This window comes from Paenibacillus sp. MMS18-CY102 (assembly GCF_009789195.1).
Lineage (GTDB): Bacteria > Bacillota > Bacilli > Paenibacillales > Paenibacillaceae > Paenibacillus_T.
In genome coordinates, this window is the sequence record NZ_WSTC01000025.1 from 1 (window position 1) to 57,671 (window position 57,671).

A 57,671-nucleotide genomic window follows, 5' to 3' on the forward strand; every position below is an offset into this window, starting at 1 on the left:
GTTAAAAAGGTATCCTTCGCAATTATTTAGGCGACTTCTATTTGTCAAGTGTTTTATCTTGTTTTTAGCTAGAAATCTATTGAACTTTTGTCCTTACAGTTGTTGGGGCGAACTGCATAAGTCATGATAATGATTGTAGTATTCTTGTATGCGAAGGAAGTGCTTGATCTTAAATTCCGTAATAAAGTCATTAAAGGCGCACATGAATTTGAACAAAGCTTGGAAAGCTTCTCACGAAGAGTTGCTAATGTAATGAAAGTTGCAGAGCTGGAGCGGTGCTTGGTTGATGAATTGACAAGATTGCTGCCTATTCATTCCGTAGGGTTTATCGAACGCAGGGTTGAGGGTAATATCATTACGTTGAAGTGGAGACAAGGCGCTGTGCCGACTGAGACTTTATTATCAGAGCTTTATAGCAGGGTATCATCACGTTCAGATATTGGCGATTCCTTGAAGATGTCCCAGGGGTATTGCTACATGATTGGACAAGGCCGAGGCACGCAGCATTTTGTCTGGATTGATGATAAAGTGAATCATATGGAGTACAATCATGACGAGAAAGTATGGCTTCGAACAATCATGACGTATGTAGGTTTTGTATATCAGAATTTGCAGCTAATCGAAGGGCTCGTCCATGATCTAAGCACGAAGCGGGGAGAGGAAGCGCCTCCGTGGGTGCTCCGCCTATTGTTCCAATTGTCGGAGAAGGAGCGCCGTAAGCTGGCAAGCGATCTGCATGATTCAGCGCTTCAGGATCAATTGTTATGGTATCGCAAGCTTGAGGCGATTACGCATGATGAAGAGCAGCTGCCACCGGCTACTCGCACGAACCTAGAAGATATTCGCGAAGGCTTATTGGATGTTATTCATCAAATTCGTGAAACCTGTAACGAGCTGCGTCCGCCATTCTTGAAGGAAATGGGCGTAATCGAAGCGATTGAAAATTTATGTACACATACTCAGTTGCACGCAAACTATACGATAACGTTTAGCCACCAGGATTTTCGAGTGGAGATTAGTGATGAGCATGTGCTGTCGCTCTATCGGATCACGCAAGAGCTGCTGCGCAACGGGATGAAGCATTCGAGAGCGACGCAGGTTGAGCTGATGCTGCATTATAATCAACGGCAAATTTTTTACCGTTACAAGGATAACGGAATTGGGATGGAGATGGACCGCCTTCAATCTTCGTTCAAGCATATGGGGCTGTCCGGAATCCGAGAGCGGGTGTCGGGCTTAGAAGGCGAGACGCATTTCCGTACGGCGCCAGGACAAGGGCTGGATATTGAAATTATTATTCCGCTTCCGGAGGAAGAAAGTGCCGAGTTCCGGGGCAGTGAGGAGGAATCGGCATGATCCGTGTATTATTAGTTGATGACCATCCTTCCGTAGGGGAAGGGACAAGGCATATGATCGAGCAAGACCCCGATATCAAAGTCACGATCGTGTTCTCAGGCATGGAAGCATTGAACAAACTTGAACAGGAATCATTCGATTTAATGCTGTTCGATCTCAACATGCCGGTTATTAGCGGGCTTGAGCTGACGAAACGGGTGACATTGGCGAATGCGGATGCAATCGTACTGATCTATACCGGCTACGATCTTGCCTCCCATTACAATATGTTGATGGATTCCGGTGTTTCTGGTTTTATTAGCAAAGCTGCAACACGCGAACAGCTAGTTACGGCTATTCGGTGCGCTTTGCGCGGTGAGGCTGTCGTTCCTGTGCACCTGTTGAAGCAGCTCAGGCGCAGTGAGGTGCGCTTCCAGCAAACGGACGGTAACGGCAAGACGGTCGAGGAAGTATCGATTAATGAGAAAGAGCAGTTGATCCTAAGGGAAGTCGCAAGCGGCGGCAGCAACAAGGAAATTGCGGCTAAGCTCTTTATTAGCCAACGTACGGTAGAGTACAACCTGACACGTATATTCGAGAAGCTAGGCGTCCGATCACGCTCCGAGGCTATCGTTGAAGCGAACCGATTAGGCTTAATTAACGAGCGGGATCTCACGTACAATTCCTAATAATTAACAAACATTAATGCGCCTAACATTCGGCAGTTTGCCGGGTGTTAGGCTTTTTTTGCATCTATGCGCGGCAGTTGCGTCGACGCGCAATGTTTATGCGGGTCTATGCAAGGTTGATTTCGGTGATAAATTACTGCACTTGGTATACGATTGTTAACAGGAAGGACTGGCTCAGACCGAGGGTCCGTAAAGGATTGGAGGGATATTCATTACGGGTTACGCAATCGATGCCACTGACATGATGAAATCATATGGCATGGTTCGAGCAATACGTGGCATTACGTTAAAGATTAATCGAGGCGAGATATTTGGAGTAGTTGGACCTAGAGGCTCTGGCAAATCAACGCTGCTTGAATTATTAATCGGGATAAGGGAAGCTGACGGCGGACAGTTAAATATGCTAGGTATGGATGCGGACAAGCATGCGAATGAATTGAAGGAACATATTGGCTTTCAATTGCAGCATACATCGCTTCATGAACGGATTAAGGTAAAGGAAGTCTTGAAGCTGTTTCGTTCCTATTATAAGAAGAAGCGAGACCTGAACGATATCATCTCGATGTTAGCGTTGAAGCCATACTTGAATCATTATGTCATGGATCTAACGGAAAACTGGAAAAAACGCATTGCGTTCGCACTTGCTTTGGTGAACGATCCGGAAATTATTTTTTTGGACGAGCCGTCTGCGGGACTTGAGCCGCAGGCTCAAACTGAACTGTGGGAAATATTGGGCCGTATGCGTGAGGAGGGCAAGACGATCATCGTCTCAACACCTCACATCGAAGAAGCCCAGCAGCATTGTGATCGCGTTGCGTTGATCGTAGGAGGGGAAGTGTCTCTATGCAGCACCCCACAAGAAATCAAACGCAAACTATTATTCGGGACCAACTCATTCGATCAGAGGAATCTACAACTGACGGCGTTAAGGTGGAGAGGGGAGACGGCCTAATGCAATCGATGTTAATGCACACCAAGATGGAGCTTCGGCTGTTTTTCCGTGAAATCATTGGACTGTTCTTCGTATTTGTCATGCCAGCTGCTTGCTTTTATTTTTTCGGCAAAATGTTCGAAGTACAGCGAACGGACATGTCCGAGTATTTCAGCCAATTTATACCGGGCATGATCGGAATCGTATTGTTCACGTCAGGCTTTTTCATTATCGGATTGCAAGCGGTCATTGACCGTGAGCGAGGCGTGTACAAACGGCTTAAGGGAACGCCGCTTCGCCCAGCTTTTGTTTTGCAAGCGATTATAACGAAGGGATTCTTCGCAGTATTCGCTGGCACACTCGAAATTATTATTATCGCGAAGCTTGCCTTCAACGCGCCACTTGTCATCAACGTTGCCCAATTTGTGATGGCGCTTGTATTATCGTCATGTGCATTCTTCGCAATCGGGTTTATCGTGGCTAGCGTTGCAAGAAGGTTCCAGAGCGGAATGGCGATTGGTTTCGTGACATTATATCCGATGATGTTCTTGTCAGGGGCGACCATACCGGTCGAATCGCTGCCGAGCAGCATGCAAACTGTAACGGCGGTTATTCCACTGAAATATGCAGTCCATCTTTTACAGAACGGTTGGTCAGGAAAATTGTTTACGTCCTCAAGCATAGTTGATGTTATCGTTTTGTCGGTGATTGTCGGGTTAGGGATTGTAATCAGCCGCAAGTACTTCCGATGGGACATCGTATAGATACGGCGGGTTGACAAGAAGCAAGGTTAATGGATACGCTATAGGTAGACACAGTACTGATCGTTGCTCTATACCTAATCAGAAGTCGCCGCATAACAAGTTAAACGTATACTGCTCTGCAGTGTGCGTATAGCTTGGCGGCGCTTTTTTGTTTCATTGGACCTTCCAGTATTCGGGACACTGAGACTGACGGCCTGATGTTGCTTACATAGCGGGGCGTCAACGGACAGGTGGCGAAGACGACAATGGGCAAGAAGAGCGCAGTAGCTTATCACGGAGATATGTTGTTTCAGAACGTGTCGGAATCTCGGATGACCGTAGAGGATGTTAGCGCTCGAATTGTTCATTTCGTCTCGCAGGATGTGAGGGCCCCTTACCAGTTCGTGATTGGAACAGACAGCCAAGTGTTTCGTGATTATACGAAATTCGTAACGGGTGTCATCATTCGAAGGCTGGGTAAAGGGGTATGGGCGTGTTATCGGCAGTCTGTCGTAACGCGGCCGCTGACATCCTTGCGGGAGAAGCTCTCATTGGAAACGGCGTTGTCACAGGAAACAGGCTACTTCTTCATGGAGCCCTTGTTTGCGCGAATTGAGGAGATGTTGATGCCGTATGTGTACCAAGGCGCATCGTTGGAGACGTTCATCGATATCGATGCGGGAACGGAGCCGCTCCGCAATCCAACGTCGTTGTATGTGGATGAGATGATTGGGCGTGTGAAAGCGATGGGGATGTATACGCCTCGAACGAAACCTGAATCTTATGGAGCATCTGCTTATGCCAATCGATTCACGAAACGGCCGGTTCGTCTTGTGATGTAGTGGGTTAAACGAGCGAAGCCCCTTAAAGGGGCTTCTACTGTGGTTTGCCGAATAACGAGGCGAGGTGGCTGAACGGGTTATGTCCGTCGTCATCATCGTCATCATCATTGCTGGAATAGACGAGCTTCGTCTCATAGAGCGGATCATCTGCTGCATTGTTATGCTCTAGCGTAATCTGGTCAAACATGCGGATGAACAATCTGGCCGTATTTGCCGCATCATCAAGTGCACGATGTTGGGCGCCATCGAAGGTGAAACCTGCAGTTTCAAGTGCTCTAGCTAATCCGATTCGCTTGCTGGCATTATTGCCTTGCAGCTTCGTATAGTACAACTGCAGGTCGTTCATGTTGCATAACCAGTTGAGCTCGATCTTCATGTCGCGGCATTGCCGGACAAAATGCTGCTTATCGTCTGGTCCCCACGAGCACAAATAGTATGTTGTATCGCCAATCCATTGCCGGAATAACGCAATTGCATCCGGGAAAGTTGGCGCAGCGTCGACTTGTTCTTGCGTAATGCCGGTGAACTCTGTCGTGTGCGTCGTAATCACCTTGTTGCGTTCCGGCTTCACATAGGTCTGGAATCGATCGAGTTCGATCGGGCCTTGTTCACCGTCGGTCAATTTGACGGCACCGATCTCAATAATGTCGGCTGCATACTGTTGCTTGCGGAGGACGGTAAATTCTAGATCGTACACAATATAAGTGCGCATACCGGTTCACTCCTTTCAATCATATGATTCTATTGTAACACGGGCAGACGAAGGGAGGGAGATGGTAAATAACGAGTACATAGTAGCGGAGTAGATATAAAAGGGATAGGAGGACGATGACAGGTTAGATAGGAACTGGACCACAGGCGGGGTGTGAATACGCCGTCGGACGAATGCGCCTTATTCAACTCGCATGATAAGCTGAAGCCAACAAAGCAACAGCTTAACTAGGGAGGTGAACGAATTGAACAGAAGGGTGGGAATTGGGGTCGTGCTAATTATTGCTGGATTAGTTGGCATTGTGGCATCAGCGCAGCAAGGAGTGAAGGGGGGCGGATCCTTTATGTTCTGGAAAAAAGAGCGGATCGCGCAAAGCCAATCGGCTGTTGCTGAGGGGATACGGAGCATTAATGTGAGTGTAGAGAACGCAGATGTCGTTCTCGTTCGAAGCAAGAGCGACACGATCGGCATTCGGCTAACAGGCAGAGTAAGCGAGCGGATGAGTGATGAACTGTCCATCCGGTCAGTGCGGCAAGGCGATACGTTAGAGATCGGGATCGATCGTCCTGAAGGTTGGTTGAGCTGGCTGAATTGGAATAACCTTGAGCTGGCCGTTGAATTGCCAGAGGCGGATTGGAACTTGGTGCGCATGCATACGGGAAGCGGAGATATAACTGCAAAAGATATTGCGGCCAACGGCATCGATTTGGATACAGGCAGCGGCGACTTGGACATTACGAATATGAAGACGAAGCAAGCGATTGAGCTGCATACCGGCTCTGGCAATATTACGGCGAACCAATTGACGGCAGAGCGCGGATTGTTCCGCTCCGGCAGCGGCAATATTAAGGTCATCGATAGCAAGGCGGCATTTCAGATGGAGACGGGATCAGGGAATATTCGATTGGACCAGTATGCGATTGAACGGGATACGGACCTGAAGACGGGAAGCGGAGATATCAAAATCAAGCTAGGAGCGGCGCCGAAGTCGCTAGCTGTGGATTTTGACGCAGGGTCTGGGGATGGCCGCATTCGCTGGGACGGCTTCAGCTATGCTATCGGAGATGATAATCGATCACGCATTCTCGGGTCTTTCGGCAGCGGTGATACATTGTTGAAGGTTCGCACGGGCTCCGGTGATTTTAAGTTAGAGTAGCGTATAATAGAATAGATGAGTGGAGAAACCGAAGGCGAATATCGTTTTCGGTTTATTTTAATTCCCGGGAAATAATATTATTATTTCTGTTAGTATTTTCCGATAATAGGAATTGAGGATGTACGATTGAGACGAAAAGGTGTGTTGGTTGATGACAAGCAAGCGGGAAGCCACGTTGGTATCGCTAATGAATACGCTATGGTATTTTTGGGCGTTCTATTTATTCATGTACCTTCCCGGACCAAGGTACGGCTATGGCAAGGACTTTTATGCAACTTTATTTCTAGTAGGATTGCTTTTGTTTATTCCTTTCACATTGTTTTTGATCGTCTATTACGTTATTTTCTTTATCACGAGTACGAAGGTCAAATGGAAGCCGAGAGTGTATGCCTTGTTATTGGGAGCGTTGATTCCCCTTCTGCTAGGCAGTATCCATCGTTACTGGTGGAACGAATTCCCTCCAATGTCTGAGAAGAAGGCTGGACAATACGCAGATAAGCTGATGGGGGATAGGCTAAACCATTATGAATATGAGCGGGTAATTCGCTGGGACAAAAAAAGGCATGCAATGGTAGTGATTTATATGAGACCTGGAACTTTTAATTGTGAGACCTATTATATCCGACGGCTAAATACCATTGGCACGGGAAGTTCGTGCACGGATGTATTTGCTAGTTTGCAGGAGTAGAAGCGGTGCTAATTTGTATTCACGGGCATAAGTGGTAGACTGGGTACAGGTATTACGAATGAATGGGTTGTATGTACAAACCGGTGGCACTCGTTGAAATTTAGTTTATGTAACAAAAAGCAAAAAGCCGGAAAACCTCTACCGTACAAGTGAGGGACTAAAAAGTAGGCTAAGGGTGGCATTGGTGCTACCCTTATTTTTATTATTGGGAGAGAAGCTGCCGCACATGGGGATACTTAGAATTGCCGCGACCAAAGAAAACGAGAACCCTTAGTACAGGCGTAATGAAGCTAAATGAGCAAAAGCAGCCTATCCTCGGTTGAGGATAGGCTGCTTTTTTTCTAATCCTTTATAGCAACATTCCTGCTTCACATCATCATTCTTTCTAAAATTGGGTGAAATTTCTTAAAGTTTGATCCGATATATTTGATAGCTAATTACCCCATTTTATGGATAGGAGAGAGTAATATGGATGAAATGGTGTTGTCTTACGCAAACCTTCGCATTACCCCCTACGAATTGGTTCAAATCCAATCCTTAAAGATTGTGAAATCGATGAACGACCATGTCCGGGTATCGCTAACGGGCATTATTCCTGAAAAGTTTAAAGACCAGTATGTGACGAAGTCTGAATCGGAGGAACCAGTCACTATTGAGCTGTTGGATAAGAAGTCGGGAAGGGCCACGCCGTTATTCAAGGGAATGGTGGTGGACGCAGAAGTGCGAATGGTGCGGGGCGTTTACTATCTGGCTGTTGAAGCGGTATCGTTCACCTTCTTGCTGGATATGAAGCGCAAACAGCGTTCTTTTCAAAATCCACGCATGACGTATTCCGATCTCGTTAAGGCGGTTGTAGACGATTATGAGAAAGGGGACGCAATCGATCAGGTATCGAAAGGCGCAGCTATAGGAACGTTCATTATGCAGTATGAGGAAACAGATTGGCAGTTTTTGAAGCGAATGGCTTCCCGGTTTAATACGGTGCTCGTTGCTGTATCTGCCTTCGATAAGCCTGAGCTGTTTTTCGGCTTATCGGAGCACGGGGTGGATAAGGGCGTTCTTCAAGCTTCCAGCTATACGGTGAAGAAGCGGCAAGCGGACTATTGCGTCGCAAAGGATTATCAGGTGCCTGGTGTTCATGCGGAGGATTATCTTGTCTATGAGGTGGAGTCGACCCGGGTGCTGGATCTGGCGCATGTCGTCACCTTTCAGGGGCATCGGCTAATTGTCGGTGATGTGGCTATTGAACTGAAGGATAGCATTCTGACATGTACATATAGCCTGTACCCCTACAGAGGGCTGAGGCAGAAGAAAGAGCATAACGCAGCAATCATTGGCGCTTCGATTCAAGCGCGCGTCCTGCAAGTGCGAAAGGATACGGTGCAAGCCAAGCTGGATATGGACGATCAGGAAGAGGACAGCATGGATTACTGGTTCCCATACTCGACGATCTACGCCTCGGAGGATAACACAGGGTGGTACTGTATGCCGGAAGTGGGCGATAGCATCCGTATTTATTTTCCGAGCAAGAAGGAGGAGCGCGGCATTGCGATCAGCTCTGTCAAGCGCACGGTGACGGAAGCGCCGAAAGCATCCAATGGAGCGGGCGGAGGATCTGCGAATCAAAGCGGGGGAAGCAGCTCGCACGCAGGTGCAGGTGGCGGAAACAGCGACAGGATGTCCAACCCAGATACGAAATCATTCCGTACCAAATACGGCAAGGAGATTGTGATGGGCAAGGATCACATATCGATTTCGGCTGGCAACGGGCTGTCGATTACGATCAGCGATCAATCCGGCATTTCGATCGAAAGCAGCAAGGATGTCCTTATCCATTCGGGAAGTGCGATGATGTTATCCTCGCAAAATCTCCAAATCTCCGCAGGGAAGGTCGAATTGACAGGCAATAAAAACTCGCTGCTTCTGGAAGATAAGGTCGAGATGAAGGGCGCAGAAATTAAGATGAATTAGCAGGGGGCTAATGGCTTGAACAAAGAACAGGCATGGGGGCATCTCTATGACACGGTATTCCTGCCGGGGTTAGCGGAGCGAATCGAGGAGTTGGACAGCTTCTTCCGGGAGCATAGAGGAGAGCTTGTGGATTCCTTCGTCGATTCGTTTCGCAAGCTGTGCAAGATGGCGTTAGAACAGCAGCAAAACGAGGGGAAGGGACCGATCGGATTCCTTCACTGCTCATGGTTAAGAACGTCAATTTTAGAGGAAAGGTTTGTTTGCGTAGTAGAAGCCTACTCTGCCCGTTGGTACAGCGATCCGGTGGAATGTATGGCTTTTTACGATGTAAGCTGGGCCTATCAGGGCTTTGCTTCGCTAAAGGGCTTATTGGAGCAAAAACGTAAGCTGTATATCGATATGCTGCATCCGCCTGATGTGGAGCGAATGGTATTGCAATATGGCGAGTACATCGCGCCGTTCATCGCTTCGCTTATCCGCTTCGCACTGCCTGATGTGATCAAGCTGCCGGACTATCAGCAATTAATGAAGGTAGACAAGCTGCATATCCGCGCCGGAGAATACTTTGATTTCAGTGAAGACATCTATGTTTGGCATAAGGAGCCGCAGGATGCGGAAGCGATCCGAAAGCTTCTAACGGAAGAGGGGAATCAGGCGTGTATGTATGAAAGCTTTGCGGGGATATCACTGTCTTCGGACCAGTGCAGGGGAAGGGATTTTCGTTACACCGATTTTAGCGGCAGCCGGCTTCCGAATTGGCGGTTTGAAGCTTGCGTGTTGGCCGGAACGAGATGGCATGGCGCGATGCTAGAGGGTGCAGATTTCAGCCATTCGCTATTGGCCGACGCAGACTTTCGGGGTGCGAATTTGCAGCGGGCGATCTTTAGAGGGGCGAGCGGCGCGGGGAGGAAAGAGCCGCTTAGCCGCGTGCCTGGGCTGCTCGATGTGCAATTTTCGGGTGCGGATTTGTCCGGAGCGGACTTTACAGATGCGTTGCTGGATAATGCCGATTTTGAAGGGGCGAATCTGTGTGACGCTGTTTTCCTTGAGAAAGATAAGGGGCGCTACAAGCTAAGCGAGCAGCAAATACAGTCCATTCGATGGATGCCATCATTGGAGGAAATAGGGCATGGCTGATTTTTTTAAGCTTGTGGGGGACAGCCGCATTCCGCATATTGTTGCCCCTGCGGCACTGGACGCATTTGAAGCATTGCCGGTTTCGTCAGCCGCTGAGGTGCATGGGAGCCGCACTCGGGATTACGTAGATTGGATCGAACGCCCTTACTGGCTCGCGTCGGATCAGATGAAATCAATTATGCATAAGTACAATCGCCAGATTCGTTTGAAGCATGTGGCGCTGGTAGATACGGAGCAAGGGCGGCAGCATCCTTATTGGGCGCTGCAAGTGCCGGCATTGCGGTGCTTGTCGCCAGAGAGCGAGCAGTATCCTAACGGTACGATAAAACGGCTTGTGCTGGAGCGCGAGCGATTGCAAGGCCAACATTTGTTCGCTGTTGAAGATATGCTGGCGCCCTGTCTTATCATAAGCCTAGCAGCGGCTGAAAGCTTGCTGCGCCGTAATCTGACGGGTTTTGTCCTGACAAGGGTAGAGCAAAGCTAGAAAGGCGGTACGCATGAAGCGACAATATTGGGATGAGTTGTTTTTGGACGACCAGTTTGAGTTTGAACAAGAGCAGCGAGAGCGAGAGCGTGAGTTGAATGCGTCTGCCGAGTGGAACGGGCTAGAAGGAGGGGAACGACCTGTTTCCATGGCGCAATGGCGGGCTGCCATTGATTCATCGGTTGTATACGATCATGGGCAACGGGTTGAGCTGAGAGAAGTGAAGCTTTTTGACAATCACATTAGCTTGAAGCTGCCTTATTCGTTGCATGAGGTGCCTAAAGGGCTGGCAGCGCCAACGGGCGAGCGTGAACATGAGCAATTGATGTATCTGGATCGGGATGGGCTGACTGCCTTCGGTGCGACTTGGATGGCGCATGCGCTGCCAGTTGAAGCGGTCGTGCCGTTTAAGCAGCGGATGATCGGGCAGTGGCGAGGGGATAAACCGGGCGTTCAAATCGTACACGAAGAGACGATGGAATCAAATGGGCGTTTGTTAAGCTGGTTCGAATGTTATATGCCCAATGAACCGCTGCAGTTGTACCAGCTTGTATTCGTCACCACGCTGCAAGGCCGCGCCCTGCTCGGTAGCTTTCAGTTCAAGCTAGAGGATGCGCAGCTATGGCAGCCGACGGCTGTGGCGATAATGCAGACGATGGAGCTGCACGAATAATAAAGAGGGGAGGGGCGCATCTTGCTTTCATTATTGCTACAAATGCTGCTTTCGGGCATAGCTGGCGGGGAACATTCGTATGTCGTTCGCGGAGCGACGCTGAAGTGCAGCAACGGCACAGACCCTGGGGTGCTGAATTTGCCGATGTGCCATGGCGTGTACATTAAGGACGCTTCGGTGATGAACATAAAAGACTGCTTGCCCATAACCAATATTAGTACGTTCGGTATTTGCAAAGAGACGGGGGACTTTTGCCAGCCTGCTTTCTGCAATCCCGCACAGTGGTCAAGCGGCAAGGAGGATGTGCTTCTGGACGAGGAGCCAGCGCTGCTGAACAATTCCACCTTAACGTGCCTGAATAAAGGGATCATTTCGATCGAAAATGACGGACAGAAATAGAAAGGGAAGCAATCAGTCATCTGGGAACGAAACGGTAATGCTTCTGGAAGGGAGCTAGAATGAAGCAAGCAATGGAAGCCGCAACGTATCGGCATTTGCAGATCGAGTGGGCGTTTGGCGGCATACGGCTTGAAGAGCTGGAGCTTACGCATGGGATCGGGGAGCATGCGCGGATGCGGGTGGTTGGCAAGATCTCCGAACAGCAGGAGCAGGACATTGTGAAGCATGCGGACAGCGAAACGGTAATTGAGCTGCATCTGCTGGACAACAAGGGGCAGCGCCAGCAAACGCTGTTCATGGGGGCGCTCAATGAAACGGCGATTCACGTGAGGCACGGCGTGCGCACGCTCGTTGCCGATGCGATTTCGCATACGTTCGCGATGGATACGGTGCGAAAGGACCGTTCCTTCCAGCATGCAGGAGGCAAGCTGATGGACATCGCCGACTCGATCATCGGAGCCTACCCCGGCGGAGATATGATTGACATGGCCTTCGATGAGCAGGAGGCTGGCCAGTTTATTATGCAGTATGAGGAGACGGATTGGGTATTCCTAAGGCGGCTTGCCTCGTTCGCGGGAGCTGATCTTGTGCCGGATGTGACGGCGCATAAGCCGCGCCTGTGCATCGGCCTGCCGGAAGGCAGAAGGCAAATCGAGCTGCCGGAGGATGCCCTGTGCACCACCCGCCGCAATGCGAAGCAATATTGGCAGCGCCAAGCGAATGGCTGGAAGGATGCCGAGGAAACGGACGGCATTACGTATACATTCGAGCGAAGCGATGTGCTGCAGCTCGGCGACGAGGTCAAGCGGGGCGGGCAATTGTTCGTGGTAATGGAGCGCCGGGGCAAGCTGAAACACGGACTGTTCAAATGGACTTATGCCTGCGGGCGGCCGGAAGGTTTGAGGCGGGAGCGGGTGTACAATCGCGCGATCATCGGCGCTTCCATCGAAGGCAAGGTTATGGCGGTCAGCCGCGACCAGGTGAAGCTGCATTTGGATATGGATGATGTGCAGGGCGTGGAGGAAGCAAGGTGGTTCCCGTATTCGGCGGAAGGCAATCAGGTATGGTACATGATGCCGGAGAAGGGAACGCCGGTGAAGCTTTATTTTCCGAGTGCAGACGAAGATGAGGCGATGGTGATCCAGTCGGTGAGGCAGGCGCCGCGAGGTGAGCATGCAGCCAAACAGGAAGCGAAGATGAGCGACCCGGGCGTCAAATCATTCAGCAACCCACAGGGAAAAGGCTTCACTCTAGGGGACAAGGAGCTGGAGATGACCGCGAAGGAAGGGCAGCTGTACATTTCGCTCAATGAATATTTGGGCGTGAGGCTAAACAGTGCGCTTGGCGTTTCCATTCATGCGGCAGGCAACCTGCGATTGGAAGGGGCAACCGTTCACCTCGAAGGGATGGAAGGGTTGTCCATCACAGCAGGTTCGGATACGATAGAATTGGTTGAAGATGTAAATGTCCATAGCGAGCAGATCGTCCTGCAGGCAGACAAAGGGAACCGGAAACAGTTCGAGCCGATCCAAACAGCGTTCGAGCAGGAGCTTGCCCGGATTGGTCCGGAAGCGATGAAACGGCAGCGGATAGATGCGAGTAATAAAGCGACTGCGCAAGGCTATCTTGATAGAGGCGTCGAAACGTTAAAGGGCATATGGGGCTTTACGGTGGACGCTGCAGATGCTACCTTCACCGGGATGGTCGGCGGCGATGAGAAAGCAAGAGATATATACAGCACATTGAGCGGTAAGGACGTCGGGTCGTTAACCGAACGGAATGCGACGGTACAAGGGGCTATCCAGACGGGTGAAGACGCATGGGCGTATGGAGGCGACATCGTAAGCGGGGATAAATCGATTGGGGATGCCGCCAGGGAAGCAAGCCAGTGGGCATACGACGAGTATCTCGAACCGTTCGTCAAGCAGCAAGAAAATCGGAGGAAGCTCAACCCGCTAACGAGCAGTGCGGAAGAATACTATGAGGCAGGGCGAAATGATTTTGCCGCAGACATGGTAGGTGTGGATATTGCGCTAACGGTAGTGACGGAAGGTGCAGGCGGGGCGGTATTCAAAGGTATAAAGAAAGGTACGGAGCTTGCGCCGGATGTGCCTGGTGAGCGGAAGATTCACGGCAAGGGCACGGAGGAAGAAGGGACACATTCAGGGAAAGATAAAGATTCAGAGGATGGAAGTGCCCGCCCGCATCCGGATGAGCAGGACGCACCAGCAGTTGAAACGCCGACGAAGGATGGCAAGCTGAAAACAAACGCGATGCCAAGGAAAAATCCGTTAGATGAGTTGGAGCAGATTGCGAAGCGGATTCGTCAGATGATGGAAGTGCTGAGGAAAGAGCCGTTATTCGTGCAAAACGAGATTGGGCTGGCGGGTGGATTTGGCGTATCTTCGGGGTATTCCTTGAATCCGAAGATTGCGGAGATTTGGAAGGCTGAGGGGCATGGTGGTGGTTCCTGGGGTGGTAAGGGGACGGGTAAACCTGACAAAGTACCTGTTCCAAAAATTCCAAAACAAGTTGTCTACGGAGAAACAGATTTAAGTGCAATGGCGAGAAAATATCGAATTGATAACCAGATATACGATTTAAGAAATCTTGTTGTGGCAGAAATTGAAATAGACGGTGTTCGATATTTGAAGGTTTTTGAAAGTACTAGAAGACAAGTTGTAAAACCAAGTGGAAAAGTAAAAGATAAAAATGTACACTCCGAAATGGCTTTATATGAGGATAAGCTTGCAGCTGAAAAAAATGGACAGACGTATGAAGTTAAACGTGTATATACTGAAAGAGAGCCTTGTATTATTGAGGGTCATGATTGTAAGAAGTTACTTTCAGAAGAATTTCCTGATGCTGAAGTAACCTATAGCGTTGAGTATGGGGATAAAGCTTCAAGAGATAGAGGGAATGAAGAACTAGCTAAAGAGATTGAAAAAGTAAAGGAGTGATAGTATGGATTTTGACATTCGTGAGATTCGAGATTATTACGATTCGAATTTACGGGACTATGACTATGATGAATTGGTTAAGATTGGTGTAAGTTATGAGAATGCTGATTTCATGGTTTCAATAGGAGTACCAGAAGTATATGATGATTTTGTATTCTATGGAATGGATACTATTCAAAAAACGATAATTGAAGACACGGAATTTATTATTATTGGTCATTATGCATGTCATGGTATTCTTAGCCCGAAAGGACTGTTTTTAAAGGAAGGTAGTGACAAACTCTTTACTATTTCATCTGTGCACTATCCGTCAATATATATGCTCAATAAAAACTTGAGGACATTTTTTTTGTTTGATTTAATTAGAAGTGAATTGGCAATGAAAATGAGACGGGAAGGTGAATATAGCTCGCAAAAATATGCACAAGAGCTACGTAAATTTTTCGAACAACACGATCCTGAGGCAATGAATTATGTTGAAGGATATTGGTCACATTTTATTGAGGATTACGAGACAGGTTTGTAGAAAGTTATATTTATGGATTATACCTATCAATTTTTCTGATTATCATATGGTTGTTTTTAGGATACAACCCACAACGCCACAATACGAGTTTCATTACGTGTTGTGGTTTTTTATTTTTGCCGCAACAAACTAAACAATACAAACATGCGGCGAAGAGATCCTTCAACGCATTTTGAGGGTCTTGAGCTGTTACCAACTTGTTCTCTTTGGCCGCATGCTCGCCTCGCGGCGCCTGCCTCACCGACTGGATCACCATCGCGTCATCTTCGTCTGGGAAGGGTTGTCCATCACAGCAGGTTCGGATACGATAGAATTGGTTGAAGATGTAAATGTCCATAGCGAGCAGATCGTCCTGCAGGCAGACACTGGGAATCGTCGGACGTTCGAGCCGATCCAAACAGCGTTCGAACAGGAGCTTGCCCGGATTGGGCCGGAAGCGATGAAACGGCAGCGGATAGAGGCGAGTAATAAAGCGCAAGCGAAGGGCGTACGTGACGCGGGCGTTGATATGCTAAAGGGCATATGGGGCTTTACGGTTGACGCTGCGGATGCGGCCTTCACCGGGATGGTCGGCGGCGATGATAAAGCAAGAGATATATACAGCACATTGAGCGGTGAAGACGTCGGTTCGCTGACTGAACGGAATGCGACGGTACAAGGAGCTATCCAAACGGGTAAAGACGCATGGGCGTACGGCGGCGACATCGTAAGCGGGGATAAATCGATTGGGGATGCCGCCAGGGAAGCAAGCCAGTGGGCATACGACGAGTATCTCGAACCGTTCGTCAAGCAGCAAGAAAATAGGAGGAAGCTCAACCCGCTAACGAGCAGCGTCGAAGAATATTATGAGGCAGGGCGAAATGATTTTGCCGCAGACATGGTTGGCGTGGATATTGCGCTAACGGTAGTGACGGAAGGTGCAGGCGGGGCGGTATTCAAAGGCATAAAGAAAGGTACAGAGCTTGCGCCGGATGTGCCTGGTGAGCGGAAGATTCATGGCAAGGGCACGGAGGAAGAAGGGACACATTCAGGGAAAGATAAAGATTCAGATTCAGAGGATGGAAGTGCCCGCCCGCATCCGGATGAGCAGGACGCACCAGCAGTAGAAGCACCGACGAAGGATGGCAAGCTGAAAACAAACGCGATGCCAAGGAAAAATCCGTTAGATGAGTTGGAGCAGATTGCGAAGCGGATTCGTCAGATGATGGAAGTGCTGAAGAAAGAGCCGCTATTTGTGCAAAACGAGCTTGGGCTGGCGGGTGGATTTGGCGTATCTTCGGGGTATTCCTTGAATTCGAAGATTGCGGAGATTTGGAAGGCTGAGGGGCATGGTGGGGGTGGTGGTGGTTCTCGTGGTGAGGGGACTGGTAATCCTAAAGTAAGGATTGTCGATGGTAAAAAAGAGTATAATGTAAATGGTAAATGGCTAAATGACAAGCAATTTTCTGCTCTCCGTCAAAAGTCAGTTCGACAGGCATGGAAACAGGAAAAAGAGTTGGTTGAAACTACAGGAAAAGGATCGAGAGATTGGACTCCTGAAGAGAAACAGGAGTTATTACAAACTGGTAAAGTAAAAGGGTATGAGGGGCAGCATATGAAATCAGCTTCAGAATATCCTGATTTTGCAGGAGATCCTGATAATATTCAATTTTTGAAAGGTAGAAATATGGATGTGAATGAACATCTTGATGCTCATGGAGGAAATTATCATAATCCAACGAATGGATATTATGATCCAAGGACAGGGAAAATGATAGAATTCGGAGATGAAACTCCATGGGATTTTGAATAAATAAGAGGTGTAAATATGGAGAAACTTTTTTCAAATAACGAAGACCTTTTACCATTTGTCCAGGAAATAAACAGATATGCCGAAGGAGTGCATTCGTTGAATGAGGGAATCGACGAATCATCTATAGAGGATCTTGAGAGTATGTTAAAAGTAAAATTTCCTAAAGTATATAAGGACTTTCTTCAAATATGTAATGGAGGAGAACTGTTTATCCCCGGAACAGTGATCTCTGAAATATACACTACAACATCAGGTCCTAAACAAAGAGGAGGATCATATCTAAATGATTCGTTCATGATAGAACGAAGACGTCCAGGAATGCCAGATACTTATTTAATTATTGCGGATCTTAATTATGGGGATACAATTTGCTTGGATTTGGATACTAATAATGGTTATGAGTCTACAGTAGTTCAATGGGATAGAGAAGCTCAAGAGGTATCCAGATCATGGGGAAGTTTTGTTGAGTGGATCATGGACACGTTAGAAGAAGGGGCAATGTTAGTAGATTACGAAGGCAATGAAAAGGATTTAGATTTTTAATTTAAGAGTAAATCACGGGATGGGCTACCCTGTACCGAATGAACCCATCATTCAACCAATAAGACAAATAACCAATATAATACCCGTATGAAGATTTTGTCATGTTGTGTGTACGCACAACAAACGCTTTAATTTCATAACCCAAATTACGCTATTCCATTACGCGAAGCAGGTCGATTATGGTCAGATACTACCATAATTGATCTGTTTTTTGTTATGCTCGCTTTCTTACAGGATTTTAAAAATTTTATGTAACTGTAGAATACGCTGCCCCGAATCGATAATACTTTCTATACTTCGATTGGCAGCATCAAGCGAACGCCAGAGGGCATAAGACGGGGGGGACAATCGAGCGATTATCGGAGCTTCCATCGAAGGCAAGGTTATGGAGGTCAACCGTGACCAGGTGAAGCTGTATTTTCCGAGTGCAGACGAAGATGAGGCGATGGTCATTCAGTCGGTGAGGCAGGCGCCGCGAGGTGAGCATGCAGCCAAACAGGAAGCGAAGATGAATGACCCGGGCGTAAAATCATTCAGCAACCCACAGGGAAAAGGCTTCACTCTAGGGGACAAGGAGCTGGAGATGACCGCGAAGGAAGGGCAGCTGTACATTTCGCTCAATGAGTATCTCGGCGTGAGGCTGAACAGCGCGCTTGGCGTCTCGATCCATGCGGCGGGCAACCTGCGATTGGAGGGGGCGACCGTTCACCTCGAAGGGATGGAAGGGTTGTCCATCACAGCAGGTTCGGATACGATAGAATTGGTTGAAGATGTCAATAACCATAGCGAGCAGATCGTCTTGCAGGCGGACACTGGGAACCGGCGGACGTTCGAGCCGATCCAAACAGCGTTCGAGCAACTGTTGGCCCAGATCGGGCCGGAAGAGTTGAAACGGCAGCGGATAGAGGCGAGTAATAAAGCGCAAGCGAAGGGCGTACGTGACGCGGGCGTAGATATGCTAAAGGGCATATGGGGCTTTACGGTTGACGCTGCGGATGCGGCCTTCACCGGCATGGTCGGTGATGAGAACGCAAGCGATTTATACAGTACGGTGAGCGGTAAAGATGTCGGGTCGTTAACCGAACGGAATGCCACGGTACAAGGAGCCATCCAGACGGGTAAAGACGCATGGGCGTACGGCGGCGACATCGTAAGCGGGGATAAATCGATTGGGGATGCCGCCAGGGAAGCAAGCCAGTGGGCATACGACGAGTATCTCGAACCGTTCGTCAAGCAGCAAGAAAATAGGAGGAAGCTAAACCCGCTAACGAGCAGCGTCGAAGAATACTATGAGGCAGGGCGAAATGATTTTGCCGCAGACATGGTTGGCGTGGATATTGCACTAACGGTAGTAACGGAAGGTGCAGGCGGAGCCGTATTCAAAAGCATAAAGAAAGGTACGGAGCTTGCACCGGATGTGCCTGGCGAGCGGAAGATTCACGGCAAGGGCACGGAGGAAGAAGGGACGCATTCAGGGAAAGATAAGGATTCCGATTCCGAGGATGGAAGCAGTCCACACCCGGATGCTGATCCAGACGCACCAACAGCTGAAACGCCAACGAAGGATGGCAAGCTGAAAACAAACGCGATGCCAAGGAAAAACCCGTTAGATGAGCTGGCGCAGATTGCGAAGCGGATTCGGCAGATGATGGAAGTGCTGAAGAAAGAGCCTCTATTCGTGCAAAACGAGATTGGGCTGGCGGGTGGATTTGGCGTATCTTCGGGGTATTCTTTGAATTCGAAGATTGCGGAGATTTGGAAGGCTGAGGGGTATGGTGGTGGTGGGACAAGTAATACTTATACACCTGTAGAATACAAAGGGACGACAAAAGTCGATGGGCAGACAAAAGATATTAGTAGGCGCGTCTATCAGAGAAGTGATATTGATTGGAATCGAGTTGACCCTGAAACTGGATTAACAAACATTGAATTAATGAAAAAAGGTAGACCGCCTTATTGGAAAGATGGAACGAAAGTAGAACTTCATCATACAATCCAATTAGAACCTGGTCCAATGGTAGAATTACCTGCGAGTTTACACGATGAGTACAGTAAAATATTGCATGGGCTAGTTGAAAACGGCGGTAGTTTTAGAAATAATCCTGTATTAGAAAAACAGTACAACAATTTTAGGTCGAAGTACTGGAGATGGAGAGCAAAGCAAATAGAAGGAAAAGAGTAAGATATTGATGATATTCAAGGAGGGATAAGAATTGGAACGAAACGAATTGAATGCCTTTATTCAAGAACACGTTGACGATACTGATTTTACTGGTGGAGTCTCAGACACAGAAATAACAAAAGTCGAAAATGAACTAAACGTTGTGTTTCCGAGGAGTTATAAATGGTTTCTAAAAAACTATGGTTCAGGTGGACTCTTTGGTGTAGATATCCTAGGTTGTGGGAAATCAGCAATCCCATCTGTTGTATCAAATACTGAAAGACTTCGTAATCTCGGACTACCATCGGAATACATTGTAATTGAAGATTGTGACGAATTCTTTTATTGTCTTGATACAGGAAATTTATTGGATGGCGAATGTTCTATAATATCATGGGATAGAGTAGCAGGGTTCAGTGGGAAAAGAGCAAACGGTTTTTATGATTTTTTATCCGAAAGACTCAGTGAAGCTAAAGAAAACTGGGATGAAGATTTTTAAGTTTTAGTTAGTGGGGGCTACCCAGTGCCGAATGAATTCATCATTCAACCAATAAAAGACTTAACTCATTTAATACCCGTATGAAGATTTCTCAATTTCGGTTGCACGCACAGCAAATGTATTAATTTTATAACCTAAATAACGCTATTCCGTTACATCAAACAGGTCAATCATGGTCAGTTACCACCATGATTGACCTGTTTTTATTTGTTCCAATCTAAATAATCACCGTTTTTCAGATTCTTCAAATTACTTTTTCTAAAAATGGGTAAAATTTCTTTAACTTAAATCCGATATAGTTGATAAACTCAACCTATTTTTGGTTTTAAAATATTAATATGGATGAAATAGTGTTGTCTTGCACAACAAAAAATAAAATTCAGGAGTGAAAGAAGAAAAATGAAAATGCCATTAAGCATTAAAATTATGCTATTTATGATGGTGTTGTATGCCAGCATTACTGGTGCCGTCTACATAATAATTAAAAGCGCAATAGATTTTTATATCCCTCAAATCTATGGGTTTCCTGATGAGGGGACATGGGCGACAAAGATCGTTGATAATGTTATACATGATATGCCGCTTGAAGTAGGTGAGAGGATTAGGATACTAGCAGGAATACAAGTGGTATTTGCTATGAGCTTTATGATCTCACTCCTCCCTATTATTTTTATCAGCTGTAGGCTATATAAGCTTTCCATCATTTTTGTTTCTTTTTCAGCATTTTTCCATTGCTCGCTTAAGGGACCCGGCCTGCTCGCAGCAGCACTGCATATCATTGTGCTCATCGTCATTCTATGCAATAAACGAGCCAAGTCGTACTTGAAAAGAAAGCAACAAAAACTGCCTTCACCGGTTACGAGCGTGTAAATATTGAAAAGCAAAAGAACCGCTAACCCAGCAGGAGTCACTTTTCACGCGGGATGGCGGTTCTTTGGTGATAAACGTTTATTGCTAATCCTCTCGATATTCCCCGCTCAAAACTTCCGCCAACAGCGTGTTGTTATCCGTCTGCACCTCATCCTCGTCCCAATCCACCCGCAGATAACGCGGCAAGCGGAACATGTCCTCCAGCCGTTCTTCTGTCAGATGCTTCACGGGCACAAGCGGCTCTAGCGAGAGCACGTCGACCGGCCGCAGTGTAGCGAGGCAAAATCCCCAATCGATTGCGAATTCAACGATATAATCCCAGTGGTAAGGGGAAACGTGGAAACCCGCTGTTTTGACCGTTGCTCGAATAGCGGCAAGATATTCAGGCATTGTCGATACGATGGAGCAGGCGATTGCCATTGCGCCCCCGGGATTCAGCTTCGTCTTCAGCAGCCGATAGAACTCGACGGAGAATAGCTTGTTTAATCCAGGCGCATGGAAGGAAGGGTCGGGGAGGTCGATAATGATGACGTCCCAGCGATCGGTGCTATTCTCGACAAAAGTACGCCCGTCTTCTAATATAGCCGTCACGCGAGGATCGTTCAAAGAGCCGCGCGTAAAGGCGAGGAACGGCTCGAACGTCTTGCCCATCTCGACAATGATCGGATCCAGATCGACCGCAGTGACCGACTCTACCTCTTTATAGCGAAGCACCTCTCGGGCCGTAATGCCTGCGCCTGAGCCGATGATGAGCACCGATTCACGGTTGCGGGCCGCCGCCATGGGGACATGGACGATAGCTTCAGCGTATTGGTCTTCGGCTTTGTTGGTGCTTAGCATTTCGCTGCCATCAGCGAATAGATGATAGATGCCACAGGCTTCTGCGACGGCTATTTTTTGGTGGGGCGATTTTTTGCGCAAAATGATTTTGTAGTCGCCGTCCGGCTCTTCTTCTTCCATTATATAAGATTCGATCCAACGCTTTCTCCAATATAGGCTCACCCACACTGCAAGAACAATTAGGGCTCCGAAGGCGGCGCCTATTGCATATTCATTCACCGAACTTACTCCTCCTCTGGCTGTTTAGGCTTCAATAATAGATGGCCAAGCATCATCTTCATACGGTATGCAAAACAAAGCTTGAATGAAAGGATGATTCGCCTAATTGTGAACGATTTTGGAAGGATAGGATTGCCCGTTGACAATGATTATCACTAGCGAATATACTGCAAGTTGGATAGGCTTATGGAATGAACCGTAATCTTACAATAAATTCACAATGATAGAACCAATAGATATTATCAATTCGAGAGTTGCACAAGAGAGGATGTTCACGATGAAAGCTAGATTAACGTTTGCAGCACTTGTATTATCGATGTCGGTTGTTTTTGCAGGGTGCTCGTCTGATTCGAAGGAAAAGGAAACGGACAAACCGGCTGACACAGCACAGACGCAGACTGAGACGGATACGAAAGCGGCGGATGCGTCCGCTGATCTGAATGAGAAGCTGAAGGATGTACTGGCACAATATCGCCAATTCTCGATCGAACAGAACGATCTGATGATCGTAGAGACGGAGAAATTCGTTGCGGCAGTAAAAGGCGGCGACCTGGAAACGGCTAAGAGCCTGTACGCGCCAACGCGCATGTACTATGAACGGATTGAGCCGATTGCAGAAGCGTTGGGCAATTTTGACCCGGATATCGATGCCCGTGAAGGCGATGTAGACGATAAGGAATGGCGCGGCTTCCACCGAATCGAGAAAGGCCTCTGGGTCGATAAGAAAACGGCTGGCTACGAAGAGTATGCGGATCGCTTGCTTAACGATGTAAAGGCGATGCGTGCATTGATGGAAACGGTAGAAGTAGATACAGCGATGCTGACGACGGGCGCAGTTGAGCTGTTGAATGAGGTATCGTCCTCTAAAGTAACAGGCGAGGAAGAGCGTTACTCGCACACGGACTTGTATGATTTTGTAGCAAACGTAGAAGGTGCGAACAAAATCTATGAGCTGCTGAAGCCAGAGCTGGCGGAGAAGGATGCTGCACTTGAGAAAAGCATCGGCGACAAATTCACAGCGTTGAATGAGCTGCTTGCCAAATATAAATCAGGTGACGGCTATGTGCCTTACACCGATCTTAAAGAAGAAGATACGCGTGCGCTTAGCCAAGCGCTTGATGCACTGGCAGAACCGCTTTCCCAAATGGGCAAAGCGTTAGGGGTTTAATGACGAATGGCGGCCAACGACAATAAGAAGAGCGGTAGTGAAAATCAAGGCAAGCCGGGCATCAGTAGGCGCGATCTGCTCAAAATGGCTGGCATCGGCGGCGCTGGGCTGTTGCTTGGCGGTGCCGGCATCGGCACTTTGTTAAAATCAAAGGAAAGCAGCAGCGCTGCTGCTTCAGGTGCGCCAGCCGATGGCTACCATGAGGAAATTCCTTTCTATGGCGCGCATCAGGCGGGCATTACGACGCCAGCGCAGGATTTTGTCATCTTCGCATCATTCGACCTGTCCACCACGTCAATCGATGAAGTGCGCGAGCTGTTTAAGCAATGGACGGCTGCTTCGGCGGCTATAGCAAAAGGCCAGATGATTGGCGAAGATAATGAAAACCTGAACGTCCCCCCATCAGATACGGGAGAAGCCGCGGGGCTTCAGCCTTCCAAAACGACGCTGACGTTCGGCGTTGGGCCCTCGTTCTTCGATTCAAGGTTTGGCCTGGCAGGCAAGAAGCCGGCAGAACTCGCGGACTTGCCTGCTTTCAGCGGCGACGCGCTTCGCGAGGAATGGGTAGGTGGCGACCTTGGCGTGCAGGTATGCGCGAATGATATGCAGGTGGCTTTTCGCGCCATCCGCAACCTTACGCGCATCGCGCGCGGCAAAGCAACGCTGCGTTGGACGCAAGAAGGCTTCCAGCGTACGGGAGGCTCCGATCCTAGCGGCGGTACGGCCCGTAATCTAATGGGCTTCAAGGACGGAACAGGCAACCCGGATGTGAAGGACGGCGCTAAGATGAACGAGGTTGTCTGGTCGCAAGCGGGCGATGGGCAATCGTGGCTAGCGGGCGGCAGTTATATGATCGTCCGCCGCATTCGGATTCGAGTCGAGGTATGGGACCGTTCGACGCTGGGCGACCAAGAAGCAACCTTCGGCCGCCATCGCACGAGCGGCGCGCCGCTTGGCAGCACAGATGAATTCGAGAAGATCGACCTCGACCGCAAAGATGGGAAAGGCAAGCCAGTCATTCCGATGGATGCGCATGTACGCGTAGCGAAGGAAGATGGCGTTCAAATATTGCGCCGTTCTTACTCGTATTCCAGCGGGCTGGACAAGCGGACGGGACAGTTCGATGCGGGCTTGCTCTTCATTGCTTACAATCGAAGCTTGGCAAAGCAGTTTATTCCGATGCAGACGCGATTGGCGAAATCGGATGCATTGAACGAATATATCGAGCATAACGGGAGTGCCGTATTCGCATGCTTCCCAGGTGTAAAGGAAGGCGGCTACATCGGCGATACGCTGCTGTAGCACGTACGTGTGATGCAATTGTACAGACCGATATAACGGCTATAGCCGTTGTATCGGTCTGTGGCGGTTATATGGAGGAAAGGAAGCGACAGGAATGAGAAGTTGGGGGAAACGAGCAGGATCGGCGCAGGAGCAGGGGCAAAGGCAGGAATGGCGGAGGAAGCGAGGCGGATGGCTGGCTATTGTAGTCGCACTCATCATTGTTGTGGCATGTAACGGGGCGATAATGATGCCTTCATCTGCGAAAGCAGCTGCTTCGCAGGAGTTGAGCCAAGACCGCGTCAATCTGTTGGGTACGATCTTGCCGTTAGTCGGTGGCGCTTTAGTCGATATTGGCCGGGATGACCATGACGCCGCTGTGAAGGCTATAGCAGATGCGAAGGCGCAGTGGGAGGCGGTTGGGGCAGAACCACTGGAAGATATCGCGAAGCGCGTGAATGATGCCTTCGAAGCTGCGAGCAAGGCGATTGAGCAGTCGAAATCGGATCCAGCAGCGGCTAAGAAAGCACTGGCTGATTTAGCGAGTGCGGTTAATGCATATAAGAAAGCGGCAACGAAGAGCGATATACTCTCTGGACCGAAGGCGGCAGAGATGCTCGTGCCTCAGCTCAATGACCTGCTCGGGCATGTTCAAGGGGCAGACTGGTCGGCAGCCAATGCGGATTATCGCATAATAGAAAGCACTTGGCGCAAAATCGAGCAGCCGATCCGTGACGATAACACGAGCGTATATGGCAGCATTGAGACGAGCCTCAGCATGATTCGAATTGCGATGCGCGCTGAGCCGCCTCGTGCGGAGCAAGCGGCTGCAGATACGCAAACGCTCATTGCGTACCTGAACGATTATGCAGCACACAAGCTTGCTGCTGTTGCACCATCCGATTCGGAGCTCAAGGTCGCTGATTTGATCGCTGTGCTGGACCAAGCGGCGTCATTGGTGGAGTCCGGTTCAGCCGCAGAGGCGGAAGCGCAGTTGCAGTCGTTCATTCGCATGTGGCCATCGGTGGAAGGGCAAGTGTCGATCCGTTCCTCAACGGTTTACCGGGACATTGAGAACGAGATGACGGAAGCGCCTGGCTATTTGCTGGAAAATCCGCCTCAGCTCGATAAAGCGGAGGCGCTTATTGCAGAAATGAAGAGCGAGCTTCAGCCGTTCGTTGCGGATGCTAAATATACGGCATGGGATGCTGGAGCGATTTTGCTACGGGAAGGGCTTGAAGCGATTCTCGTCCTGTCGGCGCTGCTTGCTTACTTGAAGAGGACAGGCAATAATGCTCACCGCCGCTGGGTATGGTCTGGCGTATGGTCAGGGCTGCTGATCAGCGGGATCATGGCATTGGTATTGACCTATGTGGTAGCCAAAGCGTCCTCCGGCAGCACGCGCGAGATGATTGAAGGCTTCGCAGGCCTTGGCTCTGTGCTCTTGATGCTGACTGTCGGCAGTTGGCTGCATGGCAAGGCGAATATGCAAGCATGGAACCAGTACATCGACAAGACGATGGGATCGGCGCTGCGCCGTGGCAGCTTATGGTCGCTGTTTGCGGTCAGCTGCCTTGCAATTGCGCGCGAAGGCGCAGAGACGACGATTTTCTATATCGGGATGGCACCTTCTATTGCACCAAGCCAGATGGCACTGGGCTTCGGCGTTACGTTCGCGCTGCTCATTGCACTGGGCTACATCATCATTAAATTTAGCGTGAAGCTGCCGATTCGCTTGTTCTTCCTTACGGCATCGGTGCTGATCTACTATCTCGTGTTCCGTTTCTTAGGCGAGAGCATTCATTCGCTTCAGGTCGCGAGCAAGCTGCCTGCACATAGCGTGCCCGAGGTTCCGTCGATTAGCTGGCTGGGCGTCTACCCGACGTGGGAGACGGCCGGAGCGCAGGCTGCGCTGCTTGTCTATATTGTTGGGCAAGTGCTGGCTAGCCGTGTTCGTACGGCAAAGCGAATTGCGAGCGCGCCTTCACGGTAAATTGCATCATCATGCTTAGGCAGGTTAGGTATGGTATATGGGAGAGAACCACTTCATTTGGCGGCATGGCTGTAGGCTATTGCTGCTAAGTGAAGTGGTTTTTTTATGCTTTTATTCCAAAAGGGCGAAACCTGATGGCCAACTGGCGACTCTAATTACTATAAGGGAAAGGAGTTGCAGCAAGTGGAAGCCATTGAATTGGTGCAAGAAGCGAAAGCGGGATCGCGTGAAGCGTTCCTATCGCTCATTCGAATGAATGAATCGTTCCTCTATTCCATCGCACAGGGCATTCTGTCATCTAAGCCGGATACATTCGATGCGATTCAAGAAACGATTTTGAAGGCATACAAAGAAATCGTCAAACTGCGGGAACCGGCCTATTTTCGAACATGGCTTGTACGGATATTGATTAACGAGTGCAGGCGAGTCGCCCGCCATAACCGGAAGGTGATCCCAGTAGAGCAATTATACGAGCAGCGGGCGCCATCTTATGCGCTGGAATCGGATTTGGAGCTAATGGATTTATTGGATGGGCTGGATATGGAGCATAAAGAAATCGTCGTGCTGTATTACTTGGAGGATTTGCCGATTAAGGAAATTGCCGCGATTGTGGAGCTGAGCGAGAATGGCGTTAAGTCGCGGCTGCACCGCGCTAGGCTGAAGCTTGCTGTACTGTTGAAGGATCCCGTGCTGAAGGAGGAGCTCCAATGAAACGAACCGAGTGGGACAATCAGTTGTCTGATCGGCTGCGCAAGCAACGGCGGGACGTTCCGGCCGAAATCCATGAAGGAATCGAACGTGTGCTGGCTTCCTTGCCAGAGCGTGAGTGGGAGATGGGCGGGAATACGAAACCACGGAGGCTCTATCGTTCGTGGGTTGCGGCCGCATCCGCATTGCTCTTGTTAGCGGGCTCCATGTTCATTTTTACAGGATCGAACTCATTCGCGGAAGCGGTGAAGCAAAAGCTGCATTCGATCTTCTATGATAGCGGCACTCCAGCGCTCGTTGAGGAAGGCAAGAACCAGAATGGCGAGATGGGCGTTTTGTTGGAAAAGTCGGATAAAGGCTATACGCTGCGTGTTCATGAAATTATGTATGATGGCCAGCGTCTATCCCTCAGTTACTCGTTGGCGAAGCAAGTCGGCAAACCACAGTCACAGTGGATCAAGCCGATATTCAAGCTGGATGCTTCCATGAAGAAGGGCAATCCGAACATTATCGGCACAGATAGCGGCAACGCTGGTGGCGATGAGAAGCTTGGCATCGTGAACTATTATTTTACGGGGGATGCGCCAGAGCAATTTAATCTCAAAATCAATGTGCCAGCACTCGTGTTTGACTTTCATGACGTAGCCAAACAGTCGCTGTACCAAGGCAACTGGAGCTTTGAAATCCCTGTGAAGAAGAAGGGCGAGCCACTGAGAGAGGTCGCGAAGGCGGAGCTTCCGAAGGCAGATGATCAAGGCGTGCATTTTGAGGTGAGGCAGGTTCGCATGGCTTCCCGTTCGACGTTATGGCGGCTTTACTGGGAGTATCCGAGCGAGCTGAGGCCAAGTCCGCTCCTTAAGGGTACTCCTCGATATGGAATGAACTATGTGCTGGAGGCGGCGGGCAAGAAGCTAACGGTTTCCCTGGATTATACGAGTGGCGGGAGAGTGCAGCGGGATGGGAAAGTTGTGGACGGCATGATGTACGAAATGGCGATGTTCGTCACGGAGCAATTGCCGAAGGGCGTTAAGGAAGTGACGGTTACGCCAATCTTGCTGAAGATAACACAAGGAGCGAAACTTAACAAACCTAACTTTGTCGAAACGCCGTTGCAATCTTTTGTTTTGAAGGTGCCGATTTGATTGGATTGTAAGGAGAAGGGGTGTCCCAAAAGCCACGACGGCTGAGGGGCAGCCCTGTTTTTTTTGCACGATTCCCCACCGTTGGACACAATGCGTAATAAAACAACTATCTAATGGAATAATGCACATCGCTTTGTAAGCGATTTCAAAATACGATTAGGAGGAAGTCCAATTTTTAGGGGAGGTCTTGCCTTCATGGCTAGATTGAAAAAATGGTTAGCTGGCGTAATGGCAGTAATGCTGCTGATTGGCTTGCTGCCTGCTTATGTGGCGGAAGCTGCGGCTGGCGGTGGCGGTGCGGCAGCATCGGATTATGTGAGAATCAGAAACCACTGGCAGAACAACTATTTGTATGAGTCATCCGATGGCGTGGTGCGATATGGTTTTACGGCTTCAACAGACCAGTCATCCCAATGGCTAATTACAGAAGAGAATGGCAATAAACGAATTCAGAACCGCAAGACGGGCCACTATATTACGCTCGCGGACGTAACGAAGCGCCGCGATGCGCTGACAGCCCGCGAAATTACGGTAAGCACGACAGCTGACCAATGGCTGATCGAAGCAGCGAGCAATCCGAACAATGTGCTTATCAAGAGCGCGACGGTTGCTTCCTCCGCTAATCTTGCGGTCCACGTGGAAGACCAGCTCGGATTTGCTGAGGTAAGCAGTGACATTAACGTGTCCTTTGACAGTCCGCAATGGCGGCTTGAGCCTGTGAAGGAGCTGCAGCCTGTACGTATTATCAATGAAGAGCGCGCTGGGCAAGCTTTGTACGCGAAGGCGAATGCGGAAGCGCCTGCCCGTCCGGACGACCAAATCGCATTCGGCAAAGTTGATGCTTCCGACACGAGTTCGCAATGGTATTTGGAGCCGGGCAGCAATGGCAATTACCGGTTGCTGAACGTTGCGACGGGCCATTATGTGACACAGTTTGATGGCGGCGACTACTGGCGCCCTATCGAGATGGGCACGACAAGCGATCCGCTTAAGCAAGAGTGGAGCATGCAGCCTGCCCTTAATTTGCAGGATCAGCCTGTTCCCGGATTCGTGACGTTTGCAAGCGCGTTTAACGGGAACTATGTGCTCAATTCCCAATTCCCAGGCGATACGTTCGCACGTTCCAACGACTGGTCGAATGCCAAATTGGCGAATGCCCATTGGAGAGTCGTTCCGGTATATGACGTGAGGCCGGTACGCATCGTGAACTTCACGACGGGCAACGTAGGCACTGATTATTTGTATGAAGAAGGCGGCGTTGTGAAGCATGGCGCGCTTGGCGCGGCGAATGCGGACAATGCGCGTTACCAATGGATCGTCGAAGATTATGATGGAGCGAAGCGCATTCGTAATGCGGAAACGGGCAATTACGTGCAGGCGGGCAATCCGTTAACGCTTGCTCCGGATGCAGGGAATGGCGCGGCAGGCGACCAATGGGCCATCCAAGCGTCGACACAGTACGATGATTACGTGACGATTAAGAGCAAGGCTGGCGCCGATACGTATTTGAACGTGGCGGCAGGTGTAGATACGGCTTTATCGGATGTGGTAGATCCGCTGTCGAACGGTGCGCAATGGCTGTTGGAGGATCCAACGGTTCCGACGGATGGTTCGCCGCAGTATGTGCGCATCCAGAATGAATGGCAGCCGTTCGTATTCTATGAGGATGATAACGGCGATTTGAAATACGGCAATGCGCGTACTGACCAACGGGACCAGTGGGTGATTGAGAAATTTAGCGGACGCAAGCGGATTAAAAACCGCGCGACGGGCCATTACATCAACATGCAGTCCATGCAGGATGGCCACCTCCGCGTAACAGACGTACAGGATAGCTGGACGAGCGCTGTATGGATTATCGAGACTGTCAGCGGCGGCGCTAGGCTTATTCATAGCGTGAACGATCCAAGCTCCGGCGGAGAGACCGACCGTCTCATTAATTTGCAGAATTTGACCAAATACGCTGAGTATTCGGTAATGAACCGCAACTGGGGCAGTCCAAGATGGCGTTTCATCAACGTCGTGGATAACCGTCCAACGAACGTGAAGCTGATCAACAAGAAGACAGGCGAAGCGTTGTATGAGGAAGTATCGGTCTCCGATCCAACGGAAGGCACGGTCAAGTATGGCGATGCCGCAACGGCTGATCCAACATCCACGTGGTTTGTAGAAGATGCAGGAGACGGTTCGATCCGCCTGAAGAACTTGACGACCGGCCATTACATCGCCATGCAAAACGTTGGCGATACGGATGTCAATTTGGATAGCCCGCCGCAAGCGCTCCAAGCGCTTGGTACAATCTATCCAACATGGGGCAGCGCGAAGTGGCTGATGGATACGACGCAGGATGCAGGCTATGTTGCCCTTCGGAGCGCCTGGGCTGCCCACTTCGTGAAGACAGAGGATGCCGACGGCGCAGTGAAGGTGAGCAAGGCCGTCAATCAGAACGGCACCTTCGACAGCAGCGGCCAATTCAAGCTTGAGCCTGTTGCGGCTGCAGCGCCACAAGTGCCTGCGGGCTACGTCCGCATTCGCAACGTGTTCAATCAGCAGTACTTGTATGAGAACCAAGGCGGTGTTGTGCTGTATGGCAACGCTGAAGCATCCAACGGGTACTCCCATTGGAAAGTCGTAACGAACAATGGCGTGAGCCAGTTGGAGAACCGTGTTACCGGCCATGTAATGGCAATTAGCGGCGACTATCGGTATATCCAGAGCGTGCCGTCCACTGGCGTAGGCAGCAACCCAGCAGCATCGCAGTGGGCAATTGAAGCGTCCGCAGATGGTGCGAGCATGTTGATTCGAAGCTTGGATGGCGCTTATAACGATGAGTATATCAATGTACAAAATTCCGCCGGTTACGCGGAACGCGGGTTGTATCCGGTAGCGTTCGGCTCGCTGCAATGGCAGTTCTCGGAAGCGCCTGACGCGTTCGAGACGCCTCAAGGCGTGGCACCGCGCAACGAGGTAACGGCGACGCCGGCACAGGCGGAGCGTAATGAAGTGCGGATTGCGGTGCAAGCTGATGGCGCGCAAGCGCCGAAGTATTTGGCAGAAGCGAACGGAAGCGTGTCCTTGTCGGGCGATAGCTCGTCGAGCAATGCAATCTGGCTTGCGTATGATTTCAACGGAAGAAAGCTGCTTAAGAACAAAGCAACGGGCCATTTATTGGCGCAAGGAAGCGGCGAGGCGCTCACTGGCGCGGCAGCTTCACAGGCGACTGACGTAGCGGCTCAGTGGACATTCGACGATAAGGCGGGCTACCGCACGATTCGCAGCGGAACAGCAGCGCAATCGCTGCTGGCACATAGCAACGGCGCCGTTTCGCTTGCGGCATCGGATGCTTCGGACGATATTTTGTGGTCGTTCCAGCCCGTTGTTTCTGATGTTGCTTATGAAGCGGAGAACGCGTTCGTAGGCAGCGGGGCGAAGGTATCTAAAGCGGAAAAGGGCTTTACTGGTGAAGGCTATGTAGATGGCTTCACGGTTATAGGGGCAAAAGCATCGTTTGCGGTTAATGCGCAAGCAGCAGGCAGCTATGAAGCTGTTGTCCGCTACAACAATCAGGGTTCGGCAACACGTGCGTTGAATGTGTATGTGAATGGTGAGCGTACGCAAACGCTGCAATTGGCCGTTTCTAACGGCTGGGCGGATGCTAGCCTTAACGTAGCTCTTCGTGCAGGAATCAACTCCGTTTCGCTGCAGCAAGACAGCGGGGATACAGGCAATGTGTTGCTGTTGGACAACTTGACGGTTAAGGGCAGCATCGCGCCTGATTATCGCGGCGCAACTGTTCCATATATCACGTACGAAGCGGAGCACGGTACGACGACGAATGGAACGGTGCTGGAGCCTTCCCGCGCCTACCATGAGGTAGCGGCGGAAGCATCAGGCCGGCAAGCAGTGCGTCTGGACCAAACCGACGAGTACGTATCGTTCAAAGCAGCGAAGGCTGCGAATTCTATCGTTGTCCGGTTCTCTACTCCAGATAGTGCGGATGGCTCCGGGCAGTCTGCAACGCTGGGGCTTTACGTGAACGGGCAGTTCCGCCAGAAGCTGGAGATGAATTCCAAGCATGCTTGGGAGTACGGCAGCTATCCATGGTCGAATGACCCGAACCAGGGCAGCGCGCATCGCTTCTTCGATGAGATGCATGCGCTTGTCGGTGACATTCCGGCAGGAGCGACGGTTACGTTGAAAAAGGATGCAGACAGCACGGCAGACTATTATATCGTCGACCTTGCTGAGCTGGAGCAGGTGGCTGCGCCGCTTGTGAAGCCTTCCGATTTCTTGAGCGTGACGGATTATGGCGCTGTTGCAAGCGATGGCAATGACGATACGGCGGCATTCCAAGCTGCTTTGGAAGCAGCTAAGCAGCAGCATAAAGGCATTTGGGCACCACAAGGGGAATTCGAGCTTCGCGGCGACCAAATCGTGCTGAACGATGTGACGATCCGCGGTGCGGGCATGTGGTATACGCAGCTGACGGGTGCTCGCTTCATGGGCAAAGGCAATAATATTCAGGTTTATGACCTGCTCGTTGACGGAGATATCAACATTCGTGACGACGAAGCGCACACGCATGCTTTCGAAGGCGCCTTTGGACCGGGCTCGGTTATCCAGAATGTATGGATCGAGCATTCCAAAACCGGCCTTTGGCTGACGAAGCTGAAAACAAGTGATGATTACACGGATGGGCTCTACATGCTGGGCCTTCGCATTCGCAATTTGATGGCGGACGGCATCAACTTCTGCGTGGGCACGAGCAACAGCATGATGGAGCAAAGCGATATTCGTTATCCGGGTGATGACGGCATCGCGATGTGGTCGGCAGAAGGGCGCGCAAGCATTAACAACACGGCGCGGTTTAACACGGTTGCATTGCCTTGGCTCGCAGACAACATTGTCGTGTTTGGCGGCCAAGACAACAAAATCCAAGACAATATTGCGAAGGATACGATTACGAACGGTGCAGGCATCGCCGTATCGACGCGCTTCAATCCGGTTCCATTCTCCGGCACGACAATCGTTGAGCGCAATACGCTCATTCGCACAGGCAGCTACGACACGGGTTACGTGACGGATCTGGGTGCAATCTGGGTATTTGCAGGCGAGAAGGACTTGGACGGAAACGTCATTATTCGCAACAACGTGGCACTCGACAGCACGTATCAAGGCCTTAGCGTTCAAGGCGCATACAAGATGAACAATGTATTGATTCAAGATCTCGTGATTGACGGTACGGGAACGAAGGGCGTAGCCGTATCGAGCGCTGTAAAAGGCGGTTTGGTTGCAGATAATATTATCGTGCGCAACGCTCGAATCGCGGATGTAACGAACAGCTCCAGCAACTTCGAGCTGCGCGAGCAGAATGAAGGCTTTGCGAATGTAATGAAACCATTCTCGGCCAAAGCAAGCGACGGCACGGCAGGACGTTTCGTGGTTCAAGCTGGCAGCACGCTTGCAATGATAGTTTTGGGAGCAGCCGGAGCTGATGTTACGGCAGACGCATCATTTAGCGTTGGAGACGCAAGTGTGGCATCGATCCAGCCGAGTGGGGTTCTGACCGGAAGGGCTGCAGGTGAGACGACGGTTGAAGTAACCGTTCAAGGCAATAAACGGACGTACTCGCTTCTAGTTCTGCCATCGGATTCACAGCCAAGCTCTGGCGGTGGAGGCGTTATTGGAGGGATCGGCGGAAACGGCAACGCAACGGCAGCGAACGATAGCAAGCTGCTTGCTTCCAACGATTCGCAAATCGTCTTCACGATCGATGATGCTGCTGCTGCGAATGGAGACGGTACGGTAGTGTTCTCTGTAGATGCTATTCTCAAAGCAGCGGCGGACCATCCGAATGCGGCAATCGTCATTCAGAACGGCACGGCAACGTACCAGCTCCCGCTGTCGGTTGCCAAGCAACTGTTGGCTGGCACTTCGATTGCAGATAAAGATGGTGCAACTGTTACACTTTCGATCGATTCGTTGGGAAATGCGTCGGCAAGCAAGCTTGAGAAGGATGCGAAGCGCCAAGGCTTGCATGTAGTGGGAACGCCGATTGTGTTTGGCGTTACGCTGCAAGCAGATGGCCAGCAGCAATCGGTTAACAGCTTGGGCCGCCACTTCGTAACGCGTACAATTGAAGTTGACGGCGTACTGGACGCGAAATCCGCAACCGTACTCGTCTATGATGAAGCAAAGGGAACATTTAAGTATGTGCCGGCGACCTTCGCAACGGCAGGCGGCAAGACGACCGTTACGATTCGTGGCGCAAGCAACGGTGTATATGTCGTTGCTACGAATGTGGTATCCTTTGACGACCTTACGAACCACTGGGCGAAAGCACTAATTGAGAAGCTCGCGTCCAAATGGATTGTCAATGGCGTATCCGATTCAATGTTTGCACCGAACCGTTCCGTTACGCGTGCGGAGTTCGCTGCATTGCTCGTTCGGGCGCTGGGCCTGCAAGTGGGTGAAGGCGGCAGCAAGAGCAGCTTTAGCGACGTAGTGGGTACCGCTTGGTACGCGGGCGATGTGAGCATCGCTGCCCAATTCGAGCTGATTCAAGGGTTTGCCGATGGCTCCTTCCATCCGGGGGACTCAATTACACGGGAACAAATGGCAGTCATGATTGCCCGTGCTTATGAATTGGTTGCTGGCAAAGCAACAGCAGCTGGCAGTGCGCCAACCTTCTCGGACAGCGGCAGCATTCATGGCTGGGCATCCGATGCAGTAGCGCTTGCTATTGAGGCTGGCATTATGCAAGGCAAATCAGAGGGCCAATTCGCGCCAAGCCATTTGGCTACGCGCGCGGAAGCCGCTGTTGTCATCGGACGCATGCTGCAAGCATTGCATTTGATGGATTAACGGATAGGTGCAAGAAAAGGACATCCCAATAGCCGCTGAGGCTGTTGGGATGTTTTTTGCTGCGTGCTCCTTGGTAGGTCCTTGAGCGAATAGGGCCGAAAAAAGTACCCTATCCGCCCGGAAGCGGGCGAAACGAGCGAATAGGGCGTAAAGTTGATAAACAATGGTAAACTAGAAAACGATAGCGTGAGGAAAGAGGGGAGTCAGCATGAGCAAAATCAGAAGTGTGATGTGGACCGTGTGCGTGATGGCAGGTATTGTTATGTTTCATGCCGCGTGTACGTCGAGCAGCGAACCGACAGTTAGGAATGAGCAGCAGCAGGTGAAAGACCAAATCAAAGCCCAAGCCCAAGCCCAAGCCCAAGCCCAAGCCCAAGCGCCTCAACTAATGTCAAAGACATACGCGGATGGCGACATTACGATCAAGTATCCGCAGCTATTGGGCATGGAGGATGGCGATAAGCAGCAAGCGATAAATAAGCTGTTGCAAGATAATGCATTAGCCATATTGAAATCATACGATGAGGTGCAGGGAAAGCTGTCACTCGAAATATTGTATACGATTGCGTGGCAAAGCCCCCAACTGTTGAGCATTGAATACATAGGCGACGACTATGTTGAGGGGACACCGCATCCGAACAATCTTTTTTATACGACGAATGTCGATTTAGACAAGGCGGCGATTGTACGCCTGGAAGACGCATATGAAATAAATGAGGCATTCATTGAACGTTTGAAAACTGGCAAATTCGATGTGTTGAGCCCTGCATTGCTCACAAATGAACAAGTAGTGGAGCAGTTGGAGCAGTATACGAACGAAGAGTGGGTGAAGCTGCTGAAGCGGGCTGATTCGCTTGATAAGATCGGTACGGATAAACAGTCGGAAATCTATAGCTTCTTTATGAAAGAGAAACTAGGCATCAGCTTGCCCGTTCCGCATCCGGCCGGGGACCATGTCGAGATTGGGATTCCGTACGCGGACCTTATGCAATGGAAGAAACGGGATTTTCAATAGATCAAACAACAAAACGGAGACGCCTCAGAGCGTCTCCGTTTTGTTGTCTTGCACGAGCTGGCGCTTTCGGCGGATTCTTTTGCGAACCCACAGAAACACAAGGACGAGCGGCACAGCGATAGCAAAAATATAAAGCGAAACGTTCTTCATCATGCCTTCAGCCGATCGGCCGTATAGGTAGAAGAGCAGGCCTACGACATAGAACTTGACTGCCCTGCCGATTGCCGCATAGGCGATGAGGCGCCATAGCGGAAACTTTAGCGTTCCGGATAGGATCGTGAATACCTTAAACGGTATCGGTGTAAAAGAGCCAAGAAGAATGGCGGTTTCGCCATTTCGCTGGAACAGCTTGGTTGCGGATTCGACCCAGCTTTTTTTTAATATTTTGTACAATACAGCACTCCCGAGCGACCGCCCGATCCAATAACCGACTGGCGTCCCGAGCAAACATCCGATAAACCCAACCGTGGCAAGCCATAAAGCGTTGGAGGGATTTACGAGGCTTAATGGAATTTGCAGGAATAATGCTGGGATTGGGAAGATAACCGCATCAATAAAGGAATGGATAAATAAACCGAGTGCGCCGAACTCCATCAGAAAATCCAAAAAGTTTTGTATCATTGTGCGTGGCCCCTCTTCTGCGCTCCGTTCATGCTACGCGTATGGCGAGCTGTTGTAGTTGTTTTTTGAGCATTCTATGTTATACGTGAATTCCGGGCATCGGTTGCAATAAAATGTTAAAGTTAAAATTTGGGTGAGAAATATCAAAATAGAATAGAGAACGGCAGAACCATATAGCATAATTTTCCTATGAAATACGGCGAACCCAGCTGTGAAGAACACCTTCGATCTGAATATTACGGAGAATAAACCATTTTCCGAAATGCAGTTTGCAGCGAAGGAAGGGATGCTGCTTTCCATCGATGCCATTAAGTCGGGCAACATGACGAAACTGAACGGCTTCATTGATGCACTCTATGCAGGCGATAACTAACAGGACTTGATCGACGGCGCTACAGCCGCTGCAGTAAATCGGCGATAAGCTGAAGCTAGACTACATTTCGTTCTACTAAAATTTTACGTTGCAGCAGGCTCTCTATTCCTAATAATGGGATCGGAGGGCCTGTTGTCCGTTAACCCAACAATACGATGCAGCCGGTATGTTACAATGAGGGATAACAGTTTGAACAGAAAGAGGCGAACTTAACGACATGGAACCGACGGAGCAAATGATGTGGCGCCAGGAAGCGGAGCGGCTGGCTTCGGATAATAACCGGTTGGAGCAAAGTTGCATCGCGCTGCAGCAGGAGTTGGCTAAATGTAAGGAGGATCTGGCACAAGCCCGGCGTGAGCTGGCAAAGCTTCGCGGCCGCAGCGGCACAGCGGGACGAAATTCGGAGGCGATGTCGACGATGGCTTCAAGGCTGCGCGATGCGCTGCGGGAATAGTGGGCAGCTAGGCTGAGTGGAGCGGCATTGAGGATGAACATAGATAGAGGAGAAACGGAGGCAGTCGCTGCATACGATGTTGCCGTAGAGAAAGGATTATGCCTGACGTGATAGATCAGCATGAACAGATAGCGGGAATTCAGCAGCTGCATTATGTGTACACATTCGCTTGCCATGAGGATGAGGAGGAGCTATGCGGGCTGGAATTGCGTACGCTGCTCGGCGCTGTCCCGCGTGGGCGCGCAATTGAGAGCACCGTTGGCGTACTGCCATCGCGAAGCCCTTTTATTAAGCTGCGAATAGCAATAGAAGCGGAGAGCGCTAAGTTAGAAGGGCTAATCGAGCTTGCAGCTGAGTATGCCCTGCGAGAGGGCCAAACGTTCAAAATCGTCTACGCAGGCACAGAGCAAGCCGGCGCTCCCCAGGCAGCCTTTGAAGAGCGGCAAGCGATTGCTAGGCGAATTGGGGCGGCTATACGCGGAACGGCTGATTTGAAGGAGCCGGATCGGCTCATCGGGGTGGCTTATGCTAATGGCCGATGGGTGCTTGGCGAAGCGATTGAAGGGGAAGCGGTGTGGCTGAAACATAATCGCAAGCCGCAGCCGTATTCAACTGCGCTAAGCACGCGAGTGGCGCGAGCCGTCGCTAACATAGCCGTGCCGAAGCCGCAAGGCCTAACAGCTGTCGATCCTTGCTGCGGAATCGGCACCGTCGTCCTTGAAGCGTTGTCGATGGGCATCGACATTCGGGGCTATGACCGTAACCCGTTGGCGTCACGCGGTGCGAGAGCGAACCTTGCGCATTTTGGCTATTCCGCTGAGCTTGCGTCGAAGGCGGATATGTTTACGCTTGAGGGGCGGTATGATGCAGCTATTTTGGATTTGCCATACAATCTTTGCTCCAAGCTGCCTGAAGAAGAGGAGCGGGCGATGCTTGCCCAGTTGAAGCGATTGGCACCGCGGGCAGTCATCATTGGCACTTCGCCATTGGAGGAAAGGCTAGAGCAAATCGGATGGGTGGTAACGGACAGCTGCCAGGTTCGGAAGAGCGCGTTTGTCCGATACGTATATTTGGCAGAGCGGGATTGAACGGAGTTCGCTTTGCATGGCCGCAGCCGGATACCGTTCACGCTATGGCTGAATAATTTGGGCAGCCCCGAATGAAAGCGGTCGCGTTCTTCACATAATGAAGATAAGCAATCACAATTCACGATGAGTCGATCTCAGCATGGAGGTATGGAAGATGGCAATGGCAGCGGATCGCAACCAATTGACCGTATATTTGATGGCAGGCGTAGCGACTGCGAATCAGATGTTTACCGAATGCCGGCGCAAGCTGGAGGAGATGCTCAGCAGGGCGGAGTTTGAGAAGCCAATCGTACATGTGCTGTACCCTTATGGCGACGATAGCCGCAGCCGATTGGCGCAGGTGCTGGAGGTTGGCAGCGACCTGTCCAATCGCATTCATCTGAGCCGGGTCGGCGGCCGCAAGGCAGCGGAAGGGATTCAGCGTACGTATAAAGGGAAAGGCCCAGTGCTCATGATCGGGCATAGCGGCGGCGGAATAGCAGCCTATCAGGCGGCGGTAAAGCTGTATCGCGAAGGCACATTGCCTGATTTTCGCCTTGTCCAGATTGGCTCTCCCCGCATTCGCGTTATGCCGGAGCTGAAGCAGCGAATCAGTTACTTTCATTCGGTAGATGCAGCAGGCAAGCTGACGGACCCGATTAGCCGAATCGGCACTTGGGGCGGCTGGTCAGGCGGCGGCAAAATGCTTATTCCGCACTGGAATGTGTGGAAGTATGCACCCGGCTATATAGAGGGGATTGAGGTTGTTGGCGGGCATGCGGACTATTTTAAACATCAAAATCCATTCATAGATGGACAGGCCATATGCAATCTGGACAAAACGATGGATCGTGTTCGGCAATGGTTGAAAGGATGGATTTGATCCGATACACTTGTGGGTAATGGAACGTATCGGAGGGATGCCCAAATGATCGATATTCGCAAAGCAGCATCAATATTTAGCCAAGACGCAGGGTGGCTGGAGAGCCGGCATCATTTCTCATTCGGGAGTTATTATGAGGAAGATAATCGGTTTTTCGGCCCTTTGTGCGTATTTAACCATGATATTATTGCGGGGAATCGCGGGTTCGGCGCCCATCCGCATCGGGAGATGGAGATTGTATCGGTTGTGCTGCGCGGCGAGCTTCAGCATGAAGACAGCTCCGGCCATAAGGCCGTAACGGCATTCGGAGGCATTCAGAGGATGAGTGCGGGCACGGGCATTATTCATTCCGAGATTAATCCGGGCGATGAACCGGTGGAGTTAATGCAAATTTGGTTCATTCCGGCTAACAGCAGATTGGAGCCATCGTACGAAACCTCGCATTATGATCCAGAAGCGCTTTATGGGGGCTGGCTGCCTGTTGTAACGCCAACGGGAGGCGCTCATGCTGCGGCGATTCATCAGGATGTAACGATTTATTTGGCCAAACTGCATGCGGGCACAGAAACGGCATTCGAAGCGGAAGCTGGCAGGCTGCAATATCTGTACATGATGGATGGCACCGCCAAGCTGAATGGCGAGCATGAGCTAGAGCAAGGCGATACTGTCCGATTGACGTCGGAGACGGCAATTCGGCTTGAAGCGAATGAGAATGTTAGTGCAGGTGCCAATGGGATCGTATTTGCCCTATTGATCGACATGACGGCGGAACCACAGGGAGGCGATATCGGATGACGCAGCCACAGCAGCCATCGCAACGCATGCAAAGCGAGCTTCGCCCTGGGCGCATATCGCCGCCGCCAGTGGGATCGAAGGCATTAATTAAACTGGCTATCGGCAGATTGCTGATTGATACGTTATCCGCTGGACTGCCTTTCGATGTGCGGGAAGCGGAAGGGCGCTGGACGATTGCCGTAACGGGCGTTGAGCCGGAACAAGCAGCCTACATTGCGGCGAATGCAGCGCATTTGAACCTGTTTTATTTTGAAGCATTGTCCGAGCGTGAAGGGGATGTGCAAAAATTTTGGATGTATGACGAGCATCAGCCGCATGTCCATTATGAGCAAAGCACGCGGGTTTTATCGTTAACGGTCGGTTCATTCATGTCCTATTCGAATGAGAAGGTGTAGCGGCTATGGCGAATACGCATACGTATACCCGCCGTGAAGAAGTAGCTAATGCCGTTACGCACGGCTTCGGAGCCGTGTTGAGCGTCGCGGCGCTCGTGCTTTTAATTGTGTTTGCTTCGTTGAAGGGCACGGCAGTTCACGTCGTTAGCTTCACGATCTATGGCTCCTCGATGCTACTCTTGTATGCGGCATCGACACTCGTGCATAGCTTCCCGGAAGGGAAAGCGAAGAACGTGTTCGAGGTGCTGGACCACTCCTTTATTTATGTGTTTATCGCGGGCACCTATACGCCGATTTTGTTCCATATTGTACAAGGGACGCTCGGCTGGGCGCTATTCGGGATTGTGTGGGGCGTTGCAGTAGCAGGCGTTGTGTTCAAATCGTTCTTCGCCTCCAAGTTTCTGTTCACCTCTACGCTGCTGTATATCGCGATGGGATGGACTATCGTATTTGCTTGGGGGCCGCTTGTTGAAGGGCTTGCTCCCGGCGGGCTAAGGCTGCTCGTTACGGGAGGCGTCCTCTACACAATGGGCACTGTCTTTTACATGTGGCGGAGCTTCCCCTATCATCATGCGGTCTGGCATTTGTTCGTGCTGGGCGGCTCGATCGTCCACTTCTTCGCGATTCTTCTTTATATTTTGTGACAAATAAGATGGCACGAAAAGCGCGGGGCAGTGTTTTGAGATCCGCTGGGCCATAATAAAGGAGCTGTCTTAAACGCCAATGCTAATAGGCGTTTAGGACAGCTTTTTCTTTTGTTCGCCGGCTTCGCTGAAGGGAAGAGCTTCCTCTCGGAAGTGCGTGCTACTCACTCTCAACGGATGTTGTGATGCGCCGCATGAGGAGGATAAGTGGGACCGAACTTTTTCATTTATTGTCCTTGCCCAAAACAGAGAAAGCATCCTTTTTTATTTCACCGTATGCAATGGCGCCTTCTCACTTCCGCATTCCGCCTGCACGCACCGATGCCACCTTGATGAAGACACCACTCGCTGCTGTAAGGCTAAACGGGATCAGGTAAACATTTTGAGCATTACAATTTACTCTGCTTCCACAGGCGTTACTGCGTAATGAAGCTCGGAAGCGAGCTCATCGGCATATGCCTGCTTCACTTGCTCGCTCCAGCCGAATTGCTCGCCCATGTAAGAGAGGACAACATCCTTCCACTTTAGAACGGTTGAACGGTCGAAGAGCAGGGCGCCTGTGCGGCGAATCCAGAAGTCGGCTGGCTTCACGGCCATCTCGTAATGAATGGCATAAACAAGCTCAGCCATAAGGGCAAGCGGAATGCCGCTGGTTGCCGCATCTTCCTTGTAATCGGCCGCCAGCACGAATAGCTTCGGCGCATTGGAGCCGTACCGCCGAGCGATTCGTTCCGTTTCTTGCGCGGACAGCCCAGCGCCAGCGCCTGTCTCTCGCATGGACGCAATGAATGCCGGGAATTGGGCGGAGCCCCCGACGTCGCCACCGGATAACGGCAAGTGCTTCGTCATGCTCGGCCCGAATGTGCCAATGCCTTCGGCCTCCAGCTGGGAGGCGGCGCGGTTGACGACCGTTTCGGCCATTTTGCGATAGCCCGTCAGCTTGCCGCCAGCCATCGACAGCAAACCGGATGCCGATTGGAAAACCTCATCCCGGCGTGAAATTTCGGACGGGTCCTTGCCTTCCTGGTGAATGAGCGGGCGCAGGCCAGCCCAGCTGGACTCGACGTCCTGCGCGGTAAGCTTAAGCGTAGGGAACATGCCGTTGGCAGCGTTCAGAATGTACGCGAGATCTTTCTTCGTCATGCGTGGATGCACTTTATCCGCTTTGTAATTCGTATCGGTCGTCCCAATGTACGTCTTGCCGTCACGCGGAATTGCGAACACCATCCGCTTGTCAGGCGTATCAAAGTAAATCGCTTGGCGAAGCGGGAACCGGGACTGGTCGAACACGAGATGGACGCCTTTGGTGAGATGCAGCGTTTTGCCTTGCTTGGAGCCGTCCGCTTCGCGAAGCGTATCAACCCACGGGCCTGCAGCGTTAATGATCTTGGCAGCCCGCACTTCCGCCGTGGCGCCAGTCAGCAGGTCGGTGACGCGAACGCCGTTTATTTTGCCAGATGCATCGTATAGGAATGATTCGGCTTTGACATAAGGCATGGCCAATGCGCCAGCTTCAACCGATTTCTTCATGGTTTCAATCGTCAATCGCGCGTCATCCGTGCGGTATTCGACGTAGTAGCCGCCGCCCTTCAGGTTCGTGCGATTGAGCAGCGGCTCGCGCTCGGCAGTAGCGGCAGTGCTGAGCATCTTGCGGCGCTCCTTCTTCTTCACGCCGGCTAAGAAGTCGTATACGCGAAGCCCGAGCGACGTTGAGAAGCGGCCGAAGGTGCCCCCTTTGTAGAAGGGCAAGAGCATCCATTCGGGCGTCGTAATGTGCGGACCGTTCTCATAGACGATGGCGCGTTCCTTGCCGACCTCGGCTACGACACCGATCTCAAGCTGCTTCAAGTAGCGAAGCCCGCCGTGGACTAGCTTAGTCGAGCGGCTGGACGTGCCCGCAGCGAAGTCCTGCATATCGATTACAGCGGTACGGATGCCTCTGGTCTGTGCATCAAGCGCTATGCCTGCTCCCGTAATGCCGCCTCCGATGACGAGCAGCTCGAACGTTTGGTTTTGCAGCCGCTCGAATTGGCTGCTCCGTTGAAGCGCGCTCCAAGTGCCTGGTTTCGTGTTTATATCGTTAGTCGTAATGGATGGCATATCGTTTCGCTCCTTCGTTTATAGCTTGCACAGGAATGCCCTGAATACTGCAGAAACAAAAAAACCGCGAACACCCGCCGCTCTGCTATGAAAGCAGAACAGCGGGCATACGCGGTTTCTCCAGGTCTCCAACCGGTTCATTAACTTGTAACGACAGTATAGCACAAATCACGCGAGTGGTGCATGGCATTTATGCCCAGCTTGCTTACCTGAACGCCTGAGCTGCCTTAACGGCTTTACGCCAGCCCGAATAGAGGGAGCCTCTAGTGGCCTCATCCATCGCTGGATCGAATACGCGCTCCGTGTTGCCAAGCGAAGCAAGCTGCTCCTTGCTGGACCAATAGCCGACTGCGAGCCCAGCGAGATAGGCAGCGCCAAGCGCGGTCGCTTCGTTAACGGCAGGGCGCTCGACTTGCACGCCGAGCAGGTCGCTCTGGAACTGCATGAGCCAGTCGTTGCGGATTGCGCCTCCATCGACGCGAAGCGTATGCAGCGCAATGCCCGAGGATTGCTCCATCGCGGAGAGCACATCCTTCGTCTGGTAAGCAATGGATTCTAACGTAGCGCGGACAAAATGGGCACGTGTTGTGCCGCGCGTCATGCCGAAGGCTGACCCGCGAACCTCGCTGTCCCAATACGGCGAGCCTAGCCCGACGAATGCGGGCACGACGTAGACGCCGCCTGACGAATCCACGCTGCGGGCGAGCGCCTCGGATTCCTCGGCTGTCGAGATGAGCGCCATGCCGTCCCGAAGCCACTGTACGGCAGAACCAGCGACGAATACGCTGCCTTCCAGCGCATATTCGAGCTTGCCATCGATTCCCCAAGCGATCGTCGTCAGCAGCCCTTCATCCGAGAACATCGCTTCGCTGCCCGTGTTCATCAGCATGAAGCAGCCGGTGCCATACGTGGACTTCGCGGAGCCTTTATCAAAGCAAGCGTGTCCGAACATGGCCGCCTGCTGGTCGCCAGCTGCGCCGGCGATTGGGATTGCGTGCCCGAACAACGAGGCATCTGTGCAGCCGTACAGCTCCGATGAGGAGCGTACTTCCGGCAATAAAGAAGCCGGAATCTGCAGCAACGCGAGCAGCTCCTCATCCCAGCGCTGCTCCACAATGTTGTACAGCAGCGTCCGTGACGCATTGGAATAGTCGGTGATATGCTCGGCGCCGCCGGTCAGATTCCAGATGAGCCAGCTGTCGACTGTGCCAAACAGCAGCTCGCCTCGCTCAGCGCGTTCGCGTGCGCCATGGACGTTATCGAGCAGCCATGTGATTTTGGTGCCGGAGAAATAAGGGTCGAGCAACAAGCCTGTCTTGCTGCGGAACAAAGGCTCATGCCCATCCGCTTTCAGCTGCTCGCAGACCGCGGCGGATTGGCGGGACTGCCATACAACGGCGGGGGCGATCGGCTGCCCTGTGGCGCGGTCCCATAGAATGGCCGTTTCCCGCTGATTGGTTATGCCAATTGCTGCGATTTGATCATACCCGATCTCACCTTTAGCAATAGCTTCCGAGATGACAGTGCGGGCAGATTGCCACAGCTGCAGAGGATCCTGCTCGACCCAACCGGGATGGGGAAAGTGGCAGTCGACCAGCATCTGGGCAGAGGCGAACACTGTGCCTTGCTGATCGAATAGAATGGCGCGCGTGCTCGTGGTGCCCTGATCAAGTGCTAATATATAAGTGCGTTTAGGTTCCATGGCTACTCCTCCTGCTTGCGATTGATGAATGGCTTCCACAGCTGGCGGTCGGACGTCGTAACGGCAGCAGCGCCAGCTTCCAGCGCAGCGGCTACGTCCTGCTCCGTTCGGATAAGCCCGCCAGCGAGGGCAGGGATGCCAGTGCGCTCCGCTACCTCGCGGATGATGGGCGGGATGACGCCGGGCAGCACCTCGATATAATCCGGACGGTTCTGTTTGGCCAGCGCGATGCCACGTTCAAGCGCTCCTGTATCAAGAAGAAACATCCTTTGGATGGCGATTAATCCGTTCTGTTTTGTTTTTTGGATAACGGTCGTACGGGTCGAGATAATGCCGGCTGGGCGGATCGATTGGCATAGAAATTCAGCCGCATGCTCATCATGATTAAGCCCGTCGATGAGGTCCGCATGAAGCAGCAGCTTCTTGCCGTGCCTTCCGGCCTCGCTTACGATGCTTTTGAGCTGCCCAAGCTTGCAATCGAGCATGACAATATAGTCATAAGGAGAGGCGAGAAGCGCGTCGAACTCTTTCCAGCCGCGAACGGCTGGCAGGATTGATTGTCCATGAAAAGGCATTGGGAAACCTCCTACAGCTGATGGTTGCGGAACAAACCCGTTTGCATGGAGCAAATCGTACGTAATATTTTTGTAAAAGTAAAGGGTTACACCGAAATCGGGACGTATGGCCGACTGGTACGGATTGCCCGAAGTGGCGTACAATAAGGGAAATACTGCGGCCAGAATGCAGGACAGGCGCGGTGTTGGGCGTTTGCTGCATTTGACAAATGGGCATCAACTTAATATACTTACAAAAAGTAACCACAGTATGCAAAGTAACGGATTTGTTGCTTGCCAAATGGTAACACTATAGACAAAAAGCAGGACGCCGGTGGTATGGGGAGGAGCAATACTCATGCATTCAATTCAGACGGACATTATTTCCATTCTTAAACGCAAAATTACAACGGTGCCAAGTGGCGACAAAAGCATCTACTTGGTCGGTCCGGTCAGGCTGCCTGTCAATCTAGACGGGGAGACCCATATTTTCCAATGGTATTGCTGGCTTCGCTGTGACAGTATTGCTGGGGATTCTTGCAGCGACGAGACCACGACAACCGAGCAAATTATTGCAAGGCTGTCCGCTTCTAATCTGGCGGAGATGCAGCAATCAAGCGTGCTCGTGTATGGCGATTTCGCTGAAGTTCCGGATACACTGATACGTATGCATAGCATTTGCCATACAGGCGATATTTTTGGCAGCAAACGGTGCGATTGCGGCTACCAGCTGAAGCAATCGATGAAGATGATTGTGGCGAATGGCTCGGGCGCATTGTTCTATCTCGCGAACCATGAAGGACGCGGCATTGGCTTATTCAGCAAAGCGATGGCTTACGTGCTTCAGGAAGAAGGCTACGACACGGTCGATGCCAACTTGCAGCTCGGCTTCCAAGATGATATCCGCAGCTACGATGACGCAATTCAAGTGCTCAAGCAACTGCGCTCGAAGCCGGTAACGCTCATTACGAACAACCCGCGGAAGATGGATGCGCTTGTCGCATCAGGCGCGGATGTATCGGGGCGTGTGCCGCTATGGGGCGACGTTTCGGAGTTTAATAAAAAGTATTTGGAGACCAAAGTCATGCGGTCTGGGCATTTTGAAGGGCGTGCAACCGATTAAGGAACAGCACAAAGGACGAGCGGAGACGCTCGTCCTTTGTGCTGTTCGGAAAATCGGGAAGGGCTAGGACAATTCGTCCGGTTCGGTCGGCCGAGGCGGCGGAGACGGGCACCAGCCTAGCGCGCCTTCACATAATGCAGCGGCGAATGCGGGGTCATCTTTGGACAGATTGGCAAAATAGCTGCTCAGCACGTGATTGCCGGAGACGGAGCCCATGCGGAACGAACGTTTCACTTCTGTTTTGACATGCATGTAGTAGAATAACTTCCGTTTTTTGGGCTGCCGGTAGACGAGCGGCGGCAGCAGCGGGACGATGTCGAATTCATTTTGCACGCGCCAATGCTCCTTGATCATGCGATTATAGATGCGGGAAAACTTTGGATCGCCGACACGCGGCGCACCGAAAGTGTATACGGTCGGTTCACGCAAGTCATTGAATGCGGTATCGAGCGCAGCAAGTGTAGCCAGCGCGCCGCCAAGGCTATGTCCGGTAATATAGAGTTTCTTGTCAGGCGAAACATTACGCACCAAGGCCAGCACTTTATCTCGACAACTCATATAGATATCAGTAAATCCTTTATGGGTTAGGCTCGGCGGCTTTACCGGCTTGCACCTGATTTGCTGCGAAATGAAGTCAGACACCCATTCCATCACAGAGCCAGTGCCGCGAAACGCCAATATGGCGGAATGTTCCGATTCAATGAGAAATCCAAAGTATTCGGGCTTGCTTTCATAGGCTTGCGCTTTGATCGTGCCGACCGCCCTGTAGCCGGCGGGCATGAGGAACATGCCGTCCCGGCTTTTGAACTGCACATAGGTTTGTTCGCATACTGCCGCCAAAAAAAGTGCCGTCCGGATATCGAATACGGCCTCTTCGTCCTTGCTAGCCATTGCCGTCTGCGCCTCCGTCCTATCCCAACGATTTTTGTCATGCCAACATGCTCCTTACAGTGTATGTGGGCGGAGGGAGATTCGGAACTGCCGGTTCGGCTATTAACTGCTGGAACGAAAAAGCAGCAGCCTGACGCTAGGGCATCAGGCTGCTTGCTAATAAAAGGTTTATTCATAGACCGCCGTACTTGGGTAATCGTAGAAATGCTCGCCAGGCAGCGAATGCAGGCGGAAGCCTCTCGACGCGTAATCGCGGTCGCTATATTTGGCCACGTACGAGACGTTCGCCGTGTAATAGTCCATGTAGTTCAGCAAGTAAGGCATCTCTCGCAAGACGTTATGCGAATTGCTGGCGGTGCTGTACTCCTTCGGGGCAACTCCATATCCGTCTAAAGAGAATATAGCGGCAGCCGCTTCGTTTGCCCGGAAAAACTTGCGGACAGCATCGCTCGAATAAGTGCCATAATTGATTGGGCTAATGCTCATCAGCTTCACGCCGAGCGTGTTGCGGTACATGAGCGATTTATCCATCTTAGAACGGAATCCGGAGCTGAACACGCTTTTTTGTTCTTGGTTAGGAATATCAACAGGCTGCAACATGCTTTCCAACAGGTAGAGATCGCCGCCGCCTATTGCGGTTTTCTCGCCTTTCGAATTGTACGTGGCATTCACGGCACTGCCCATAATGTCATCGGGCTTCCAAGCATTCATGAACGCCTTCATCGATTGGGCGTGAACGTACTGTACCGCTTGGTTCATCCGCTTGCGCGTAACGCCGTAATCATAGCCTGCGTCATCGAAGAAAATGCCGTCAGCGCCAGTTGTTTTCCAACGAACGGTTTTTTTCTGAATCATGCTCATCGATAGATTATCGGTTGTAACGCCCAGATCGATATAGCCGTAGATATGCACGCTTGGCTTTAGCTTTCGGACTTGTGCGATAATGCTGGCAGTTGAGTTGTGCGCTTCATGTGTCGTTTCTTCCAGGCCGGCGCCGAGTACGATGTAATCATATTCAGCGAATTGAAGCGCAGCCTCCTCGATCGTGCCTGTTTCATTGATTTCGAGCGGGATGCCGTAATAGATCATGAGGCGATACCCAGTGTCGTTGCCCGCGGATACGGGTGTTGTGCTTGTGAGGGCGACTAGCAAGGCGCTGAGCAGAAGCACGCTTTTGAATACTAGCTGTGTCGGTTTGTCTAGGAACTTCATGGCAGTCCTCCTTATGTCGGGCGCCGGCGTTGACCTTAAGTGTACCAATAATTTATGTTATTAATGATAGGTCTCTCGTAGGATAAAATGCAAGCCCACCAACCGCCTATTTCTGTATTCGGGAGTGAGAAATGTAATAATCTAGTGTGAATTCGACGCATTCTTGTAACTTTCTTTGTCTTTATTGTCTATTAGTCTTGTAGGAATAGGGACTATTGTAATAGAATCGAACTATGAATTATTTGTAAATCCATCAAAAGATCGGGAAATTCTGGACTATCTTCTCGAATTGGTCAATTTGCAAATAAATTAGGATATCGGGAGGGATCGATCGTTTTGAAAATCCTCATTACAGGTGGTTGCGGCTTTATCGGCTCAACTGCAGCGGAGCGTTTTCATAAGGAAGGGCATCAGATTTATATTATCGACAATTTATCAGGCGGAGATGTTAGCAACGTAACGGTGCCTCATAAGCTATATCCGCTTAATGTGGAAGACCGTGCATGCGATGTCGTATTTGAGAGCGTACGGCCAGATGTTGTTGTACATTTGGCGGCGCAGGTCGATGTGACGACATCGATGAAAATTCCTCAAGCAGACGCCCAGACGAACATTATGGGGCTCGTAAATATGCTGGAGTGCTCGCGGCGCCATGGCGTGAAGAAGTTCCTCTTCGCTTCTTCAGCGGCCGTATATGGCAATCATGAAGCGGTGCCGCTTGCGGAAACGGTGCAAGGCGAACCGATGTCGCCGTACGGCATTAATAAGAAGCTTGGCGAATACTACTGCACGAAGTGGCAAGAGCTGTACGGCCTTCAGACGCTCGCGTTCCGATTCGCTAACGTATACGGCCCTAAGCAGGGGCGCTCCGGCGAGGGTGGCGTCGTGTCCATTTATATGCAGCGCATGGTAGAGCAACAAGAGCTTGTCGTCTATGGCGACGGCAGCCAAACGCGGGATTTCATTTATGTAGAAGATATTGTGGACGGCTTATACCGGGGTGCGGAGAGCGATTTGACCGGCGTGTATAACTTATCCTGCAATCATGAGATTCGGCTGAACGAGCTGATCGAAACGCTTCAAGAGGTTGGGCATAGCACGAACGTTCGTTATGAGGCTTCGCGTGAAGGCGATATTTACCGTTCAGCGCTGGATAATGCGAGAGTGAAACGGGATTTGGACTGGGTGCCTCTTTATTCACTTAAGGAGGGGCTGGCGAAGACGTACCAATGGTTCCAAGCCAATGCAGCTTCGAACGTAGAGAAGAAGGCAACCGCATCAAGAAGCGAATCAAAGAGCAAATCTCTGGGCCTTCTGAAGAAGCTGCGCCCGTATGGTGAGAATGCGCTCGCTTTCATTGGCCTGTACTTGCTTATGAAGCACGGGTCGAGCTGGATTACAGAGACGAATATTGATTTTAAGCTTATTTATATTTTTATTATTGGTGTGCTGTACGGCAGCAGGCAATCGGTTATCTCGGCTGTGCTCGCTTCCGGGTTATACTTTACAGACAGCCTGCAGAACGGCCGCGAGTGGGTGTCGCTGCTTTATGACCCAGAGGTTTTATTTATTTTGGCTTTATACTTATTTTTCGGGCTTGTTGTTGGATTCGTGTCGGACAAGCATCGGCGTGAAACCGTTGAGATTAGCCAGAAGCTGCAGGTAGAGCAGGAGCGATACGACTTCTTGAACACGGTGTACAAGGATACCCGTTATGTGAAAGACGAGCTTCAGCGCCAATTAATCGGCAGCAAGGACAGCATAGGCCGCATTTATAACATTGTCAAAGAGCTGGAGAGCCACGAGCCAGAGGATGTCGTATCCTCCTCGATTCATGTGCTGGAGCATTTGCTGGAGACGAAGCAGATTTCGATCTACGCCGTGAACCAGACCGATTTCTTGCGGCTAATGATCAAGTCGGGCAATGATGAGCTGCTGCTTCCGAAGACAATTCGGATGTCCGAGCATGGTTGGGTGAAGAAAGTCGTAGAAACGCAGACGATCTTCGTTAATCGGACGATGTCGCCTGACGCTCCGATGATGGCAGCGCCTGTCATTAATAACGGGACCGTTGTATCGATTATATCCATACATGATGTCAATTTTGCTAGATTGAATTTGAACTACCAGAACGTATTCAAAATGACGGTAGAGATGATTTCAAACTCGCTAGCGCGTGCATTCCAATTCGTCGGGGCAACGAGTGCGAACCGTTATGTCGGCGAAACGCCAGTGCTGCAAGAGAACTGGTTCCGCCAAGTCGTGGAGAGCAAGCTGGCTGCCAAGAAGCAGCATAACGCCGAATTCGTTCTGCTTACGATTCAGTCGGATGACGGCCAATCGGTACGCAGTGCGGTAGAGCGCGTTGCAGATACGCTTCGCGAATCGGATTATATTGGAATGATTCGCAACGAATTAGTGCTTCTGCTGAACAATTCCAATGAGGCTGAAGCAGCCATTGTTATTCGCAGGCTAGAGAAGAACGGCATCACGGCACGCGTCATTAGTGGAGAAGAAGCTTATGCTGGATAATGCTTTACTCATTTACTATATCGTTGCTATCGTATACAGTGCTTATCGCCTTATTCGGAGAAATGGTGAATATGCGATTGGAATCTGCCTGACGCTGCTGCTTCCGTTTGGCGGCATTCTGTTGTCTTGGCTGACGGAGACGCTCCGCAGAAGATTTGAACCGAATGCGAATCTGGACCGATTCCAATCACTGACCGAAGTTGAAGAAAATATTCGGGAACGCATCTACCAGCAAGTCGACGTTGAGAAGGAAACGAATATTGTGCCAATGGAAGAAGCGCTTGTCGTGAACGACCATATGACGAGGCGCAGGTTGCTGCTTGATATGCTGAAAGGCGATATCGATGAATATGCTTCGCTTCTCGAACAAGCGGTCAATAACGAGGATACCGAAACGTCTCACTATGCGGTATCGGCAGTATTAGAGATGAAGCGCAAGCTGCAGGTGAAGCTGCAGCAAGCGGCTGTGGAATATGACCGCCAGCCAGACAACTTGGAGAGTGCGGCGAAGTATGCAGGTGCGCTAAGCCAGCTCATTGCGGGCGGATTTATGGACATTCGGACCAAACGCGGCTACTTGTCGTCTTATATCGAAGTGCTCGATAAGATTATGAACGAAGGCTACTATGACGAAACGATGTACCGTAACAAAATAGACTGTGAAATGGAGCTTGGCCAGTACGAACGGGCGATTAAGGATTGCGATAAATTTCGGGAGATGTACCCTACAAGCGAACAAGCATACTTGTCTTCCTTGCGTGTTTATTATGAGTTGAAGAGGCGCGAACGCTTCTTTGGTTTGCTGGAGGAGCTTCGGTCGTTGCCGATCCGTTTGTCGCATGATACGCAGAGCGTACTCCAATACTGGACAGGCAGTGGTGTAGCCGGATGAAGAAAGATAATTTTAAATTAGGCAAACAAATTTATATCATATTGCTATTCATTCTTGTGTTAGGCTTGCTATTGCAGTTGACGCGTTCAGAGGCTTTACTGCGCGTAGGCGGCAAGAATGCGCCGCTTGTTGATGCGGAGCAGTTCCCGACGCAGCAAGCGCTAGCGCCTGAAAATGTCGAAGCGCTGAATGAGCCGGTATACGTTATCGTAACGGATGAAAGCAACACGTACAGCCAGCGCATTAGGAGCAATGTAGAGCAGACGCTTACGTATATGAAAAAACCGTACCGGACGGTCAATTACAGCCAGTTTAATGGACCGGGCAGTGAACAAGAACATGTCATTATAACGGTGTCGGCGCTTGATCGCCTGCCGAATAATGAGTGGCTGGAAACGTTCGTGCATGGTGGTGGGCATGTCATGTTCGCGACGGTGCTGGAGCCGGACAATACGTTCTATCGCATCTATCGCAAATTGGGCATTCGGGAAGCTGGCTTCCAAGCCAATACCCAAGGGCTTAACATTAGCAGCGAAGTGTTCGCGAGCAAGGAAGATACGGCGTTTAATACGGATATGATCGAAAATACGGCCATGCAGGTGCGGCTGGACGAAGGCACAGTTATGTTGGCGGATTCGACCGAGCATGTGCCGATTTTATGGCAGCAGCCATATGGCGATGGCGAATTTGTCCTTTTGAACGGAACGATGCTTCAGGAGAAGTCGAGCCGCGGATTTACGGCAGCAAGCATTAGCTTGATGGATAAGGACTTTATTTATCCGATTCTTAACGCCAAGCTGATGTATATCGATGATTTCCCGGCGCCGTTTAAGCAGGATATGTTGCCTGATTATAAGCGCACTTACAATCGGTTTATTAAAGAAATTTGGTGGCCAGACATGGTGCGTGTTGCAGCTATGTATGGTTACAAATTTACAGGTGTCGCAATCGAAACCTATGCGGATAAGGTGAATGGGCCATTCACAGAGGAGGATAGCTCTCCCAAAGACTTAATCATGTATGGCCGTGATGTGCTGAAAAGCGGAGGCGAGATCGGCATTCATGGTTATAATCACGAATCGCTTGTGACCGATCACAAGATTAGCAATAAGTTCGGCTATAACGCTTGGCCATCCGCCCAGGAGATGGCGGAATCGGTAAAGGCTGTGACTGTTTTCGTGAATGATGTATTTCCTAACTACGAGCTTCGAACGTATGTCCCGCCATCTAACGTATTAGGCGCAGACGGACGGGAAGCGCTCAAAGCAGGCTGGCCAGGGTTGCGTACGATTTCGTCGATGTATAGTGAAGATTTGGAGAGCGCTTCTTACGTGCAGGAGTTTGAAATCGCTAAGGACGGAATTGCAGAGTTGCCACGGGTGACATCTGGCTTTGTATACGATGAGTTTGAGAAGTGGGCCTCGATGAATGCGATCGGAACCCTCGGCGTGTTCTCGCACTTTGTTCACCCGGATGATGTGATCGCCCCAGACCGGAACCAGAATAAAACATGGGATCAGCTCTATCGCGAATTCACCGAGTATTTAAAGGATACCAATGACCAATTCAGCTGGCTGCGCCCGATGACGGCAACGGAAGCAACCAATGAGCTGGTGCGGTATGCCGACAGCGATCCGCATTTCCAGCAGACAGCCGATGGCATCCAAGGATATATTAATGGCTACACCGATGGTGACTTCTATTACCTGCTCCGCAGCGACAAGAAAGTAACGAAGCTAGAGCACGCCGAGGTAACGCGACTGAACGGGCATATGTATCTTGTCAAAGCGACAGCGAAACAATTTAAGATCGGATTGGATGGATAACGATGAAAATTTGTATCGTCGCGGAAGGGTCTTACCCTTACGTTACCGGCGGGGTATCGAGCTGGATACACGCGCTGCTGCGGAGCATGCCCGAGCATTCGTTCGTTATCTATGCGATTGCAGCAGAAGAAGAACAAAAGGGGAAATTCAAGTATGAATTGCCCTCTAACGTGACGGAAGTGCGCGAGTTTTTCATGGACTCCTATTTGAAGGAGGAAGGCCGCTGGGGAGCGCGCTCCAAGCTGGCCCGCGAAGATGCGAATGCGATCAAGTCGCTCATCGGTGGAGATGAGAACGCGGATTGGCAGCATATTTTCGAAGCGATGCTTAACAAGAAGCTGGGCGACGCTGCGACCTTCCTGATGAGCCGGGATTATTACGACATCCTAAGCGGGCTGTGCGAAGAGAAGTTCAGCCAAGTGCCGTTCACGGAGATGTTCTGGACGGTTCGTTCGATGATTATGCCGCTCTTCATGACGGTACGCAACTCGCTGCCAGAGGCGGATCTGTACCATTCCGTGTCTACAGGTTATGCGGGCGTTATTGCTTCACTAGGCAAGCACATCTACAACAAGCCGATGGTGCTGACGGAACACGGCATTTATTCACGGGAACGCGAGGAAGAGATCATTAAGTCCGATTGGGTTAAGGGCAGCTTCAAGGACCTGTGGATCCAATACTTCTATACATTGTCAAAGTGCGCCTATCAATATGCAGACGAAGTCGTCACTTTGTTTAATCGGAATAAAGAAATCGAGATCGAACTCGGTTGCCCAGAAGAGAAAATCAGCATCGTCCCTAATGGGGTGAATGCTGCAGACTTCGATAACTTGCCTAGCAAGGCGGAGGGAGCGCCGCTCCGCATTGGTGCGCTCGTTCGCGTCGTTCCGATCAAAGATATTAAGACGATGATTCAAAGCTTCCAGCTTGTGAAGCGTGAGGTGCCAAGCGCAACATTCCACATCATGGGCCCGTATGAAGAAGACCGTGAATATTACGAGGAATGTTTGGCGTTAATCGAAGCGTTCGGGCTTCAAGACGTGGAATTTACGGGCAACGTTGATATCAAACAGTATGTGGGCACCATGGACCTGCTAGTGCTGACAAGCATTAGCGAAGGGCAGCCGCTGGCTGTGCTGGAGGGATTGGCGGCGAGCAAGCCTTTCGTAACGACAGATGTCGGCAGCTGCAAGGAATTGCTGTACGGCGTTGACGATCCTTATGGCCAAGCTGGATTCGTCGTGCCCGTTATGAATGCCGAGCAAATTAGCCGATCAATCGTTACGTTATGCAAGAATGAACGGATGCGCAATGAAATGGGCAGCAATGGCCGCCGCCGAGTGGAAGCTTTGTATACACGTGACCGGTTTATTGACAGCTACAAAGCATTGTACAACCAGCTTGAGGGGAGGAAATAAGCGATGGCAGGTATTGGTTTTGAACTAAAACGGATGTATGCCAAGGATGGCTTGGTTAACAAAATCAAGGCATTCACGTATTCCTCGCTCGTTACGATTGGCCCGATGCTCACCTGTATGCTTCTGGTCGTTGCTGTACAATGGATGCAGCTGCGATATGAGGTTTCGTTCGTTGACCGGGAGCTGTTTCAAGCATCGATCGTCTACGCGTTTATATTCTCTTACATTATCAGCAATGTATTGACGCTCTATTTGACACGGTCTGTCTCGGACTTTATTTACCAGAAAAAGTATGAAGCCGTGCTTCCGTCATTCTACGGCAGCTTGAAGATTGGGCTGCTGCTCGGCGCTGTGCCGGCCCTGCTGTTCCTAGGCTTCTCCCCGCTTAGCCTGACTTACAAGGCTTCGCTGCTGCTCTTGTTTATGACCCTTATCGTAATCTGGTTTGAGGTGGTTTACTTATCCGCGATGAAAAACTATCGCCGGATTGGCCTCTCCTTCCTAGGTGGTGCACTGCTCGCGATTGGGCTGTCATGGGTGCTGTTGAAGTACGCAGGCTTGAAGGATGCGGGGACGGTGCTGCTGGCAGTAGACGCAGGCTTTATGCTTACGGCAGCGGCGCTGCTCGTTCAGATTGAACGGTTTTTCCGTCTGCCAACCAGGCAATCGGACTATACCTTCTTAGCTTACTTAACGCGGTATCCATCACTGATTCTGATCGGGGCATTAACGGCAATTGGGCTGTATTCCCATCAGTTTGTCCAATGGTTAGGTGACTCGGGCGTTGTTGTGGCAGATGCGTTTCTGATGTCGCCATCATACGATTTGGCTGTATACTACGCCTTCATGTCGGCGATTCCATCGTTAATTATGTTCGTCGTCTCACTCGAAACGAACTTATATCCGAAGTATCGCCATTATTATGATCTTGTGCTTCACGGGGGATCGCTCGGCGATATCAACCGCGCACGCGGGCAAATGTTCCAAGTGCTGACGCAACAGATTTCGCTGCTCATGGGCGTACAGCTGTTCTTTTCGATCATTTCGGTTGCGCTGGGCATTCGGTTCCTGCCGCTTGTAGGCTTTAGCGCTTCCCAAATTGAGCTGTACAACATACTTGTAATCGGATTTTTTGCTTATATCATCTATACGGTCGTCACGCTAGTTCTGCTTTACTTCGATGACCGTAAAGGCGTGCTGTGGCTGGCTGTGTTGTTCTTGGCTTGCAATACAGGGTTTGCTGTAGTGTCCGTTCTGTACGACAGCCAAGGCTTCTCGTTCTTCGCAGCCGCATTCCTATCCTTGGTTGCTGCGCTGGGCCGATTGATGCATGTGCTCAATCATATTAACTACTATACATTTAGCGCGCAGCCAGTCATTCATAGGGAGAAAACGAATCGGTTCTCGAAACTGCTGCATGCAGCGCCAAAGCGGATGAGCCGGTTGGATTAAGAAGGATCGCAAGGAGGCAATAGATTTGATTAGACATAAATATTGGATTGCATTCGTTCTTTTAGGCTCCTTGTTAGCAGGCTGCAGCGCAAGCGACGAGGCTGGGGAAAGCGATGGCAGCCCATCGGGAGTCGTTTCGAAAGGCGATCTAACCCTATCTTACGGAGTGGATAAGCTGACGGAGAATCGGCACATCTATGATAATGATAAAGTCGATTCAGTAACATCTTTTTACGTAACCATTACAGACGACAACCTGACCAGTGAGCATCCATTAACCTGGAGCAAGCTTAACAGCATTCAGTATCCTGTGGACAACACAGATGATAAGAAAGTGAATGTGCTCGTCCAAGAAGGCGATGAGTCGGGAATCATCAGCAGTGTAGGCAAGCTCGG

The 57,671-nt window shown here is 50.7% G+C and carries 48 protein-coding genes (1 of these 48 running past the window's edge); 40 read left to right on the forward strand and 8 right to left on the reverse strand.

Annotated elements, in window-relative coordinates; all coding sequences use genetic code 11:
- Positions 1-123: 123 nt before the first annotated feature.
- From GON22_RS18000 to GON22_RS18020, 5 genes are all read left to right on the forward strand, one after another.
- A complete protein-coding gene (locus GON22_RS18000; protein WP_237179232.1) occupies positions 124-1,356 on the forward strand; it encodes a sensor histidine kinase in 1,233 nt (410 codons plus the stop codon).
- Positions 1,353-2,024 (forward strand): response regulator transcription factor, encoded by a 672-nt coding sequence (locus GON22_RS18005; RefSeq protein WP_160397500.1) that lies wholly within the window; start codon positions 1,353-1,355, stop codon positions 2,022-2,024. The genes GON22_RS18000 and GON22_RS18005 overlap by 4 nt, the downstream gene beginning before the upstream one ends.
- A gap of 241 nt (positions 2,025-2,265) precedes the next feature.
- Positions 2,266-2,976 (forward strand): ABC transporter ATP-binding protein, encoded by a 711-nt coding sequence (locus tag GON22_RS18010; RefSeq protein ID WP_160397501.1) that lies wholly within the window; start codon positions 2,266-2,268, stop codon positions 2,974-2,976.
- A complete protein-coding gene (locus GON22_RS18015) occupies positions 2,976-3,719 on the forward strand; it encodes an ABC transporter permease (protein WP_160397502.1) in 744 nt (247 codons plus the stop codon). Before GON22_RS18010 ends, GON22_RS18015 begins: the two co-directional genes overlap by 1 nt.
- Before the next feature lie 245 nt (positions 3,720-3,964).
- Positions 3,965-4,540, forward strand: coding sequence for a ribonuclease H-like YkuK family protein (locus GON22_RS18020; RefSeq protein WP_160397503.1), 576 nt, complete (start codon positions 3,965-3,967; stop codon positions 4,538-4,540).
- Positions 4,541-4,574: 34 nt separating this feature from the next.
- On the opposite strand, the gene GON22_RS18025 is transcribed toward GON22_RS18020, so the two are convergent.
- Positions 4,575-5,252: a 3'-5' exonuclease gene (locus GON22_RS18025; RefSeq protein ID WP_160397504.1), complete on the reverse strand. Its 678-nt coding sequence runs from the start codon at positions 5,250-5,252 to the stop codon at positions 4,575-4,577.
- Positions 5,253-5,496: 244 nt separating this feature from the next.
- Between GON22_RS18025 and GON22_RS18030 the strand changes: the two genes are divergently transcribed.
- From GON22_RS18030 to GON22_RS18095, 14 genes are all read left to right on the forward strand, one after another.
- Positions 5,497-6,408 (forward strand): DUF4097 family beta strand repeat-containing protein, encoded by a 912-nt coding sequence (locus GON22_RS18030; protein WP_160397505.1) that lies wholly within the window; start codon positions 5,497-5,499, stop codon positions 6,406-6,408.
- 151 nt (positions 6,409-6,559) lie between these two features.
- Positions 6,560-7,096 (forward strand): hypothetical protein, encoded by a 537-nt coding sequence (locus tag GON22_RS18035; protein WP_160397506.1) that lies wholly within the window; start codon positions 6,560-6,562, stop codon positions 7,094-7,096.
- 468 nt (positions 7,097-7,564) lie between these two features.
- Positions 7,565-9,067: a contractile injection system protein, VgrG/Pvc8 family gene (locus GON22_RS18040; RefSeq protein WP_160397507.1), complete on the forward strand. Its 1,503-nt coding sequence runs from the start codon at positions 7,565-7,567 to the stop codon at positions 9,065-9,067.
- A 15-nt stretch (positions 9,068-9,082) separates the two neighbouring features.
- A complete protein-coding gene (locus tag GON22_RS18045; protein ID WP_160397508.1) occupies positions 9,083-10,204 on the forward strand; it encodes a pentapeptide repeat-containing protein in 1,122 nt (373 codons plus the stop codon).
- The gene (locus tag GON22_RS18050) at positions 10,197-10,688 is read left to right on the forward strand and encodes a hypothetical protein (protein WP_160397509.1); all 492 of its coding nucleotides are present in this window, start codon (positions 10,197-10,199) and stop codon (positions 10,686-10,688) included. The genes GON22_RS18045 and GON22_RS18050 overlap by 8 nt, the downstream gene beginning before the upstream one ends.
- Before the next feature lie 13 nt (positions 10,689-10,701).
- Positions 10,702-11,361, forward strand: coding sequence for a hypothetical protein (locus tag GON22_RS18055; protein WP_160397510.1), 660 nt, complete (start codon positions 10,702-10,704; stop codon positions 11,359-11,361).
- A 21-nt stretch (positions 11,362-11,382) separates the two neighbouring features.
- The gene (locus tag GON22_RS18060) at positions 11,383-11,760 is read left to right on the forward strand and encodes a DUF4280 domain-containing protein (protein ID WP_160397511.1); all 378 of its coding nucleotides are present in this window, start codon (positions 11,383-11,385) and stop codon (positions 11,758-11,760) included.
- Positions 11,761-11,819: 59 nt separating this feature from the next.
- A complete protein-coding gene (locus GON22_RS18065) occupies positions 11,820-14,720 on the forward strand; it encodes a nucleic acid/nucleotide deaminase domain-containing protein (protein ID WP_160397512.1) in 2,901 nt (966 codons plus the stop codon).
- 4 nt (positions 14,721-14,724) lie between these two features.
- Positions 14,725-15,246 carry an SUKH-4 family immunity protein gene (locus tag GON22_RS18070; protein WP_160397513.1) on the forward strand — a complete coding sequence of 174 codons (522 nt, stop codon included), beginning with the start codon at positions 14,725-14,727 and terminating at the stop codon, positions 15,244-15,246.
- A gap of 280 nt (positions 15,247-15,526) precedes the next feature.
- Complete coding sequence (locus GON22_RS26170; RefSeq protein ID WP_237179233.1) at positions 15,527-17,038, forward strand: hypothetical protein; 1,512 nt, start codon at positions 15,527-15,529, stop codon at positions 17,036-17,038.
- Positions 17,039-17,053: 15 nt separating this feature from the next.
- Entirely contained in the window at positions 17,054-17,581 is a 528-nt protein-coding gene (locus GON22_RS18080; RefSeq protein WP_160397514.1) for an SMI1/KNR4 family protein, read from the forward strand.
- Positions 17,582-17,966: 385 nt separating this feature from the next.
- On the forward strand, positions 17,967-19,763 hold the full coding sequence (locus GON22_RS26175) for an HNH/ENDO VII family nuclease (RefSeq protein WP_237179234.1): 1,797 nt from the start codon (positions 17,967-17,969) through the stop codon (positions 19,761-19,763).
- 31 nt (positions 19,764-19,794) lie between these two features.
- Positions 19,795-20,241: an SMI1/KNR4 family protein gene (locus GON22_RS18090; RefSeq protein WP_160397515.1), complete on the forward strand. Its 447-nt coding sequence runs from the start codon at positions 19,795-19,797 to the stop codon at positions 20,239-20,241.
- A gap of 399 nt (positions 20,242-20,640) precedes the next feature.
- A complete protein-coding gene (locus tag GON22_RS18095) occupies positions 20,641-21,111 on the forward strand; it encodes a hypothetical protein (protein WP_160397516.1) in 471 nt (156 codons plus the stop codon).
- A gap of 84 nt (positions 21,112-21,195) precedes the next feature.
- Here the strand turns inward: GON22_RS18095 and GON22_RS18100 are convergent, their stop codons facing one another.
- Entirely contained in the window at positions 21,196-22,170 is a 975-nt protein-coding gene (locus GON22_RS18100; protein ID WP_160397517.1) for a spermidine synthase, read from the reverse strand.
- Positions 22,171-22,447: 277 nt separating this feature from the next.
- Here GON22_RS18100 and efeO point away from each other — a divergent pair, with 277 nt between their 5' ends.
- The 7 genes from efeO (at position 22,448) to GON22_RS18135 (ending at position 36,341) form a co-directional block, all read left to right on the forward strand.
- Complete coding sequence (gene efeO, locus GON22_RS18105) at positions 22,448-23,338, forward strand: iron uptake system protein EfeO (RefSeq protein ID WP_160397518.1); 891 nt, start codon at positions 22,448-22,450, stop codon at positions 23,336-23,338.
- 6 nt (positions 23,339-23,344) lie between these two features.
- Positions 23,345-24,640 carry an iron uptake transporter deferrochelatase/peroxidase subunit gene (gene efeB / locus GON22_RS18110; protein WP_160397519.1) on the forward strand — a complete coding sequence of 432 codons (1,296 nt, stop codon included), beginning with the start codon at positions 23,345-23,347 and terminating at the stop codon, positions 24,638-24,640.
- Between the two features lie 94 nt (positions 24,641-24,734).
- Complete coding sequence (locus tag GON22_RS18115) at positions 24,735-26,612, forward strand: FTR1 family iron permease (RefSeq protein WP_160397520.1); 1,878 nt, start codon at positions 24,735-24,737, stop codon at positions 26,610-26,612.
- 183 nt (positions 26,613-26,795) lie between these two features.
- On the forward strand, positions 26,796-27,323 hold the full coding sequence (locus tag GON22_RS18120; RefSeq protein ID WP_160397521.1) for a sigma-70 family RNA polymerase sigma factor: 528 nt from the start codon (positions 26,796-26,798) through the stop codon (positions 27,321-27,323).
- A complete protein-coding gene (locus GON22_RS18125) occupies positions 27,320-28,462 on the forward strand; it encodes a DUF4179 domain-containing protein (RefSeq protein ID WP_160397522.1) in 1,143 nt (380 codons plus the stop codon). The genes GON22_RS18120 and GON22_RS18125 overlap by 4 nt, the downstream gene beginning before the upstream one ends.
- Before the next feature lie 195 nt (positions 28,463-28,657).
- Positions 28,658-35,326, forward strand: a complete 6,669-nt coding sequence (locus tag GON22_RS18130; RefSeq protein ID WP_160397523.1) for an S-layer homology domain-containing protein — start codon at positions 28,658-28,660, stop codon at positions 35,324-35,326.
- Positions 35,327-35,534: 208 nt separating this feature from the next.
- Positions 35,535-36,341, forward strand: coding sequence for a DUF4163 domain-containing protein (locus tag GON22_RS18135; protein WP_160397524.1), 807 nt, complete (start codon positions 35,535-35,537; stop codon positions 36,339-36,341).
- A 24-nt stretch (positions 36,342-36,365) separates the two neighbouring features.
- Here GON22_RS18135 and GON22_RS18140 read toward each other — a convergent pair whose 3' ends face one another.
- Entirely contained in the window at positions 36,366-36,962 is a 597-nt protein-coding gene (locus tag GON22_RS18140; protein WP_160397525.1) for a YqaA family protein, read from the reverse strand.
- A 211-nt stretch (positions 36,963-37,173) separates the two neighbouring features.
- On the opposite strand from GON22_RS18140, the gene GON22_RS18145 reads away from it, so the two are divergent.
- The 7 genes from GON22_RS18145 (at position 37,174) to trhA (ending at position 41,573) form a co-directional block, all read left to right on the forward strand.
- A complete protein-coding gene (locus tag GON22_RS18145; RefSeq protein ID WP_160397526.1) occupies positions 37,174-37,335 on the forward strand; it encodes a hypothetical protein in 162 nt (53 codons plus the stop codon).
- Between the two features lie 217 nt (positions 37,336-37,552).
- Positions 37,553-37,789 carry a hypothetical protein gene (locus GON22_RS18150; protein ID WP_160397527.1) on the forward strand — a complete coding sequence of 79 codons (237 nt, stop codon included), beginning with the start codon at positions 37,553-37,555 and terminating at the stop codon, positions 37,787-37,789.
- Positions 37,790-37,887: 98 nt separating this feature from the next.
- Complete coding sequence (locus GON22_RS18155; RefSeq protein WP_160397528.1) at positions 37,888-38,877, forward strand: TRM11 family SAM-dependent methyltransferase; 990 nt, start codon at positions 37,888-37,890, stop codon at positions 38,875-38,877.
- Positions 38,878-39,031: 154 nt separating this feature from the next.
- Entirely contained in the window at positions 39,032-39,739 is a 708-nt protein-coding gene (locus GON22_RS18160; protein ID WP_160397529.1) for a hypothetical protein, read from the forward strand.
- Positions 39,740-39,784: 45 nt separating this feature from the next.
- Positions 39,785-40,534, forward strand: a complete 750-nt coding sequence (locus GON22_RS18165) for a pirin family protein (RefSeq protein ID WP_160397530.1) — start codon at positions 39,785-39,787, stop codon at positions 40,532-40,534.
- A complete protein-coding gene (locus GON22_RS18170) occupies positions 40,531-40,929 on the forward strand; it encodes a hypothetical protein (RefSeq protein ID WP_160397531.1) in 399 nt (132 codons plus the stop codon). Before GON22_RS18165 ends, GON22_RS18170 begins: the two co-directional genes overlap by 4 nt.
- Before the next feature lie 5 nt (positions 40,930-40,934).
- The gene (trhA, locus tag GON22_RS18175) at positions 40,935-41,573 is read left to right on the forward strand and encodes a PAQR family membrane homeostasis protein TrhA (RefSeq protein ID WP_160397532.1); all 639 of its coding nucleotides are present in this window, start codon (positions 40,935-40,937) and stop codon (positions 41,571-41,573) included.
- A gap of 396 nt (positions 41,574-41,969) precedes the next feature.
- Here the strand turns inward: trhA and GON22_RS18180 are convergent, their stop codons facing one another.
- From GON22_RS18180 to GON22_RS18190, 3 genes are all read right to left on the reverse strand, one after another.
- Positions 41,970-43,673, reverse strand: coding sequence for a glycerol-3-phosphate dehydrogenase/oxidase (locus GON22_RS18180; protein WP_160397533.1), 1,704 nt, complete (start codon positions 43,671-43,673; stop codon positions 41,970-41,972).
- Positions 43,674-43,878: 205 nt separating this feature from the next.
- Positions 43,879-45,375 (reverse strand): glycerol kinase GlpK, encoded by a 1,497-nt coding sequence (gene glpK / locus GON22_RS18185; RefSeq protein WP_160397534.1) that lies wholly within the window; start codon positions 45,373-45,375, stop codon positions 43,879-43,881.
- Positions 45,376-45,377: 2 nt separating this feature from the next.
- Positions 45,378-45,950 (reverse strand): glycerol-3-phosphate responsive antiterminator, encoded by a 573-nt coding sequence (locus GON22_RS18190; protein ID WP_160397535.1) that lies wholly within the window; start codon positions 45,948-45,950, stop codon positions 45,378-45,380.
- Between the two features lie 337 nt (positions 45,951-46,287).
- Here GON22_RS18190 and GON22_RS18195 point away from each other — a divergent pair, with 337 nt between their 5' ends.
- Positions 46,288-47,052: a GTP cyclohydrolase II gene (locus GON22_RS18195; RefSeq protein ID WP_160397536.1), complete on the forward strand. Its 765-nt coding sequence runs from the start codon at positions 46,288-46,290 to the stop codon at positions 47,050-47,052.
- 63 nt (positions 47,053-47,115) lie between these two features.
- On the opposite strand, the gene GON22_RS18200 is transcribed toward GON22_RS18195, so the two are convergent.
- The gene (locus tag GON22_RS18200; RefSeq protein ID WP_160397537.1) at positions 47,116-47,943 is read right to left on the reverse strand and encodes a lipase family protein; all 828 of its coding nucleotides are present in this window, start codon (positions 47,941-47,943) and stop codon (positions 47,116-47,118) included.
- Positions 47,944-48,111: 168 nt separating this feature from the next.
- Positions 48,112-49,155: a hypothetical protein gene (locus tag GON22_RS18205; protein ID WP_160397538.1), complete on the reverse strand. Its 1,044-nt coding sequence runs from the start codon at positions 49,153-49,155 to the stop codon at positions 48,112-48,114.
- A gap of 336 nt (positions 49,156-49,491) precedes the next feature.
- Here GON22_RS18205 and GON22_RS18210 point away from each other — a divergent pair, with 336 nt between their 5' ends.
- The 6 genes in view from GON22_RS18210 to GON22_RS18235 are tightly spaced (at most 25 nt apart) and all read left to right on the forward strand, a layout consistent with a single transcriptional unit that may run on beyond the window.
- On the forward strand, positions 49,492-51,687 hold the full coding sequence (locus GON22_RS18210) for an NAD-dependent epimerase/dehydratase family protein (protein ID WP_160397539.1): 2,196 nt from the start codon (positions 49,492-49,494) through the stop codon (positions 51,685-51,687).
- Positions 51,677-52,579 (forward strand): tetratricopeptide repeat protein, encoded by a 903-nt coding sequence (locus GON22_RS18215; RefSeq protein WP_160397540.1) that lies wholly within the window; start codon positions 51,677-51,679, stop codon positions 52,577-52,579. The genes GON22_RS18210 and GON22_RS18215 overlap by 11 nt, the downstream gene beginning before the upstream one ends.
- Positions 52,576-54,405 (forward strand): DUF2194 domain-containing protein, encoded by a 1,830-nt coding sequence (locus GON22_RS18220; RefSeq protein WP_160397541.1) that lies wholly within the window; start codon positions 52,576-52,578, stop codon positions 54,403-54,405. The genes GON22_RS18215 and GON22_RS18220 overlap by 4 nt, the downstream gene beginning before the upstream one ends.
- A 2-nt stretch (positions 54,406-54,407) precedes the next feature.
- Entirely contained in the window at positions 54,408-55,823 is a 1,416-nt protein-coding gene (pelF, locus tag GON22_RS18225; protein WP_160397542.1) for a GT4 family glycosyltransferase PelF, read from the forward strand.
- 3 nt (positions 55,824-55,826) lie between these two features.
- Positions 55,827-57,275 carry an exopolysaccharide Pel transporter PelG gene (pelG, locus tag GON22_RS18230; protein ID WP_160397543.1) on the forward strand — a complete coding sequence of 483 codons (1,449 nt, stop codon included), beginning with the start codon at positions 55,827-55,829 and terminating at the stop codon, positions 57,273-57,275.
- Positions 57,276-57,300: 25 nt separating this feature from the next.
- Positions 57,301-57,671, forward strand: the beginning of a protein-coding gene (locus GON22_RS18235; protein WP_160397544.1) for a CotH kinase family protein. It continues 1,363 nt past the right edge of the window; the window shows 371 of its 1,734 coding nt (coding positions 1-371); it begins with the start codon at positions 57,301-57,303; its stop codon lies beyond the right edge, outside the window.

Excerpts from the sequence above, each read along its gene's own strand:
- GON22_RS18000 (WP_237179232.1), top strand. The coding sequence starts at position 124 with ATGATAATGATTGTAGTATTCTTGTATGCGAAGGAAGTGCTTGATCTT.
- GON22_RS18005 (WP_160397500.1), top strand. The coding sequence starts at position 1,353 with ATGATCCGTGTATTATTAGTTGATGACCATCCTTCCGTAGGGGAAGGG.
- GON22_RS18010 (WP_160397501.1), top strand. The coding sequence starts at position 2,266 with ATGATGAAATCATATGGCATGGTTCGAGCAATACGTGGCATTACGTTA.
- GON22_RS18015 (WP_160397502.1), top strand. The coding sequence starts at position 2,976 with ATGCAATCGATGTTAATGCACACCAAGATGGAGCTTCGGCTGTTTTTC.
- GON22_RS18020 (WP_160397503.1), top strand. The coding sequence starts at position 3,965 with ATGGGCAAGAAGAGCGCAGTAGCTTATCACGGAGATATGTTGTTTCAG.
- GON22_RS18025 (WP_160397504.1), bottom strand. The coding sequence starts at position 5,252 with ATGCGCACTTATATTGTGTACGATCTAGAATTTACCGTCCTCCGCAAG.
- GON22_RS18035 (WP_160397506.1), top strand. The coding sequence starts at position 6,560 with ATGACAAGCAAGCGGGAAGCCACGTTGGTATCGCTAATGAATACGCTA.
- GON22_RS18040 (WP_160397507.1), top strand. The coding sequence starts at position 7,565 with ATGGATGAAATGGTGTTGTCTTACGCAAACCTTCGCATTACCCCCTAC.
- GON22_RS18050 (WP_160397509.1), top strand. The coding sequence starts at position 10,197 with ATGGCTGATTTTTTTAAGCTTGTGGGGGACAGCCGCATTCCGCATATT.
- GON22_RS18055 (WP_160397510.1), top strand. The coding sequence starts at position 10,702 with ATGAAGCGACAATATTGGGATGAGTTGTTTTTGGACGACCAGTTTGAG.
- GON22_RS18065 (WP_160397512.1), top strand. The coding sequence starts at position 11,820 with ATGAAGCAAGCAATGGAAGCCGCAACGTATCGGCATTTGCAGATCGAG.
- GON22_RS18070 (WP_160397513.1), top strand. The coding sequence starts at position 14,725 with ATGGATTTTGACATTCGTGAGATTCGAGATTATTACGATTCGAATTTA.
- GON22_RS18080 (WP_160397514.1), top strand. The coding sequence starts at position 17,054 with ATGGAGAAACTTTTTTCAAATAACGAAGACCTTTTACCATTTGTCCAG.
- GON22_RS26175 (WP_237179234.1), top strand. The coding sequence starts at position 17,967 with ATGGAGGTCAACCGTGACCAGGTGAAGCTGTATTTTCCGAGTGCAGAC.
- GON22_RS18095 (WP_160397516.1), top strand. The coding sequence starts at position 20,641 with ATGAAAATGCCATTAAGCATTAAAATTATGCTATTTATGATGGTGTTG.
- efeO (WP_160397518.1), top strand. The coding sequence starts at position 22,448 with ATGAAAGCTAGATTAACGTTTGCAGCACTTGTATTATCGATGTCGGTT.
- efeB (WP_160397519.1), top strand. The coding sequence starts at position 23,345 with ATGGCGGCCAACGACAATAAGAAGAGCGGTAGTGAAAATCAAGGCAAG.
- GON22_RS18115 (WP_160397520.1), top strand. The coding sequence starts at position 24,735 with ATGAGAAGTTGGGGGAAACGAGCAGGATCGGCGCAGGAGCAGGGGCAA.
- GON22_RS18125 (WP_160397522.1), top strand. The coding sequence starts at position 27,320 with ATGAAACGAACCGAGTGGGACAATCAGTTGTCTGATCGGCTGCGCAAG.
- GON22_RS18130 (WP_160397523.1), top strand. The coding sequence starts at position 28,658 with ATGGCTAGATTGAAAAAATGGTTAGCTGGCGTAATGGCAGTAATGCTG.
- GON22_RS18135 (WP_160397524.1), top strand. The coding sequence starts at position 35,535 with ATGAGCAAAATCAGAAGTGTGATGTGGACCGTGTGCGTGATGGCAGGT.
- GON22_RS18140 (WP_160397525.1), bottom strand. The coding sequence starts at position 36,962 with ATGATACAAAACTTTTTGGATTTTCTGATGGAGTTCGGCGCACTCGGT.
- GON22_RS18150 (WP_160397527.1), top strand. The coding sequence starts at position 37,553 with ATGGAACCGACGGAGCAAATGATGTGGCGCCAGGAAGCGGAGCGGCTG.
- GON22_RS18155 (WP_160397528.1), top strand. The coding sequence starts at position 37,888 with ATGCCTGACGTGATAGATCAGCATGAACAGATAGCGGGAATTCAGCAG.
- GON22_RS18160 (WP_160397529.1), top strand. The coding sequence starts at position 39,032 with ATGGCAATGGCAGCGGATCGCAACCAATTGACCGTATATTTGATGGCA.
- GON22_RS18165 (WP_160397530.1), top strand. The coding sequence starts at position 39,785 with ATGATCGATATTCGCAAAGCAGCATCAATATTTAGCCAAGACGCAGGG.
- GON22_RS18170 (WP_160397531.1), top strand. The coding sequence starts at position 40,531 with ATGACGCAGCCACAGCAGCCATCGCAACGCATGCAAAGCGAGCTTCGC.
- trhA (WP_160397532.1), top strand. The coding sequence starts at position 40,935 with ATGGCGAATACGCATACGTATACCCGCCGTGAAGAAGTAGCTAATGCC.
- GON22_RS18180 (WP_160397533.1), bottom strand. The coding sequence starts at position 43,673 with ATGCCATCCATTACGACTAACGATATAAACACGAAACCAGGCACTTGG.
- glpK (WP_160397534.1), bottom strand. The coding sequence starts at position 45,375 with ATGGAACCTAAACGCACTTATATATTAGCACTTGATCAGGGCACCACG.
- GON22_RS18190 (WP_160397535.1), bottom strand. The coding sequence starts at position 45,950 with ATGCCTTTTCATGGACAATCAATCCTGCCAGCCGTTCGCGGCTGGAAA.
- GON22_RS18195 (WP_160397536.1), top strand. The coding sequence starts at position 46,288 with ATGCATTCAATTCAGACGGACATTATTTCCATTCTTAAACGCAAAATT.
- GON22_RS18200 (WP_160397537.1), bottom strand. The coding sequence starts at position 47,943 with ATGGCTAGCAAGGACGAAGAGGCCGTATTCGATATCCGGACGGCACTT.
- GON22_RS18205 (WP_160397538.1), bottom strand. The coding sequence starts at position 49,155 with ATGAAGTTCCTAGACAAACCGACACAGCTAGTATTCAAAAGCGTGCTT.
- GON22_RS18215 (WP_160397540.1), top strand. The coding sequence starts at position 51,677 with ATGCTGGATAATGCTTTACTCATTTACTATATCGTTGCTATCGTATAC.
- GON22_RS18220 (WP_160397541.1), top strand. The coding sequence starts at position 52,576 with ATGAAGAAAGATAATTTTAAATTAGGCAAACAAATTTATATCATATTG.
- pelF (WP_160397542.1), top strand. The coding sequence starts at position 54,408 with ATGAAAATTTGTATCGTCGCGGAAGGGTCTTACCCTTACGTTACCGGC.
- pelG (WP_160397543.1), top strand. The coding sequence starts at position 55,827 with ATGGCAGGTATTGGTTTTGAACTAAAACGGATGTATGCCAAGGATGGC.